The organism is Desulfosporosinus hippei DSM 8344, assembly GCF_900100785.1.
GTDB lineage: Bacteria > Bacillota > Desulfitobacteriia > Desulfitobacteriales > Desulfitobacteriaceae > Desulfosporosinus > Desulfosporosinus hippei.
In genome coordinates, this window is sequence record NZ_FNCP01000017.1 from 1 (window position 1) to 57,671 (window position 57,671).

Genomic DNA, 57,671 nt, shown 5'->3' on the forward strand with positions numbered 1-57,671 from the left:
CTGAGCCAGGATCAAACTCTCCAAAAAAAGTTATTTCAAACTTCTCATTAGAAGAAGATGATTGACTCATGATTTATTTTGAAACTCTTGCGAGTCTCTCTCATTGGCTGTCCTTGTTGTTTAGTTTTCAAAGACCATGATTTTTGTTTCGACCCGTTTGGGCCGGATGTGCATCTTAGCATTCATAACTTTCGTTGTCAATAGCTAATTTGCATTATCTCTGGTTAACTAGTTTAAGCCTTCAACTTTCTTCCGGTTAACCACTGCGCATCTTTGTGGCGCTCAGTTATAATACCATTTTCATTCTTTACTGTCAACTGTTTTCAGGATAGTTTTTAGGATTAATTTTATTGATTTATTTTTGGTAATTATCCATAGTTATTACAGAAATGTCTCTCATGTTAACTATAGTTTCAAGGCATTATCAGTTGCCTGGAATTCAGATTTAAACCTATCATCATTGATGATTTGTTCAATCATCTCTTGCTTTTCCGCCTGTGAGTATTCGTAAAAAATCGGATTCAGATCCCATTCCTTTTCTGCAGGATAATACCGTAGATTTGCTCTCACCGTTTTTTCTGTCTCATGATTTTTGAAAACCAATGTCAAGGCGTAATTATTAAAATTATATTCCCTATCAAATCCTGAACCATTCACAATAATATCTGAGATCTCCATTTTTAAAATCCCTCCTTCTAAACTCACCTTGTTATTATGTTGCTTCATTTGCTTCACTATACAGGTTGAGTTAGAAAAGAGGGATTATATATTAGTTAAGGAAATCTCTATTAAATTAACTTAATTGTATAATCATTTAATAAAACAGGAATTAGTTGTAGTCCAGCTTTTGTCCTTGATTCTACTTTTACATCCTTTATCTCAACTTTAGTTACAATCCCGCTAACCTGTATAACGTTTACTACATCATCATTCTTAACTTGCATTACACCAACAAGATAACCGGTAGCATTAGAATCTATCTTGCCGATGGCAATCCCTTTTCCCGCTCTGCCTTGAGGTTTGTATTCATCAAGGGCAGTCCGTTTTAAGAACCCTCGTTGCGTAACTGTTAATAAGTCTGATAAAGAATTACCTTCATTGCTGCCTATTAATGCATCTACAACCCAGTCTTCATTACCTAACGTCATTCCTTTAACACCACGTGATTTCCTGCCCATAGGATTTACTTCCATAACCGGGAATCGAATCACTTGACCTTTACGGGTGGCAAGTAATAATTCTCCTTGCCCGTCACTAAGGAATACTTTAACCACACTATCACTATTCTTCAGACCTATTGCTTCTGAGGTACGAGCATTAATAAAATCGCTTACCGGGCTTCTCATAACTTGTCCACTCTTTGTAACAAAAACAAAGAAGAGATCTTCTATGACATCTTTAACAGCAAGAGTTGAAATTACACTTTCTCCGGAAGGCAAGGAAAATAGATTAGTAAGGGGCCCCCCTTTATCTTTATTTTTCCCTTCAGGTACCGTTTTAGAGTTAATCGAGAAAAACTCTCCCGCTTGAGTGAAGAAAAAGAGTCTATCCTTATTGCTGCAAATTATCCTTTCCTGTAAGGTATCCCCATCCTTAAAGGAACAAATGAGAGCATTATCCTTCTTTTTTGATTGAACCAGAAGCCGTTTGATAAAGCCATTTGTTGTGAGAGCCACTTGGAATATACACTCAGGCTCTCCAAAGGAACTTAAATTGATCTCATTCCGCATTTCCTCAGGCAATATGGTAGTACGACGGTCATCGCCATGCTTATCCGCAATATCTTTAAGCTCTTTTTTAATAATATCGTATACCTTATTAATATCCGCCAAGATACTTTCTAACTCGTTAATTAGCTTTAAAATATCGGCATGCTCTTTTTTTATACCGTCAAGTTCAAAGTTCGTTAAATGTTGGAGTTTCATATCTAAAATAGCTTGTGCTTGAATCTCTGATAATTCGAAACGGGTAATTAGGGAAGCCTTGGCAATTGAAGGGGTTTTACTGGAACGAATCGTGGCAATCACTTCATCAAGATTATTAATGGCTATAACTAAGCCTTCCAGAATATGAGCCTTTAAACGAGCCTTTTCCAAATCAAACTCTGTACGTTTAGTGACGACGATTTTTCGATGCTGGATAAAAGCTGCATTAATTTCCTTTAGCCCTAGAACCTTAGGGGTACCTTGGGCAGTAATAACTAAGTTAATAATTCCGAAGGTATCTTCCAATTGGGTATGTTTATAAAGAAGACGTAAAATATTCAGCGGATCAGCTTCTTTTCGGCATTCAACAACGAGCCTAATTCCCTCGCGATCAGACTCATCTCTAACTTCACTAATCCCTTCAATTTTCCCTGAATCAGCCATGGTCTCAATCTTGGCAGCCAGGGTTGATTTATTAACTTGATACGGGATTTCCGTAATTGCAATGATGCTTTTACCGTTTTTACCTTGTTCGATTAGGGCTTTTCCCCGCATCGTTACCTTACCGCGTCCTGTTTTATAAGCATTAATGATGCCTTCATTACCAATGATCAGCCCACCCGTGGGAAAGTCTGGGCCGCTCACCTTTTCCATAAGCTGCTCGACTGTAACCTGAGGCTGATCTATTTGAAGTATCACGCCTGCTATGACTTCGCGCAAATTATGAGGTGGTATATTGGACATCATTCCAACCGCAATTCCTGATCCACCATTAACTAAAAGGTTAGGAAAAGGACTCGGCAGAACAACTGGCTCTTTGAGGCGTTGGTCATAGTTTTCTTTAAATAGTACGGTGTTTTTCTCAATATCTTGAGTCATCAGCTGGGATAAGTGAGTCATTCTCATTTCCGTGTAACGCATTGCAGCAGCATTGTCTCCGTCAATGGAACCAAAATTCCCCTGCCCATCTACCATTGGGTACCGTGTAGCCCAAGGTTGTGCCATACGCACTGCTGATTCATAAATTGAGGAGTCTCCATGGGGGTGGTACTTCCCCATGCAGTCTCCCACTAAACGAGCTGACTTACTATAGGGCTTATCAGTGTGCATTCCGATTTCGTCCATAGAAAACAAAATTCGGCGATGAACTGGTTTCAGCCCATCCCTAACATCAGGAACTGCCCGTTGTAAAATAACATGTTTAGAATAGCCTAAGAACGCCTCCGGTAAAACATCTTCCAGCGGCCGCTGGATGATGTTGTCTTCAGTTATACTCATCGGGTACAAACTCCCCCTAATATTCTACATATCTTTGTCCGTAAAGATGATATTCTCCATCATAAACTCACGTCTTGGCTCAACTTGCTCACTCATTAGAATTCTGAGCTTTCGCTCAGCTTCAAGAGTATCATCTATTGTTACCTGAATCATCCGCCTATTAACCGGATTCAGGGTAGTTTCCCAAAGTTGTTCCGGATTCATCTCTCCAAGGCCTTTGTAGCGAGATATTTTTGCCGTTTTTCCTAATTCTTTAAGTTCTTTTCTTAGCTCTTGGTCGTCAAAAGCATAGCGAATGATTTTACCCCTCTCCTTCTCAATTTTGTATAAAGGAGATTGAGCAATATAAACTCTTCCACTCAAAATCAGCGGTTTCATGTATCTATAGAAAAAAGTCAATAAGAGGCATCGAATATGAGCTCCGTCAATATCAGCATCAGTCATAATACAAACCCGGGCATAATTACCTTTTTCTATATCAAATTCCTTGCCGATTCCCGAACCAACGGCGGAAATGATACTTCTAATTTCTTCATTTTCTAAGACCTTATCAATCTTTGCGCGATAAGTGTTAATAACTTTCCCTCGCAAAGGAAGAATAGCTTGAAAACGTCGATCACGCCCCATTTTAGCCGAACCGCCGGCACTATCACCCTCTACAAGAAAAAGCTCATTGCGGGATTTGTCTTTTCCGCTACAAGCTGCAAGTTTACCGCTCAAAGCCTTTATCTCAGCATCTCGAGCTTTCTTTTTTAATTCTTTAGCCTTCTTTGCAGCAAGCCTAATCAGGCAGGTTGTCAATGCTCTATTAATGACATCCTTCGCTATTGACGGGTTCTTTTCAAAAAATTGGGTAATCCCTTCATTCGTTAAGGATTGAACAACACCTTCAACTTCCATATTGGAAAGCTTTGTTTTAGTTTGGCCTTCAAATTGAGGATCTTTGATTTTTAGAGAGAGTACACAGGTTAAGCCATCTTTGAGGTCATCCCCGATGAGATTTTCCTCTTTTTTGAATATATTATTTTTTCTGCCATAGCTGTTGAAGGCTTTAGTTAAAGCTGTTCGGAACCCCGACTCATGAGTCCCCCCCTCATCTGTAGGGATATTGTTGACATAAGAGTGCAGAGATTCTTCATCGCTTTGATTGTACTGAATGGCACATTCCAGAACTACTTCATCTTTTTCCCCTGTAAAATAAATCGCTTTCTTATGGACTGGGGAAAAACCTGATTCACTGATTAAATGCTCTACAAAACCAATAATTCCGTTTTTTGACGAAAAAGTCTCCGACTTTAATTCCCCTCGATTATCCGTCAAATTAATTGTCAAATCACTATTTAGAAACGACAGTTCCATTAAACGACTTCGCAAGGTGTCATATTTAAAAACGGTGGTTTCTTTAAAGATTAGAGGATCGGGTTTGAAGGTAACAGTTGTTCCGGTGCCTTTAATGCTTTTCTTGATAATCGCTAGATCGGACTTAAGCTGCCCTCCATCCGTGTATTCTACACGATATAATTTGCCGTTCCGCTTAATATCAACGGTCAAGTAAACGCACAAGGCATTGACTACGCTTGCACCAACACCATGCAGTCCACCCGAAGTTTTATAAGTCTCTCCACTAAATTTTCCTCCGGCGTGCAAGGTCTCAAAGGCCAAGCGCACGGCGGGAACTTTTTTGGAAGGGTGTATATCAATCGGAATTCCGCGTCCATTGTCATCAATAGTCATCGAACCATCTTTATTAATAGTCACTGAGATATGATCACAAAATCCGGCTCCTGCCTCATCAATAGCATTATCAATAATTTCATAGGCTAAATGATGGAGCCCTCTGCTTCCGGTTGAGCCGATATACATGCCAGGACGTTTGCGTACTGCTTCCAGTCCTTCTAAGACCTGAATAGAATCTGCGTTATATTGCTTCGCTGACAAGAACAGTTCACTCCTAACACTTTATAACAATAAAATAGACAATACGTACGATATCATCAAGTTAACCGTTTTGTCCAGACATCTTGTCTTATTAATAACAAAAGAAGTTACAAGAAGCAGAGTTTTAGCGGTTTTAATGTGAAAATAACCAAAATACCGCTAAAACTAGCACTACCAATAACTAATTCTACCTCATTCTTCCGTCTTAGTTTAGTACCAATACTTAGGGTAACGTCTCTTAGGCGACAAGTTATTGACAAGAACTCCGATTATCACAAGGATTATCGCTCCCACCATAATTGGGGTGAAGATATAGATCGGTTCTGCCTGACTCAAAACCGCAAATAAAGCGGTAGCCCCACCGGGAGGATGAGTTGTCTTAGTGAGAAGCATAACAACTAACGCCAGAGCAGTTCCCAAGGCGGGAGACCACCAAGTTAACCCAAACATCATGACAGTCGCTACTCCCACCGCCGCAGACAATGTATGTCCCAAAACAACATTACGGGGTTGAGACAAAGGAGCATCCGGAACACCGTATATAAGAACTGCTGAAGCACCAAAGGATGCTACAACGGGAAGTTCTAATGTGTTAGCAAATAGAGTAATGGATATTATCCCCAGAAAAGAGCCCAACCATGTCAGAATTGATTCCAACAGCGAAGGATAAGGAAGTGGCGGCCCCTTCTTTTCACCTTTCATTTTGGAAAGATAGTTTATCTGTAAAAATTGAATTATCCTTAAAAAGGATTTCAAATATTCCTTATTTAAGGAATTTAAGGCGGCTTCCGTTTTTCTTAATTCCTGCATTCACAACTCACTCCCAGCCTAATTGATACCTTATTATAGCCGGATCTTCATTAGGAAGCTGTGAAAAGGGTCACACTTATTAGTAAATATACCAATAATCTACTTTACATTCTCGAAAAGATTAGTCTATAATTTTCAAGAACGCATGCAGAATAGTTGACGGGGGTAAAAATCGCAAACAAGCGACCCCCACCTAAACTGTGAGAGAGGTCGCTTGTTTATTGCAGAAACCAATCAATAATAAGGACTGGTTTTTTCTCATCCTCTTGCCCGATTATCTCCCTTTCTCAGCAGCCATTCTTCTAAACTTTTCCTTAATGTTCTCCGGAGGTATAGCTATTTCTGATCGTCGAGACATGACTAAGGATTCGCTTGGGCAAGCTTGTGAACACACTCCACAGCCAATACAAACTTCATGGTTTATGATAGGGATAACTGTACCATCTTCTTGATTGGTCATAGTAATGGCATGAATATGACACTTTTCCTCGCAAATACCGCAGCCAACACAGCCTTCCGATTCTAGCGAAGGAATGAAATTACTGGGATGAGTGGCAAAGACTTGCTGTTCATTGATACCGCGCAAAACTTTACAACAACAACCACAGCAATTACAAATATAGGTTGGTTTGTTCATGACGTTATCGCATAGATGGACTAACCCCAGTTCCTGGGTTTGTTTAAGTACATTCAATAAGTCTTCGACGGTTGCCGGCTTGCCTAGCCCTTTGCGGACTATCCATTCAGCTGCCCCACCCAGAGAGATACAGACCTCCGTCGGAGCATCACAGGCTGTACCTAAATGCGAGGCCTCATGACGACATGCACAGGTGGTAATCGCACCTCCGCCCGATTGCCGGATGACTTCCGTCGCCTTCTCATAGTCCAACACTTCAGTTTCTACCGCTAAAGGAATAACATTTTCATAGATAAGAGTCCGCATTACTTTAGTATCCATACCGGCAATTTCTTTCATTACACCTGGGCTGTGAAAATACGTTTCAAATAGCTCGGCCAACTCTTTTAAATCAAGCTGACTTCCAGTTCGCATAAAGGTATATTCAAAGAATCCGACTAACATGGGTGTTAACATATAATAGAAGGTATCTTTGCGCGGTATATCCAGCACTAAGCCTTTGTCTGACATTCCGTCTAATATAATTTTCAATTCTGTTTCTTCAATGTCAGTTAGATCTGAAATCTTTTTTAAAGGCATAGGAATTGAAGAGAATTTGCTGCCTACTAAAGCTTCATTATCTGTATAAAGTCGATGAAGAATCGCCATCAGATGTTCGTTAATGGGCGCTCCTTCCGGGGTTTTGCTTAGGCGCTCAGCCAGCGCGTTATAAATCTCTTCTTTAGAATTAATAATATGACCCATGCTGATTTACCCTCCTCTTGCGAGATTCGAAGCCAGACGCACGAAAATAACAACGCCACTTGAACTTCCCCAACCTTACGTCTTTCGCACCTCTAACTTCGCCCTTCATGCCTTGATTATTTAATCCCCTCTGCATAGCCCTCATGAATGGCATCGAGAACCTTGCGCGGCTTTGCAGCATCTCCAATAATACTAATTTTCTCTAACTTATCTTGTAAGGCGTTAAAGAGTTCATTTTCTGAACGGGAACCTATAGCTAATACAACAGTATCTGCAGGAATAACCTTTTGCGTATTGTCATTGGCACACTCTACTAAAACTCCATCCGGACGAATTTCCAGCACCGTGTGTTTATCCAAGCAGTTTACTTGATGGCGCTTCAAATCAGCCAACATAGACCAACGGGTGCTGGCACCAATATCTCTCCCAATTCCTTTAGCCATCTCTAAAACAGTAATCTTTTTCGTTCCTCGTGTCAACAAGTGATGAAGCTCTTGATCTGTTTCAGCATGTCGAGCCATCAGAAAACGTAAGGTATCGCTATTTAAGGTGCCAGCTTTCGCTAAAAGCAAAGCCGTGTCCACTCCAACAGCCCCACCCCCGACAATAACTACATTACGTCCTGCCTTTTTACGACCTAATAATACATCCCAGGCCTGCAGTACCTTTACACCTGCTGCAATTTTTATAGATGGGGTGACGGGGCGGGCTCCGGTGGCAATAACTACCCGCTCAAACTCGACATTCTGGACTGCGGACAATATCTTCTCCGATGTAGCCTTTATATTATATTGAATTGTTACCCCAAGCTCCTTACAGGCGTTAATCAAGTAATTTCTAAAGTATAGGAAGTCTTGTCGTTCCGGAGGAGCTGCAGCTAAGGCCAATTGTCCTCCGGCCTCCCCACTCTCTTCCCAAATTGTTACCTTATGACCACGAAGTGAAGCGACTCTCGCAAACTCCATTCCTGCACAGCCGGCTCCAACCACAAGGATTTGCTGTCTGTCAACAGATTGACCGATAGGCCCAAGTTCAAACTCTCTTCCAGCCTCAGCATTTACCAAACAGCTGACCGGCTTAAGGCGGAAAACATTGTCTAAGCAGCCTTGATTACATCCTATACAAGGACGAATTCTATCTGATTGTCCACTCATCCCTTTATTGGGCAAGTCGGGATCAGCTAACAGTGGTCTTGCCATACCGACAAAATCTGCCAAGCCCTCTTCTAAAATACTCTCTGCTAGTTCAGGAGTATTTATTCGATTACAGGCAATAACCGGAATAGAGACAGCCTGTTTAATACCATACGCAAGGTAAGCGTAAGTTCCTGGAGGTACATTCATGGTAAGCTGCGGTACTTGGGTTTCATGCCATCCTCCAGTTACATTAAGGGCATTAACCCCGGCCTTCTCTAAAGCTTGACAGAAGGCTCTAGATTCTGTGTTGGTGTTGCTGCCTGGCACAAAATCATTGCCGGCTACGCGTACAATCATAGGATAGTCCGGCCCGACGGCTTTGCGAACCGCCTCTACCACTTCAAGTCCAAAGGTCATCCGAGCCTCAAGGTCTCCGCCATAGCGATCTTTTCTTTGATTGGTTACCGGCGAAAGAAACTGGGATATAAGATACCCGGCACTGGCTATGATTTCCACCCCATCAAAATCGGATTCTTTCGCAATTTTTGCCGCTTTGACAAAGGAAGCAATTATTTCCTGAATTTTTTCTTCTGTAAGTTCTTCCGGGGTTTGCCCAGTCAATTTGGAAGCAATTGGCGAAGGAGCTACTGAAGGTTTACCAGTGAGAGCGGGATGGGCATACCTTCCAGCTTGATAAAGCTGGGGCACTATCTTTGCCCCCTCAGCGTGGACTGCCTTAACTAATTGACGTAAGCCCGGAATATATCCTTCATCATCAAGTTGCGTCATTCCAAAGGCATTTCCAATTCGATCTATTCCACACCCACCAATAATAATTAGGCCTACTCCACCTTTAGCACGTGCACGATAAAACTCAATTAGTTGATCATTAACCTCTCCCATAGGACTGTAACCTAAATGCATTGGGGTCATAACCAAGTGATTGCGCAGCTCAAGTTTTCCAATTTGAGATGGCGAAAATAAAATTGACATCAATAGCCCTCCTCTTAATATTTTTTCTTAGCTACCGGACACGATATATCTCAGGTGATAAGGTTTGAATATTCAATCTTTTCTAAGGAAATAAAATATCATTCCCCCTTCAACAAATACAAAAATTTTAAAATTGATGACTAATCCAAAGAGAGCTTTTCAAGAACTCTCTCAAAGGTGGCAAACTCCTCTTCTGTAAAGCGCTCTTTAATTTCTTGATCTAGCTTTTCAGCTAAATGCGCCATCTCGCTGATTTGTTGCTTAGCTTGTTCCGTTAAAAATACAAGAAGGGATCGTCTATCCTCCGGGTCATTTCTTCTTTCCACTAAGTCAAGCCGTTCCAGGCGATCCAAGATGGAGGTAAGGGTAGATCCATCCATTTCTAAACTTTTGGCAAGTTCCTTAAATTTTAGGCCATCCTTTTCCCACACAGCGCTCAAAACATAAAATTGAGATGGGGTTATACCATACTGGGAAAGGCTCCCTTCATAATATCTATGTACCTTTCTCATGACTCTGCTTAGTTTGTAACAAACATATTTTGATGGATTTCTGCTGGTCTCATTTGTCAAAGCTTTAATACACCTCATTAACAATTCAATTTTCTGGTGAGTATTTTCCATTCCTAAAAGAATAGCTATAGAAATGTTTGTACAGCAATTAATTGTACCCCAATTGTTTGTGTACCAATAAATTGATAGTTAAAGTATAACCTATTTTGATTTTTTTGACAATGACTATCTTCAGCTTCTTCAACCGGAAAAAAAGCGCCCTCCCTCCACTCTATTTGCCTGTGGAGAGAGAGCGCTTGCTGATTCATTTACACGACTTCAATATTTGTTCCTGTAAACTGGCTATTGTAGAGATCTGCGTAGAAACCTTTCTCAGCCAGCAGATCGTTATGAGTACCCATCTCAATAATACTGCCGTGATTCATAACCAGAATTAACTCTGCATCCCTAATCGTAGAAAGCCTATGGGCAATGACAAAGCTAGTTCTACCCTTCATTAGTTCGGTCATAGCTTTTTGGATATAAACTTCTGTTCGTGAATCAACACTGCTTGTGGCTTCATCCAGGATAAGGATGACAGGGTTCGCTAAGATAGCTCTGGCGATTGTCAAAAGCTGCTTTTGACCCTGGGAAATATTCGAAGCCTCTTCGTTTAGGATTGTGTTATAACCTTCCGGAAGTGTTTTGATAAAATGGTGGGCATGAGCAGCTTTAGCCGCATTTATGACCTCTTCTTCGGTAGCATCATCACGCCCGTAAGCTATATTCTCGAAGATTGTGCCATTAAATAACCAGGTGTCTTGCAAAACCATTCCGAACATACTGCGTAAAGAACCGCGTTTAATATCCTTGATATCAATTCCATCGATTAGTATTCTGCCATTGCTTATCTCGTAAAAGCGCATTAACAAATTTACTAATGTTGTTTTACCGGCTCCTGTTGGTCCAACAATCGCAATCGTATTTCCTGGCTTTACATCAACATTGATTTTTTTTAGGAGCTCTTCTTCTTCCGTATAGCTAAAATCTACATTTTCAAATCTTACATGCCCTTTAGGGAAAGGAACTATCTTTGCCTCAATAGCATCGGGGACTTCTTCTACCTCATCAAGCAGTTCAAAGACACGTTCAGCTGAAGCAATAGTTGATTGAATAATATTGGCAATATTTGCTGTCTGAACAATTGGTTGAGTAAACTGTCTGGAGTATTGAATAAAGGCTAAAATATCCCCTATGCTGATCATGTTTCTGGTTGCAAAAACACCACCAACAACACAAATTATCACATACCCTAGATTACTTACCAATCTCATTAGCGGCATTATTATCCCGGAAATAAACTGTGCTTTATAGCCTGCTTGATAGAGTCTTTCGTTAATTGAATTAAATCTTGCAAAGGTCTCGTCCTCACGTCCAAAAGCTTTGACAATTTTGTGTCCGGCATAGGCTTCTTCAACAAGTCCGTTGAGTTCACCTAAGGATTTTTGTTGTGTAGCAAAGTGTTGCTGGGAGCGCTTGGCAATATAAATTGTAACGACCATATAAAGAGGCAAGGTCAAAATCACAATTAAGGTTAGTAATGGGCTTATCGACAACATCATAACGATAACCCCGATTATCGTAACCAGCGAGGTTATCAATTGGGTAAGGCTTTGTTGCAGAGTGGTAGAAATATTGTCAATATCATTGGTAACACGACTCAAAATCTCGCCATGAGTTCGGGCATCAAAGAACTTAAGAGGTAGACGGGAAAGTTTCTCATCTACTTCCTTGCGCATCTTATAAACAGTTTTCTGGGCAACCCCGGCCATGATATACTGCTGCAAATAACTAAAGGCAGCACTGATGACATACAAACCAATCAGGATTAACACAATTTGACCAATATAGGTAAAATCCAAGGAAGGGACAGCCTTCCCTGTCTGGGCTGCCATCAGTTTTGCACCTAGGCCTTCGCCAATTTTGGTAACCCCTTTCCCCATGATTTTAGGGCCAAGGATACTAAAAATTGTGCTTAGGCTGGCAGTTACGAAAACAAAGAGAAATTTTGTTCTCTGGGGCTTTAAATATTGCGCTAACCTCCGCAGAGTTTCTTTAAAATTCTTGGCTTTTTCTACAGGTTTTCCTAACGATCCCATCGGCCCGCCCTGTTTTCCACCCGGAAGTCCTTTTTCTTTGTTTGGATTACAGTCTTCACTCATCCTACTTCCTCCTCAGACAATTGTGACGCTACAAGTTCACGATATACCCTGCAATTGTTCAACAGTTCCGCATGAGTTCCAATACCCGCAATAATTCCTTCATCTAAAACAATAATCTTATCAGCTTCCCTCACAGTCGGTACGCTCTGAGCTATCAAGAAAACCGTGGCCTCTTCAAGCTCTGGTCTCAGCGCAACCCGTAGTTTAGCATCGGTTTTAAAATCTAAGGCGGAAAAGCTATCGTCAAAAATATAAATCTCCGGTTTTCGCACGAGAGCACGAGCAATCGAAAGCCGTTGTTTCTGGCCTCCGGAAATATTAGCTCCGCCTTGGGCAATAGCATGATTAAAACCCGCTTCTAAACTCAGAATAAATTCTGTAGCTTGGGCCACATCAGCAGCATGCTTAATTTCTTCTAGAGTAGCATCTTGTTTCCCATATCGAATATTTTCCGCAATTGTCCCTGAAAAGAGAACTGTCTTTTGTGGAACAAAGCCAATCTTTGCTCTCAATGCTTTCTGACTCATTTCTTTAACATTGATTCCATCGATAAGAATGCTACCCTTTTCCGCATCGTAGAAGCGACTGATCAGATTGATTAAGGTTGATTTGCCTGAGCCTGTCCCCCCAATAATGGCCGTCACCTCGCCTGGCTTTGCAACGAAATTTAGATTGTTAATAGCAGGTTGATCAGCACCGGGATATCTAAATGAAACATCTTTAAATTCAACCAACCCTTTTCCTTGGGTCACAGTTCTCGGCTTTTCAGGATCTTTGATATCTAAATTTGTCTCAAGTACTTCATTAATTCTTACCGCAGAAACCTGAGCGCGTGGAATCACAATAAACAACATCACTAACATTAACAACGAGAATAGGATTTGGGTTGCATATTGGATAAAAGCCAAAAGTGAGCCGATCTGCATAGCTCCGGAATCAATTCTGATGGCTCCGAACCAGACAAGGGCTACAGTCGTTAAATTCATAATCAGCATCATCGCCGGCATTAAGGCAGCCATAATCAGATTGATTTTGATGGCGTTCTGCATTAAATCAGCATTAGCATCATCAAATCGAACTTTTTCTTTTTCTATGCGATTAAATGCCCGTATGACCCTAATGCCGGTAAGATTTTCCCTTAAAACAAGGTTTAACTTATCAAGCTTTTCCTGCATTAGTTTAAAAAGAGGTAAGGCTCTAAATAACGTTCCACCAATAATCGCAAACAACACCGGAATTACAACGACTAAAACCCAGGATAAGGATATATCTTGTTGCAATGCCATGACAACTCCACCGATACTTGTAAGGGGGGCCGTCACCATCATCGTCAGGATTAAGACGGATACTTGCTGAATTTGGTTAACATCATTAGTCGTTCTCGTAATAAGTGTCGCTGTGCCTAATTTATCAAACTCATGCAACGAAAAACTTTCAACCTTACTAAAAAGCTTTTCGCGAATTATTTTCCCAAAGCCTATTGAGGTTCTTGCAGACAGATAGGCTGCAATGATTGCACAAATAGTTCCTCCGACGGCAATAAGCAGCATAACACCGCCGGTCTTTACAATATAATTAATGTCTTTATTCACAATTCCGAGATCAACTAGGTCAGCCATTAAGGTTGGCAAATAGAGGTCAGATATAACTTGAACAAAAAGTAGCGCTACTACAGCTGCAATATATGCAGTAAAAGGTTTGAGCAATCTAAATAGCTTAACCATAAAACTCACCTCATTTGATATTGATATTAATCTTTATCATATTCCCTTAATAGATTTCTCAGGGTGCTTAATCCCTCATATACTTTCTCTAAATCTTTTGGGCTGCCTTCGCTCAAAATTTTTTCAATCTTTTTCTCGAACTTCACATGAAAACTTTCATGCATTTCCTTAAAATTTGGAGTTATACTTACAAAGACCACTCTTCGATCGGATTCACTTCTTGATCTTTCTACCATTCCTTGTTTTTCAAGCCTGTCAACGATACCTGACACGGTACTATTTGAGAGATTCATTTTATTGCTTAGCTCATTAATCTTTAATTTTTTTTCTTTACTTAAGATTCCAAGAACCATGCCTTGGGGTGGAGTTATGCCCACGTCTTCAAACACTTTACTCATACTGCTTCTATAGAGCATCATTACTTCCTGAAAAAGACTTGCGACCCTTGCACTTTTATTTTGATTTTCCATAAATTCCTCCACAAACTTGTTTTTTAGCGCATTTTATTTCGCATAGTAATATTTCGTACACGAAGGATATTACTCCTTAACCATTAAAATGTCAAATTTAAATTTCGGTCAATTATTATATATAAACACAAAAAAGATGATTTCTGTTTCAGTACAGAAATCATCTTTTTTGTGTTTGCTTATCTGACAATCCCACGATTCACAAAATCTTGTTTGAGAACCTCTAATCTTCTTGTACCATCTATCCGTTTTTGTCTCATTTCCTCTTGAATTGCCTTCGTATCCTCGATGCCCTTTACGATTGTTTGCCATGATTTTTCTAGAGTTTCAATATTTACCGAACTGCCCGTGGCCAGCTTGGCAACCATTTTCGATTGAAGAGCAGTGTTTTCGGCATTTCTAAGCAGAAGTTCATTTGTTTTTTCATCTAAGGCACTCATTGCTTTAGCCTGAACTGATTGGCGTTTTAGCATAATTGCCTGAACCAAGCATTGTTTGAAGATAGGCATGGTAATGACGAATGCTGAATTAATCTTTCGAACCAAGTTATAGTTGCCATACTCTATTGCTTTGATGGTTGGCATACTCTGGACAGCAACGTTTTCAGCCAGCTGCAGATCATAAATTCTCTGTTCCATTACTTCTTGTACCTGCAGCAGGTTGTTAACATTCATTTGATCTACTCGGTTCCCTGTCTCGTTGGCTCTGGCTTGGGCTGCCGGAATAATATTATTCTTAAGCTCAGCAAGAACTACTTGACCGGCATAAATGTATTGTCCTAGCTGCTCATAATACTCAACGTTTTTATTAAACATGTCTTCCAGGTGTTTATTGGCAGCACCGATTTCAGCTTCGTATTTCTTGAGGGTCACAAAGACCTTGTCAACTTCATCGCCCATAGAGTTATATTTTTTGAACAAAGTCTCAACAGTGTTTTTAGCTTTAGAAAAAATCTTTTCCAGGAAGCCGGGAGGTTTATCCTCAAAGTCCTTAATATCAAACTTGTCCATAATTTTATTAAGCTGAATTAGCAATTCGCCTGAATCCTCAACTTTAGTTGACTGCATGGAGTGCAAAATAGCGTCAGAAAACCGGGAAACCTCTTCCGCTGTGTTTTTGCCAAATGTCATAATCGAATTAACATCTTCCAAGTTAATTTGTCGTACGATACTGCGAACTTCCGGACTCTCCATAACTTTTGTCTTAACTTCATTTTTCTGCTTTTCGATATCAAACTCCGGAATTGGGGCTGGGACTAAACTTTTATCTTCTGTCAAAGTTGTAGTAAATCCTTGAATCTCCATCGAAGTTCCTCCTCAAATTTTTTTTTATAAAAGCAAATCTTGCAGTAAACTCAAAGCTATCGCAGATGAAAGAAACGTGATAATAGCCCTGGTTTTTGGGAAGAAGCTGCTGGGATATCAGCTAAAGAGGGCATATCTAAATCGAATTTGACCTGTGGAAGCTGAAAAAGATCAAAGAAACATGGCTTAATGAATTGATCAATGGTTTTGTAGCTCGTTGGAGTTAAAACTAGGATATCTAGACCAATGCGGTTAAAATAGGCAAGGATAATGGCATCGCTTTCGCTGAAAGATTGTTTTTTATGATCATAAATTACGATTTTAGGAATCTCTTGAGGAAAATCAAAGACTTCGATCAGCTTTAAGATTTCATCCTCCATGGTTAAAATAGTCATAATAATCTTTAGCTTAAATTTGTTATCTACTGCTGTTACAAAAAGGTCTGAGCCAATTAATTCATTAATTTTTCCAATTAAAAAATGCTGTAAAGGTGCTCTAAGATGGTTAAATTTATAATGCTTGCTCATTATTACTTTAGCTTCATTTAAAAGTCCCTGGTCCGTTAATAAATAACTAGCCTGATACAGTTCCTGCTTCGTGTAATTTACATTTGTAAATGGCAGACCACTAACAAGCTTGGTATTTGTGGCTGAAGAGAGGTTTCCTAAATCCCGCCAATAAGTATTTAAGTCCTCACTAACTCCATTAATTTTAGCAAATAAGTTAGGAATATAAACTTTTTTGTTTTGAATTTTAAACTCCGGTCGCAGTTTTGCAGGTTCTCTCCATAATATCTTAAGTTCATCAACGGTAGTTTTAAGGGTGATGGGTTGAGTGCCATAGTTTTCAAACTGCCATGGCTTGAAAAGCCCCACATCTTCCCCATAAATTACTTCCTCAATTTCTTTAGAGGCGTTGTAAGCAATTGTACTTTTACGAATGTACCTTTCTTCGGCGGGAAAGGATTCCAAAGTTAGATTATTGGGATTCTGAATAAGATGGGTCAGCTCATTATCCCTATCAATAATTTGAAATGGTTTGTCCCCATCTTTATCCGAATGTACATAAAGGACATCACACCCTAACCTATGTAAGGCATATAAGAGATAAATTTCGTGGGGTTTAATTTGGCCATGGAACAATATTTTAGGATTATGATCCTGATCCTGGTTTAAAGAGGCTTTGGGAAATAATTGAACCACATACCTATTTAACCATGTAACTATTTTTAATGAGAAATTTGAAACTATTGAGAAGTTTGCATTTTTGTTTTTCTCAGCAAAAAGATCAACTATCTCAACAAACATTTTTTTAATTGTGTTATCGAATAGCTCATTATTGAATTGCGGAAGTATCTCTGCTCTTAAAGTTTGTTCAATGACCTCAGATCTATCTTTAAAAGGATAACTACTAAACCCAGTGGGAATGGAGGAATTCTCATCCGCAGTAGGTGCCGGAATACCATCAATAAACTTCAGATAATTTCCCAGTAACTGTAGAGAGCGATCCAAGTCATAGAGACTATTATAATACTCTGCCTCCCAATCATCGGAAGAGACAGGTACGCCAATGTAACGAATAAAATATGTTGGCAGTATGGGATAAGGATGCCCAATGTAACCACTTCGCATTTTTAGTGGAACAAGCATTTCTTGGAATATTGCCTCAGTTCTCTTCAATTTGACGACAACTATTGGATCATTTAGGTTAACTAAATCCCTTGGTTTTTGTTGGTCTACCGGCAACTCAGGTTCCTTCTTTATAGCTTTTGGCAAGTCCTTTTCCCTTACTTCTTTTTTAGCTTTCTGCTCAGGAAATGAACGTATTGGTAAGTCTTTGAAATATTTGATAAGCATCGAGTATTCATTGTTCTTATCTACATATTCAAACTCGTCTCTGAACGAGGTATTGAGTACTAGTACATCACAGCCGATAAGGGACATTAAAATGAGGTAATATACTTCATGTTTCTTAGGACTACCCCAGTAAATAACCTTAGGATTATAGGGAGACTTCTTAATAATTTGTTTGCCGTGTTCTCCAAACCAAAGTAATATTTTGGTTCCGAAGTTTACAGCCATACTTAAATTAATCTCATATTCATTGGCTATGTAGAGATTGAAAATTGTATCAAAGGCATTTCTTATCCCTCGATTCAACTCGCTGTTTGAGCTTAAAGAAAAATAACCTTGAGAATCCAATAGATTTGCTAAGGCTCCATTGCTAAAGTCTTTAAGGGGAACAGGTTTAAATAACTGCCTTAATCGTTCAATAACGCTCAAATCAGTACTTACCGGAATGGAATTGTCAAATAGAATAAAGTTATCTGTAAGTTTTAGTTGTTCATTTAGACTTGTGATTCGAGTCAGATACTCTGTTTCGTCATCACATCCAATAATTCTATAGAAATATACATCGTACTTAGTACCCCTTTCCTGCAAAGGAGACAGTATATCTTTAAAAATATTATTGGATTGTTTTAAAACAGTCCTATTTCCATTACTGATCTCCGTAGCTTCTCCCTCCTTATCCTTGCCAGGACTCCCAAATAATTGGTTCATAACCAACGGTAGCCAGCTTGCCATTTCTTACAATAGGGGTATTATACAGACTGGGGTTATTTAGCAGCATCTCTTCTTTACCGCTGGGAGAGATAATCTGATTCATATTTAATCTTTTATAATCTTTAGCATTCGCATTGATCAATTTATTCAAGCCCACTGCCGTTTTTACACTTTGGAGTTCACCTTTACTTAAGCCCTTTATCCCTAAGTCAATAAATTGATAGTTTATTTTTCGTTCTTTAAAGTACCGTTCTGCTTTTTTCGTATCAAAACATTTCTTGACTCCAAATATTTGTATATTCATTTCCTATTGTGTCTCCTCATAAAACATCTAATAAGATTATGGCAATATTCAATCTAAGTGATACTTAGTCTTTAAATTATTCTACGCAATATATCGAATCCCTTCAAAAATAAGCGAAAAAATGGAAATCCCAAATTAATAAACGCCTCCGGCCCTTAAAATGGCTAGAAGCGTTACAGTTAAAGATCAGAGATTGCATCCCCTATTTTACATTAATTACAGCCATTGTACACCTTGAAACACAGATTAATTGGTCATCCTCATCCGTGATTTTAATATCCCAGACCATAGTCGTCCTTCCTTTGTGTAAAGGAGTTGCAACAGCCTTGACAATTCCATCCCGCTTAGAACGAATATGATTAGCGTTAATCTCTAAGCCAACAGCCTGTTGGGTATCTTGGTCAATGAGGTTATAGGTTCCCACGCTAGCCACTGTTTCAGCTAAGGCAACTGACGCTCCTCCGTGCAGCATTCCGAAAGGCTGCCTATTCGCCCTGGAGATCGGCATTACGGCAACAACTCGTTGTTCATTTAATTCTACGATTTGGATTCCTAGAGCCTCCATAAGTGTGTCTTTTGGAATCGATCCGTTTATAATTTTTTCCATAAATTCTCCCTGTTAGGCAAATAAATACCCTTCATTAACTTATTTTTCTCTTAGGTAACCAGATTCTTACAATTATTCCATTTATTAAGGAGCAAAGCGGCCAAATGGTGCACCGGTGCACCATTTGATTTTTACTCCATGGGCACGGTTTGTGACGTCAAAGGCTGTTTTCCCATGCACACATTTATTTAAAACACTACCCGTAAACCCTTGCGATGTCTAGACTTTTCGATAAATTAGCATGCCCTATATAGACTATTCTAGTATAAATGAAAAGGTATCTACCTTCAAGCGTATGCAAAAAATTCACTCAACTATCCTATTCACTTCTATGTAACATCAAAGCGAAAACGGTCTCTTCCACTTCTACAGCAAAAGCAGACCGTTTTCTAATTGGAATAACTTCTTTTCTGCAAATATTCTAGTTTTTTTATCTTTCAGCTTTCGAAAAAAGCATTGTCCGGCGGATCCCTAACCTTTGAGCTGCTTCCCCTATCCGCCCTTCGCATTCAGCGTGCACTTGATTGATATACATTTTTGCAACTCTTCACAAAGTATAATTGGGCCGGATTTAACATCCCGGCCCACAAATTGTCACTAAAAAATAAACTCTCTGGGGTCTAAATGGACTTCTCGGCAAATCTCTTCTACCACTCTTTTTTCAACTGGGGCAAATTCTCCGTCTGCGAAACCAATTGCACAACAGAGACGAACAACCAAGCGAGCAGCTTCTGGTTTGCTCGCTAATTTTCCTACCGCCCTCAAAGCTTCCGCCTTGCCTAAGATAAGATCACTCTGTATCCGCTGTACAAAGTAATTAAAACGAGAATCGACTTCATTAATATTAATTCCACGCATTTCTTGACTCGTACGGAAGTAATCAATAAGCTTCTCCCTTTCAGAAGCTTCCAGAACACCGTCAGCTGTTGCGACCAAAGCACTACCTGCTACTAAAGCTTCCGTCAGATCTTTTCCCATATATTTGTTAACAATATTTCGGGCATTTTCGGTTTGCTTTTGCAGCCACTCAGCCGTATTAGTATTGCTGCCGGAGTTCCATCGTTCTTTGCAGCTTAAACAGGCAAACTCCATGTTTTTACTTCCAATGAACCCTGCCAGTAAACCAACTGGCCCTAGCAAAACACCGCCGATAGCAGCTTTACCGAGCCCAAAACCTTTCTTCCCTGCCGTAACTTGAGGGGAATGGCAACGAGGACAGGTCATCCCACTTTGATGACCACTGCTTTGAGCCTGTTGCCCGTATGTCTGAAGACTCTGCCCCATTGGTTGAGGACTCTGACCGAAGGATTGAGAGTTCTGACTATAGGATTGAGGACTATTTTGGCCATACAGGGATTGGGGGTTGGGCTGACTACTGTAGGAAGGTATGCCCTGACTTCCTCCCGGGCTTCCGGCATTGTTGTTTCCCCGTTCCTCCTCAACTTCCAAACCAAAATTACGACAAAGGGCTGCCAAACCACCTTGAAACCCGCTGCCTATTGCATTGAATTTCCATTCGCCGGCATGGCGATAAATTTCTGCAGCAACGATAGCTGTTTCTACAGAGAATTCCTCACCTAGTTCATATTTGAGAAGCAGCTCATTTGTACCTGCATTGAGAATCCTTACATAAGAGTTCTTAATATCTCCAAAGCTTTGTCGTTTCATTTGAGCATCATTGATGGTAATGCTAAAGGATATTCTCTCAATATGAGGGGGTACGGCCGACAAATTTATGCGAATCTGCTCGTCGTCCCCCTCTCCGGAGCCTTTTTTGTGATCTCCACTGTGCTTCACTGACCCTTGGCCACCAGATGGATTATTATAGAAAACAAAGTCATTTTCGTCCTTAACTTTACCATTAGACCCTATCAAAAAAGCTGAAGCATCTAAGTCATAAGTATAGTTGCTTGCTGCAGGGTTTGACGCCCAACCTAATCCTACAATTATTTCCTTTAGGTTAGGATTGCTTTTTGTGAGATCCACTTTTTGTCCTTTGCTAAGCCTTACTGCCATATCTCTACCTGCCTTTCATATACATTCATACTTCAACAAAATTAAAGAAGGAAATAGCTTGAAAATTCAAGAAAAAACTCGACTAATAGAGAATCTAAGGGTTCTCTTTTAAGTGCATTTTACCATATTAAGCCAAGCACAAGCAAATTAACATACTTAAGCCCGGAAAAAACTTTTCCGGGCTCATTTTAGCTAACTCCTAAGCTTCAGAACGATAATTATCTATAAAATCTTGCGGAAGCTTTTTGATCAACAAAACAGGAATATTCGATTTATTAAGTACACTATGAGCTAAACTACCATAAATTAAACCTTTAAAGCTGTTAAGCCCTCTAGTCCCCATAATTATTAGCTCAAAGTTCTTTTTGGTTGCGTAGTCAATAATAGCTTCTGTAATATCAGGGATATTTGAATTTGAGTAAATTGTCTGACGACTTACATTCTGTCCTTTTCGAGCAAAGATTTTATTGGTTGTGGCGAGGATTTCGGAGTATTCCTTTTCTTTTTCGGAATCCTGATCATTTATTAAGTGCTCTACCCAGTCTGTATGTGGGTTCGTAGACCAGGTTTCCAACAAATTATAGTCTCCTTCAATGGAGCCTTGAACACTTTCGTTGATATGCAAGATCGTTAACTGCATATTATCGAGACTTGCGAATAAACTCGCCGCATATACAGTCGCTGAAAAGGAATGCGGTGTTCCATCAGCATATAGGAGTACTTTAAGTGATTTAGAGTCAGTCATGAAAATTCCACCTTTAAAAACGATTTGACGCCTATTATATCATAATCTAGTATATGGGATAATCAATAATTAATGATTAATGATCGTCAATCGCCAAAATTGCCATAACAATTTAGCTAAGTAATGATAAATAGAACGAATTGGACATTCATTATCTTTTTAATCTTCAAGCTTACTATGGTCAAAATTAGCTATGAAAAAGAAAAAATCACATGCCCTAAAGAATTTTCTAAGGACATATGATGAAATAATTCTTTAAAATATACATCTTTTAATTAATGTTTTGAAATTTCCTTAGGAAGCTTTTTCACTAACATCATGGGTATCGGAGAATTGTTTATTAAACACCCAAAAAGTAAGATTTTCATGGTTGTTAGTCCTCGTGTCCCCATAATAATCAAATTATATGAGTTCTTGGCAGCATAATCATAGAGTGCATCTAAAGTATCTGAAATTCCAGGATTACAATAAATGATAACATTACTGACATCCTCTGCTCTTTCGGTAAAAACTCGATTAGCTTCAGAAATCATCTGGTGATATTTGTCACGATCAGAGGAGTTAGATCCAGCGAAAACTCTCTTCATCCAATCTGAAGATGCTTTAAGCGGCCAATGATATTCGAACCCTTGAGCATTACCCTTCGCTATAGCCCAATTGACCAGATCTTTTGTATCAAGCCAACAGAATTCTGTAACGTTTGAATCTTCACAGGTTTCTCGGGCCTGCACAACAGTTAAATGCATATTAGGCATATTTTTTAATAATTTTGCCGTATGAACCGCTGCATAAAAGGCTTGCTGTGAATCATCAAAGTACAGGAGCACGTTAAATTTAGAATCCGTCATATTCTATACCCCTTTCCTAAAAAGATGTGGAATTATGGCGCAATCCAGGAAGAGCTTAGTTGAATTGAGGATTTATTGATCCATATATCGAGTCGATCTTTGTTCTCAATAATCTTGTCAGCTAATTTCGCACCTACATACCGATAGTAATTCTCTCCGTCTTTCCTAGAAAAGTAATTGTTTGTATCAATAAAATTACCACTAGCTCCCACTCTGTGGAGTAAGGGAATTAAATTGGTTTTGTTTATATCAAAGTTTTCGATGGATCTTTCAAATTCATCACCTAAATTAGCATTACTCCATGCCTTAGGCCCTTTTTCTGGCTTAATCTCATAAACTCGTCTTAAAAATTCGAAAGCAAATGCACCTAACGAAAAAATCATCTTCGGTTTATATTCATAAGCAATTTCTCTAAACTGTTCAATTTCTTTAGCTACTTCCGGCCCCCACCAATTCAGAGTATTAGGAACTAATCTACTTTCACTAACAGCATTTCTAAAATAAATATTGGAAGTTTCAATTCTAGTATTCATTTTTCTATAAACTCGATCTTGAATTTCGTCTAAGACCGGTGTCCAGTTGTCATGACTGATAGGGTGTTTGGGATTAATAACTACCCAGATAGGATAATTTTTCATTCCAGACTCTCTCTTCATCATCTCTCAATCCCCTCATAAAAAGAGTGTATTTTTTAAATAAAAACCTTTTGCTGCAACTAATCAACTCAGATCTGCCACTAGTTGTAGCAAAAGGTTAAAGTCTAATGAATAAATATCTAACCTTGAAATTTCATCTGTTAATCACCTAAGAATAGCGCAAATTACTGCTGATTGAACTCTAAGCTGCCTTCTTAGTTTTGGCTACTACAATGCCAAGACCATCAAAGAGATAATAGAGTCCGAAGCCATACCATACGGTATATACCAGATAGAAACTAAGCAAAAAGATAAGACTTAATTTGTTCTCACTAACTTTCTTAATTTCTACGCCGTAATAATTATAGGCTGGCTCAAGAGCTTTTTGTTGAACCTTAACTAAGTCAAATTCCTCTTGAAACTGTGCTTTTGACTTAAATGCTGCATCGATTTTCTTTAAGGAATTATACCAGTTATAGGTGGCTTCACGACCTTCGTACCCATATTTCCTTTCCAAGGATTTGCTGTCATTATGATACATAAAATCACTGTCTGCGACCACTGCGCCTAAAATTTTCCCGTAATCTCCCTCGATGCTGATTGAACTATCTTTAACGGTTACTGTTGCCCCAGCTCCAGTGTACAGTTTACCCCATTTTACAGCTTCGTCAGCGGAAGATGCCTTGATTGCTAAGGTTATATTTTTGCCCAATTGTCCGTCAGCTACTTTTTGGGCTTCTTCAATGAAATACGCCGAGCCTTTAGACAATGAATTAAACATATCATCTGCATATTCTAAACCGTTTCTTCCGTTACCAAAGTTAGGTGACATCATTCCCATATAGCATAGTACAAAACTAATAAGCATTATAAAACCAATGGTAAAAGTCTTTTTGTTTTGAACTAACTTCATTGAGAAACACCTCCTTTAACATTCGCCTCATAATCCGCAGCGGCTTCAGCCCGAAGTTTCGGTATATTTCTTATGAAGGTACTTATAATCCAGAAAGCAAAGATGGAGACTAGACCAAAGAATAACCATACTCCAACCTTTGTAACTATAGCACCGGAGGAAGCGGATAAGGAGATATAGCCCATTTGAGTTAATTTCTCAGGGAGTGCAAAAAGTCTATTGACAAAACCCGCTAAGATTGCTAAGGCATAGAAAGCTTTAATTTGGGTTCCTGGAACTACTTTTGTTGTTATTGCCCCAATCTGGATCCCGAATAAGGAACCCAGCAGCATTCCCATTGCTAAAGTGTAAAACACATAACCATAGATAGCGTATTGAGCAATTGAACCATAACCTGCTGTAAAAATGATTTGGAGGATATCGGTACCCACTGTGGTTCCAGTGGAAATCCCTAGGCCGTATACAAACATCGGGAAGGTAACAAAACCGCCGCCAACGCCCAGAATGGATGCTAAAAACCCAGTCACAGCTCCGCAAATTCCAACAAAGAAGCCTGAAATTCTTCTTCCACCAGGGACTACGTGCTCATCGAATTTAATCATTGGTTTAAATTCAATGGATTGGAGCTTCGCGCCCAGTGCTGTCATTTTTTCCGGGCCGCCGTGAGCATCGCCGCCAACTTTTGATGAGCTCTTTCTCATTGTAAGATACTCACTCAAAGCGAAGATGCCTAAGAATCCCAGCAGAACTACATATACTGAACTTATTACAAAATCACTCATTATCGGGTTGTAATTAAATAGTGCACGATTGATCATCCCGCCACCGGTTACTCCCAGACCAGAACCGATCAAAAAAGCAATGGCTAGCCCGGCATGAACGTTGCCCATTTTTTTGTGCAAGGTTGTTCCCATAATTGCCTTAGCAAAGATGTGAAACATATCAGTACCAACCGCAAGTATTCCTTTGACTCCCAAGCTCATTAACGCTGGAGTAATAACAAATCCTCCCCCTGCCCCTATACAACCGGTTATAAGGCCAGCGATGACACCAACGGCTATTGAACCGTAAAACGTTGACGGTGAAAAAAATGATGGTCCGAAGGCCGCTTTACCGCCTACAAATGCCGGTAAAGTTGCTGCTGCATGAGCCATTGCAGGAATGAGTAAAGGGAGAGCCATTACGAATAAGATCAGCAACTTCTTTCTGTTTTTTATAATATTATTAGATGTTTCAATCTCCCATTGGGCATGCGCCCTAGCTGCATACATAAACGAATTATACATAGTTTTCATTAATTTCCCTCCTTCAGTGTTCTTCACTTTCAATGGAGTTAGAATTTTAGTTTTTACCTGCCAAATTTCAGAGATTTTTGTGATATAATAATTAATAAGCAATTTCTTTTGCGGCCTTTTATAGGCTGCTTTTTTTCTTGAAGAAGTACCCGAATTTGTCCCATTTCCCAGGCAAGCTCTGAATCGTTTATTTTACACTCATTCATATCTTGCATTATTTTCTTAACCTAGAGTTTCGGATCTTCTTCAATTATTAACCCTTTAAACTATAGTTTAGTTTCTTACACTCCTTTCCTTTGAATTTTGTTTCACAAGTAAAGAGTAGCATTGCTTGAGAAATGTGTCTATAGTGTATCCATATCCCTATAATCAGTTATACCTATTTTCAAATCGATTTTGCATTAGTTTAAGGTTGTAATAAGGGTTATTAACCAAAAATAGATGAGCCTGGTTACAACTTTGGTACTATTTTTGAGTAAGGAAAGCCATAATCTTAATCCTTCAGATTTAAGGATTTCTATATCGATCCTAACGGATTAAAATTCAAAATCTTAATCTTAGCCTGCTTAAACCCGCTGATGTCAGCTATTTGCTGAATTTTAGGCTATAGTTTCTCTACTAATCTCCCCCACTTATTGTTTACTAGGCGGTTTTTTCATACCTCCATTTTTTAAATGATGAGGATAATCCACAGTAATTGAATTTAACAATATAAAAAACCTTATAATTTAATAAAATCTTAATCCGATTACCAAATTGTTTGCTAATAATTAATGATCCTCCTCCTTGGACGTCCCTTTAGCGGAAAACTTTGTGTTATAATTCTGATTGAATTAAAAATGGGTTTGAATTAACTTTCCTTTTTTGGACAAAAAAAGAAGTGTCTTCGAACACTTCACTTCACAAATATTAATTTCCATGCTGATTTTTTGGAACAATCGTCAGAGTCGGTGTTAAATTGCATCCCTCTAGAAAATCTTGAGATAATTCCTTTACCAACAACACAGGGATAGGTGATCTATTTTGTAGGGAATACGCTAAACTACCAAATATAACCTCTTTTATTTTGCTAAACTCACCTGCACCCATTACTATTAAATCGATTGCCCACTTATTTACATACGCGAGGAGCGCAGTTACTGCATCTGGAATATTGGGATTGGAATATAGCACTTGTTGTTGAACATCCTTTGATCTTGCTAAAAACACATCTAGGGCATTCTGCGGCACATCTGAGGTTGTCGGCCAGATGTTTTGGCATTTTTCATCAATTTCCAGCAAACTTTGGTTGCTTTCTTTAAGCCTCACGATGGTCAAATGCATATTAGGCATATTCATCATTAGGATTGCTGAATATATTGCGGCAGCGCGAGAGAATTCTGTCTCATCTAAATAAAGAATCACTTTAAACCTAGTTCGACTCATTCTAATACCCTGATGACATTACTAGAGCATTGTTAGAAAAAATATTATAAGTGTTAAAATCTATTCCTCCACTTATCCATGATTCTGAAATAATATTAGTTCTCTTGACATTTGAAGAATCGCTGAACTGACACGTTACTTTAATGATAAACTCTTCTTCTTGAGGGTTGCCCCCTAACTCCCGAACCATAAAGGTGGCAATATCAGATGGCAAATCGTTTAATTCCTCTTGACTAAATGGCACGTCAGGTCTAATTTCTAAATTCGCATTAAAGGAACGTCTAATCATACCTTCCCTAATAACCGTATCAACACTTGTTGTAAGGGTAGCTACCGGAAGTTTGGCTCGTACTCGATTATTATAGAGTTCAAATTTGAAATTACGTTCATTACCAGGGGGATACACCGGTACTACATTTAAAAACTTCCCCCGCGTGTACCTTACCCCGTAATCAAGGGATTCCTTTCTCATTCTTAAACCCTCCTTCGATGTGGAGTATTCTCATGTCGATACTTTGCATTTATAATTTACGATTAAAATTCTTAGCGACCTTTTCTGTCAGCTTTTTCTCTATTGGGAATTGCTTTTCTTTAGTTAAGGCTCAATAGTAAACTTCTACATTTTTAGATTAACATCGAATAAAAATCAAGTATATAGAAAACCAAAATGCTTATAATCAATTTTTACAATTGCCTCAATTTTAAGTTTCCAATATTTTGGTAATCCTAGACTTAATACCCATCGCCAGAAAGGAGAACATGATACCATGGATCGTACAAATGAATCTTTAGAAAGGCTAATAGATTATGAGAAAAAATACTGCAACTCAGCGAAGCTCGCAAACTCACAGATGATGTATTGGTTTTATAAGGTTTTAGGTAATAATTCATGGAAAGAAGTAATTCCAGATATCGACAATTGGGTTTATCACTATGAACAATTTCTTGACGCTGGCGGAGACCCTTATCAATTAAAACAAGAAGGTACATTTTTGGGGAAGTATTTTTAACCAACTGGGATCCAGATTTTTAAGCTATTCTTATCTCTAATGATTATTTCCGATATTTTTTTTCCTACCTGTTGAAAGTAATCTTCAATTTCGTTACTGCTGAAACAATCATACCGATCGTTCCTCTCAATTGTTACACGACGTAATAAAGGAATTAAATTAGTGTTATTAACGTCAAAGGTCTTAATAGATCTATCAAATTCGTTCTTAATTTTGTTTGCACTCCAATACTTTGGGCCTTTTTCCGGTTTAACTTCAAATACACGCCGCACAAATTCATATGGAAACCCACCAAAGGTGACAAGAATCTTTGGCTGATATTCAAGCAGAATTTCCCTAAACAATTTTATTTCTGTAGCTACTTCTTTGCCCCACCAATTTAATGTATTTGGAACTATTCCACAATCACTTACGACACTCCTAATATAGATATTAGAAGTATCAATTCGCGAATTAATTTTTCGATACACATGATCTTGAATCTCATCTAACACATGTCTCCAAATATCGTTAACAACAGTGGGGTATTTCGGATTAATCAATAGCCAGATTGGATAGGTTATATCCCCTAAATCCCGTTCAACTAAAGGTATAAATTTATCGCGTGCTAAGCCAGACAACGGATTGCTCCTTTCAATTTTTTATAACATTCCAGAGGCATAATATAAATCATATGCCTCTGGAACTTATGATTCTAGACTCTTTAGGTCAGAAAGAAAAAGTACAAATAAATTGTGGATATGAGAATTGAAACAATCATTAGTGGAAAAGCGACTTTCATAAAGCCTACGAAAGTCCATTTGTAACCTCGCTTCTCAGCCATGCCTACCACTACTACGTTTGCTGATGCTCCAATAATCGTTCCGTTACCACCAAGGCATGCACCTAGAGATAATGACCACCAAAGGGGATTAAGATCTGTAATGCCGCCTAATCTTCCCATGTCTTGAATTAAGGGGATCATCGTAGCTACAAAAGGTATATTGTCTACAAACGCCGAGGCAATGGCAGAGAGCCAGAGGATTAGCATGCCGGTCGGTAATATTTCCCCACCCGTAAGTTTTAAGGATTCCATTGCTATCCACTCGATTACTCCGACATGTTCCAACGATCCAACCAGTATGAATAATCCTGCAAAGAAAAATATTACTGGCCATTCAACTGCGCCTAGTGCATGTTCGGGCTCTTCCCGAGTTAGTAGCAAGAGAAGCGCCGCTCCAGTCAGGGCAATTGTTGCCGATTCAAGGTGAACGTACTGGTGAATAAAAAACCCAAAAACCGTTAGGAAAATTACAAATAATGATTTCTTTAGCAGAAGCGGGTTCTTGATTTCTGTAGCCGGATTCATACTCATAATATTTTTCTTTAATTCTTCACGGGTCACTAATTCTTTTCGGTAGATGAACTTGAGCAAAAATACTGTCACAATCATAATAATAACAATTACAGGAGCAAGATTGATTACAAAGTCCATAAACCCTAAGCCCGTTGCCGAACCTATCATTATATTAGGTGGATCACCAATCAAAGTAGAAGTTCCACCAATATTAGAGGCAAGAATTTCTGCAAAAAGGATAGGCATAGGATTAATCTCCAGGGCTTTTGCAATTGAGAAAGTAATAGGTACAATTAATAAAACCGTTGTTACATTATCTAAAAGCGCTGAGAGTAATGCAGTGATGATTGTTAATGAAATCATTATTTTTATGGGTTCACCCTGACTTTGCTTGGCAGACCATACAGCAAGGTACTCAAATAATCCTGAATTTCTTGCAATTCCTACAATAACCATCATTCCAATTAATAGCCCTATTGTATTGAAATCAATAGCCTCTATCGCTTGTTCCTGGTTAATTACTCCCCCGATAATGACGAGCATTCCACCAAGTAATGCAACGACTGTACGATGAATTTTTTCCGAAATTATAATTGCATAAGATATTAAAAACACTACTGTAGCAAATATTACTTGACTGTTACCTTCCATCGACTTCCCCTCAATTCTCAATTAATTGAATACCCAGATACACCTAGATCAAGACCTAGGTGTATCAATTATTAAATTATCTACTTTAGAAGTGGTGACAGGCCAACCATCGGCCAGTAGGTAAATGTCATAATCACTAAGACTCCCATAATAACCGCACTAGCCGGAATACCGCTTACAAAGAACTCGCCTGTTGTAAACTGTTTTGACTCATAGGCCATTGCATTAGGAGCCGCTCCAATCAGAAGTAAGAATGGCATGCCAGCCATAGCTGTAGCACCATATAAAATCAGTTCAGGGTTAACTCCAAGATATTGAGCCATAACTAGCGCAACTGGTAGAGTAATCGCAATAGCTGCTACATTCATAATGAAGTTTGTCATTATCAAGACTAGGAAACTAACCGCTAATACAAATACCAACCAATGTGCACCTGCAAGCATTCCTAACCACTTAATAGCGATCCACTGAGCCGCACCGGTCTGCCAAAGACAGAATCCGATACTCATAGCACCTGAAAACAATAACACAATATTCCATGGAATTTTCTTTTCAAGATCTTCCACTGTCAGTACGTTAGCAAGGAAAAACAGCACTCCCGCAAGCAGCAAGGGAACAGAACGATCCATAGTCTTTAAAGCGGGAATGATCGCTTGTAACACAAGCATAGCCAGGGCAAACACGACGACAACACCAACAAAGATTTCATTCTTTTTAACAGGACCAAGTTTCGCATATTCAGACCTTGCCTTATCACGCAAGCCAGGAATCTTCGACTTTTCAGGTTTATAAATGACCATTAACAAAGCCCAAATAAGGAATACTGTTGCCCAACCAAAAGGAGCCAAATGGATCGAAAAGTCGATAAATGAAACGTCAACTCCGGTAAACTCTTTATAAAAACCTACTGCAGCCGGGTTTCTGGCACCACCTAAGAGTGTACAGATACTTCCCGCTCCTGCAGTATAGGCCATCCCAATGAATAATGCCTTACCAAATTTCGAAGGTTTACCATCCGTACTATCACCATTATATAAAGCTAAAATTGTTACTAAAATTGGAAACATTGTAGCAGCTACAGCTGTATGAGCCATAATGTGGGTTAATAATGCCGTAATAACAAAAACCCCTAATAATATCTTTCTTGTATCCTCGCCTACTACATCTAGCATCTTATAGGCGATTCTCTTAGTGATTCCAGACTTAGTGAAAGCTAAACCTATAAGAAGAGATCCTAAAATAAACAATACTGTGGGATCCATAAAATCTCTAAAAGCTTCTTTTGCAGGACGGATTAAAAATAAAGCTTGCACAACCCCAATCATGAGACTTGTAACACCAATAGGGGTTACTTCAAACACCCACCAAATACTCGCTAAGAAAAAGAGACCAATAGCTGCTTTTCCTTGTTGGCTTAATTCAAAAGCCTTACCAGAAGGATCTACCGCAGGTCCAAATTGTGGAGCATAAAAGAATACTAAAAATAATGCAACACCAAGTATAATAAAAAATATTCGTTTTACATTATGACTACTCACATTAACACACCCCTCTTTCGAATTTTAGGTGTTTCTTCTCTAAGTTATCACCTAAGCAAAAATTACTTTGCACATCCTCCAATTTTGATATTTTTTGTGTTATAATGCTATTACGATTAAATTTCTTAGCGGCCTTTCAAAGGCTGCTTTTTTTATTGACAAAAGCTATTGGTTTCTTAACTATCTGGTTCTTTGATAGATCACCCTCCAATCTTTTATAGTCAATTATTTCCCATCTATTACGGATCGATATTTTTCTATAAGTCTTGTGAATTGTATCACCCTCCCTTCAACTATGTATGTGACTATACTCACAAGATAAGATTACCATCGTGATAGAATTACGTCTATAGCAAATCAAAATGCTCTTAATCAGTATTGTTTATTGCAATTACATGACTTTCCTTGTTATTTGCTTAGTAATCATCTAACCTAATTAAGGTTATTAATCTTTTGCTCCTTAATTTCGACTAAAATAGACTTACAGCTAACTATGACAATCAAAATTCAATTCACTTTTAATCAATAAGGACTATAAGGATCTTCGTCCAAATCTTTCTTAATAAGACCTATTAATTATAAAAAAACTCCGAAGAGAAAAATCTTTCTCCTCGGAGTTTTCAACTTGAAAATGAAGTTTTTTGTATCGAGTCTTGGCTTTACTGATTTATTGGAAGTGAGTTCGATTTAGGTATACTCACAATTATTGTAGTCCCTCTGGGAGAGGTTTCAGCGACCCATATATTGCCTAAGTGCATATGGATAATTTGATAGCTAATCGACAATCCTAAACCGGCACCATCGTCTCTGGTTGTGTAAAACGGATCGAAGACACGCGAAAGATCACTTGCTTCAATTCCTGTACCTGTATCAGTAATCTGAACTTCAATGGTTTCTGCTTTAGCCTGTGATTGAATGATAAGCTTCCCTCCATTGTGCATTGCTTGGACAGAGTTAATAATTAAATTTACAAAAACTTGTTTCATTCGATCCATATCGATATTTACCAAAGGCAGATTGGGTTCAAACCTCTTCTCTAATTGAATCTTATTTTGCCTTAGCATGGGATAGGTAAATGTTAGAACGGATGACAATAAACTATTTAACTCAGTCGGACTAACGATTGGTCTACTTGGTCGACCAAAATCTAACAACTCCTTAATAACAAGATTTCCGCGATCCACTTGTTCACAAATTACTTTTGTATATTCCGATAGTCCTTGTTGGGTTTTAAACTCGCCCTCCATAACTTGAACGGTTGATTTAACAATCGCCAAAGGATTCCTTAATTCATGCGCAACTCCTGTGACTAGTCTGCCTAAAGCCACAAGTCTTTCAGAGCGCATTAATTCTTCTTCCAGCCTTTTCTTTTCCTTTAAGTTGTCTGCCATATTGTTGATAGCTTGAACAACTTCTCCGATTTCTCCTGGCAGCGTAGGAAGCCTTTTATCACTATCTTCCTGCATGCTTAATATTCCATTCTTAATTATTTGCACTTCAGAAGCTAAGTTATGAATAATATAAAGGGCTGTCCCCAGACCAAGTATCAAACCAAATAAAGTCATGTATCGGGTAATGAGGCTGAACTGCCTGCTTTGCGCAAAGACCGGATGAACCTGTTCATCTGCCCAGGCAATGGCAATCAGTTTTCCGTCCTTTATCACTGGCACCAAGTATTCAAATGCTTGATCTCCTAATGAACCTGCAATACGAGCAAGAGGTTCTTTAGTTGCTTTAACTGCTATAAGGCCTGAAGAAGCCTCGTTTAAAATGCGATACTCGCGAGCTTTTATTTCCTCAGGGGTTTGAGGTCTGTATTGATGTAGAAAACCATAGACAAAAAGATCATTTGTTTCAGGAATGTATAACCCCAAGCGCACCCCGGGGTTACCATCAGCTAATGGCTTGGCTATTGAATCAAAGGCATTAGCAATTGTTTTGATATCAGTTTTAGAGAGTGGAGAGCTGTATTCCAGACTGTAACCCTCCAAACCCTTTGTCAAGCCTTGGACTGTAGCATTGACCATGGTTCCCAATCGCTCTTCTTTAGTAGTTAAGAGCATTTCATCCTTTGCTCCAGAAAAAAAGATGTCATACATCATTACCAAGATAGGAATCAGTAGAATTGCCGAAACAACAAACATTATTTGCGAAGCGAAAGATTTATTCTTGAGAATTCTAAACAAGCAACCACCTCCATAGCACGAATTCAGACAGATCCCTCTATAGTGCTTGAAAACAAACACTCCTGACAAAGACCCTCTTTAAGCATATCACAAGATCTGTGAGTCTACTAAAGCTCTAACTATCGCTTCAAAACAGATTACAGTGGCTGAAAACATACAAAATCTCCTCAAAAAACACCTAAAATGGCTGGCATGTTAATTGCAATAACTAGAAACATAGGAGGTAATTTATATGACTACTAATCAATTCACCGTTTGGGTCCAAGAATTATTTGATTCTTGTAATATTCATAATGAGATTGAAACAAGCAAATTAATTGTGGAAGTGATGAAGAAATTCCACACTCTAAACAGTGAAAAAATTCAAGAACAAGTAACAGCGAGACCAATTCTACGTTAGATTAGGAAACATTTAATCTCTAAAAGCCCCACCATGTCCTTGATCACTTTTAAAGAATAACATTATAAGATTATTACCGTCTACATCCCCTCTGTATCTTCACAATCAATATTCTTGATAGGATTATTCTGAAAGGAGGAAATTCCTTTGTCCAGCTTATTACTCAATAATCATTCGCCTATTGACCAGATGAAAATTGAAGCAGGAGATAAATCTTTTCCAATCTGGCTCATCGCAAATCCGAAATACCCTGATGACATCAGTAATATATGGAATCCAATAATGTATGAGATTCAGGATAAAGTCTATCGTAAACTCAGAGCAAGGATTAACAGTAGAAATATATTTATTCTGAGCGCTTTCAGCGATATAGGAAAAATATGTAATACTTCAATGGAGGAGGAGTTAACTAAAAAGATTCTAATACTCAAAGAGAGTGTCTATAGGTACCAACCTAAGCTTCTAATTACTTTTGGTGCCATTACCAATGAGTATATCAAGCGAGCCTTCGATCAAGGTTCCGAAGGTCAAACTAAGTATTGGAATACCGGAAATTTAAGCAACGAATTCGAGCAGGCAATTGCCAACTTTGATATAAATCGACCAAACTGTATTCCCTTGGTGCGAAGAATTTCTAAAACAGCCAATATCAAAGATTGGGTTGACCAAGATAATTATTATTATGATGTTGCAACGAAGATTGCTGAAAGAATTATCGAAAACAAAGATCATCTGGAAATATGGATTTAATTACATGCTCTAACATCTCTATCTAATTTATTAATTCTCTTAACGTATGCATCCGAATTTACCTCCGCAACCCAATTAGTCGTTATACTAAACTAATTATTGGAGAAAGGATGATTAACATGAGTACCTTAAAATTCTGCTGGGACTATTTAGTTTTCTTTGGAGACTGGCTTTGGCCAATCAACGAAAAATAATAGTTGAATCCACGGGAGTTTAGAACCAAGTTATCATGCTTCCGGTTGACATTCCTCAAATAGAGAACGCCGGAAGCGCATAACCATCAAAAAATCTTTGTATATTCTCCGAATAGTAGATCCTTCCCTGCTGAGGAATATTGTAAGTTTATTTTCCTCCTCTACGTCATCTACTAAACCTATATGCTGATAAATAAGTACAGCTTAATACGTACTATGTTTCACAAAACTTCATTTATGTTATTTCCTAATTAGTAGTGAAAAATTACTGTTTGGAGGCAATAACTATGAACATTTCAAAGTTTATTCCACTTATTGATACCTTAATCAATTATGATAAAAAGAATTTCAGATTCGATCTAATCGCTGCATTAACTGTTGCAGTGGTTGCCTTACCTCAAACTATGGCTTATGCAATGATCGCCGGTGTTCACCCAGCCTACGGTTTATACTCTGGTATTGTGCTAACCATTATTGCTTCTTCGTTTGGAAGTTCTAATCAGTTGGCCACCGGGCCAACTAATGCTATCTGTCTCTTGATAGCATCCTATATGATACCCTTTGCAGGAAGCAATAACTTTTTTGCAAACTTATTTCTCCTAACCTTTTTAGTGGGAGCTATACAATTTACCATGGGGGTACTAAAACTGGGTTCTTTGGTCAACTATGTTTCCCATGCTGTAATCGTAGGCTTTACCGCCGGGGCAGGTGTTATTATTGCAATGGGTCAGCTAAATAACATAATGGGAGTTAGTCTGCCTGATCCACACCTTTCAAGTATTGGAAAAGTAGTTGCTTGTTTACAGAGTATTGATAAAATTAATTATTACGCTTTAGGTGTTGGCCTTTTTACTATAACAATAATTATAGTCAGTAAAATAATTAATAAGAATATTCCCGGTGCTTTGTTAAGTGTTATCTTTTCAGTAGTTCTTGTGATGATCCTAGGTTTAGAGGAATTAGGGGTAAAGGTTGTCGGACAAATTCCTCAAGCTATACCGCCGCTAAGCATGCCCAACTTCAATCTCTCTGCTATTGGCAATTTAAGTACCGGAGCAGTCGTCATTGCCATTATTGGTCTAGTTGAAGCATTATCAATTTCCAAGGCAATTGCAACTAAAACCCAACAAAAGATTGATCCCAATCAGGAGTTTATTGGCCAAGGAATAGCCAATTTAGTGGGATCATTTTTCAGCAGTATAGCAGGCTCCGGTTCCTTTACGCGTTCTGCTATAACCCATCAAAATGGAGGAAAAACCCGGTTAACAGGTGTGCTGGTAGGTTTGATAATCCTCATTGTCTTATTTTTCTTTGCTCCCTACGCGAGATATATTCCAAATGCAAGTTTAGCTGGGGTTATCATGGTAGTTGCCTACTCAATGATTGATAAAAGAGCTTTAGTTAAAGTTATAACAACTAATCGTAATGATGCCATAGTCCTACTGGTGACCATGTTGACGACAATTTTTGCCCCTCATTTAGAGCAAGCAATTTATGCCGGAGTTGCTGTCTCAGTAATTCTATACCTAAAGGATTCTGCCGTAGCTACCGTCATAACTTTAGAAACGGTCAGAGGAAATAACGGACAATTTATTGAACAATTAGCCTGTAAAAATGACACCGCTGTTGCAATTCATCAACTAGAGGGAAACCTATATTTCGGATCCTCAGCGGATCTTGACAAGAAGTTAAGCGACTCATTCCCAAACTCCATAGTTTATCTCATACGTTTCAAGGGCGTTTCAATCATCGATATTACCGCAATGGAAGTTATTGAAACTTATATTGACCGAGCTTTAAAGGAAGAAAAAAAGGTTATTCTCTCAGGAGTTACACCAAAAATCTTAGGCATGCTGAAAAAAATGAACGTTGTTGATCACGTCGGTAAAGAAAATATCTATATGGAAGAGGATGAGGTTTTTGCCTCATCTGAGAAAGCTATAGAGCATGCAAACTCTTTTGTTAGAAATGTCAGCTATACCTCGGAGAACCGATCGGCCCAGGCATACTAAGACTTATTGAAATAGCCCTCGAAAAGATCAACTAATCTTTCGAGGGCTATTTCAAATATTTGATCGCCCCCTGATAATCCACAGGGTGCCTAGAGTATCGACTTAATAATAGCAGTATATTCATATTGCAGGTGTTGCCAATGGTAATCTAAATGCAGATAAACCCTCTCTAATTCCAGACGACTCAGGACGGCATTTAAAACTCGCACAGCGTGTTGGAATTATCGAAATATCCGTGTATATTATAAAGTCTATCTCTTTAGGTGACAACTGGTGTACTTCAGCTTCAGAAGTCTTGATTACATCATTAATAATCCTATTAAGACTAGAGCGAATATGGCATAACTCCTTATTAATACATTGGCTGCACTTTGAAGTCTCTTTCATAGTTCCCTCCCTCTCTACACAGAACCATTGTAGATTTCCCATTATAATTTTACTTGGTACTTTTGAGCTCTATAAAGAAGTGCTGATCGTGTAAGTCCAAGTAGCTGTGCTGCCTTAGTCTGATTCCCTCGACTTTTCTCAAGAGCCTTAAGAATCAATTCTCTTTCTACTTCATCGAATGAAATCCCCTTGTCAGGAAAATTAAGAATCAAGCCTTGATCTGCATCGCTTTTTTTGTTTTCAACTTTTTGAATTTCTTTCGGTAGATGTTGCACCTTAATCTCCTGCCCTTGAGAGAGGATGACAGACCTTTCGATTACATTTTGCAGCTCTCGAATGTTCCCAGGCCATTCATAGTTCATTAATAATGTTAAAGCCTCAGGAGAGATCATTTGTTCTTGCGAGGGATTGAATTTTTGCATAAAGTGCATGGTCAATAATGATATATCTTCTGATCTTTCCCTTAAGGGGGGAATGTGAATCGGCAGTACATTTAAACGGTAGTACAGATCCTCCCTGAAAGTTCCTCGTTTAATGCAGTCCATCGGGTCACGGTTTGTTGCAGCTATAACCCTTACATCAACCTTGATGCTTTCGGTTCCTCCTACCCTTTCAAACTGTCTTTCCTGAAGTACTCTAAGGAGTTTAACTTGCATTGACAGAGGCATTTCAGTAACCTCATCCAAAAATATTGTTCCCTTATCAGCTAATTCAAAGCGACCTAGCTTTCTACTCACAGCACCCGTGAATGCTCCTTTTTCATGGCCAAACAATTCACTTTCTAGTAGTGTTTCAGAGAGTGCTGCGCAGTTGATTGGAACATAGGACTTTTCTCGGCGATAGCTTAGATTGTGAATTGAAAGTGCCGTAACTTCTTTTCCGGTACCACTTTCTCCGGTAATTATTACTGTAGCATTGCTGTCTGCAACCCTTTCAATAAGGTTGTTAACCTCTTGAATTGCCGGACTGTTGCCCAAAATTCGACCATGTTTTTTATTCAGTTCAGAGCGCAAAAAAACAACTTCTTCCCGCAAACGGCTTACCATTAAGGCCTGCCTCACAACTATCTTGAGCTCATTAAGGTCAAATGGCTTGGAAATATAATCGATTGCCCCAAGTTTCATAGCTTCAATGGCAGTATCAATTGATCCATGAGCGGTAATCATAATTACCAGAAGCTTTGGAAAGAGTTCTCTGGCTTTAACCAACACTTCTAAGCCATCCATTTCAGGCATTTTGAGATCAAGCAGAACTAAGGAAGGTGTTTCTTTCTGAATTAGTTCCAGGCCTTCTTTCCCCCGTGTGGCAGTTATCACCTGATACCCTTCCTGTCGGAGGCCTTTTTCGAGAGCCCAACACAGATGCTCTTCATCATCAATGACTAGTATCTTATTCAATAAAAACACTTCCTTCGCTTAACGGAAAGTGACAAATTGGAAATCCGCTTGTTCACCCTGTAGTTAGTTTTACTTAATCCAGATATCTAGATGTTCCTTATTTTCAATTATCTTTTCCGCAATTTTCGCCCCGACATGTTGAAAATAAGTCTCCCTATCTGTCCGCGACAGAAAATTGTGGTTTTCGATGAATTTATCTGTAGGAATCACACGCCGGAGCAGTGGTATCCTGTTAGTTTGGTTAATATCAAAATTTTCCATAGCGTTTTCAAATTCATCTTTAAGAATGGAAGAACTCCAGGCTTTCGGTCCTTTTTCTGGTTTTACTTCAAAGACACGCCTTGCAAATTCAAAGGGAAATGCGCCAAAAGATATGAGCATCTTGGGCTTGTGTTCATTTACGATCTCTCTGTAATACTCAATTTCTTTTGCTACCTCCTTACCCCACCAGTTTAAAGTATTAGGAACGATACCTCCGTCATTTACAGCACTACGAATATAAATATTGGAAGTGTCTATTCGTGTATACAATTCTCTAAATACTCTGTCTTGGATCTCATCTAATATAGGTCTCCAAATATCATGGCGAACTGCCGGGTATTTGGGGTTTATTAATAGCCATATCGGATAAGTTCTTTCTCCCAGTTCTCTCTTCATACTCTCACCCTTAGAAAAGGTTTCTTTTGGAGTCAAGCAGGACAAAATAGCTTCCACCTTTCTTTGCTTGTACTGCCATTCACATAAGAATCTTGGCGGGTCACCAATGATTGATAAAATTTAGTTCACTAACTCAAAATCCTCATGTTTATGACTTTAAGCATTTAATTAACTCGATTAAATTTCTTAGCGGCCATCAGGCAGCTTTATATATCTATCTATTTCTAGAACCAGTACGACCCTAGTTAATTATTTTTAATAACCCCCTCTCTTTATCTATCATGTGTGATTCATCACAATTAGAGATTAACATTATGAAAGAAATGTGTCTAGAGCAAAACAATATGCTCATAATTATTATACCTGATAGCGAAATAATTAGATTTGTTATTTGATAGTAAATCCACGTTCATTTGACATGTTTTCGAGCTACAAAACAACCTTAAGTTGCTAGTTAACTTACTTAGGAGACGTAAAAGCCTGGAAATTACCTTCTTACTCCAATGATAAGGTTGGCCTGTTGATCAAACTCAATTCTTCTTAATCAAATTCTTTAATTTTTAATAGTTGTCCTTTTTGATAAAAAACATACTACAAAAAGCTTCATAGGGAGGTTAATCTCTATGAAGCCTAATTAGATTCTCTTATTACAACTATTATTTAACTCAGTAATCTCGCTTTTTAATCCATCCAAATATTAAGTTGATCCTTATGCTCGATAATTCTCCTGGCAATATTAGTCCCAACGTATTTGAAATATTTATCGGTATAATCAAGATCATCAATGTACTTGTCACTTTCGACAACTCTACGAAGCAAAGGAAAAATATTGGTTTTATTGAGGTCAAAGTGCTCAATAGATTTAATGAATTCGTCCCCTAAATTTGTGGTTCCCCAAGACTTTGGGCCTTTCTCAGGTTTCATTGCATAGACTCGTCTTAAAAATTCAAAGGGAAAGGCACCAAAAGATATTAGGATTTTCGGCTTATGCAATGAAGCAAACTCTCGAAAATTGGCTATTTCTGCGGCCACTTTAGCATCCCACCAATTCAATGTGTTCGGAACTATACTACTGTCGGAAACAGCAAACCGCGTATAAATTTTAGAAGAATCTATCCTTTTACGTAATTCCCTATATACCTGATCTTGAATTTCCGCCAATACAGGCGTCCAAATATAATGTCGCACAGCAGGATGCTTAGGATTAAATAATAACCAGATTGGATAAATCATCTCTCCCGACTTCCCGTTTGCCTGATCCGTCAAAGACAAATCTCTGCTAAGAGTTGAATCAGTCAACCTGATCCCGCCTTTCAAATTATGATAGTAATATACACCAAAATAGGTTCTCGTGAATTGAGCTAAACCCAATCAGCCCCGAAGAGACAATTCTCTGCGGGGCTGATTGGGTTTTCAAAAAAGATAGGAGATCAACTGAGAGAACCGGGACTATAGATGATTAACTTTTAAAACATTGCTGTTATCATCGGAGCAATAATTATCAATAAAATCTTGGGGCAACTTCTTAATTAACAAAACAGGGATAGGTGATCTATTTAGAACATTGTGAGCTATACAACCAAAAATCAGGCCTTTTAGCGTGGTTAAACCCCGAGTACCCATGATAATTAACTTGAATTCTTTCTTTTCCGCATACTCAAGAAGCGCATCTACTGTGTCAGATATGCTAGGGTTACAATAGATTACATGATGACTGACATTCTTACCTCTTTCAGTAAAAATTTCGTTAGTTCTATTAAGAATATCATTATACAAATTTCTTACATTAGTATCTGACTCAATGACACGTTTCATCCACTCTGACGTAGGACTAACTGGCCAAGTATCGATCCAACTGTACTCTGTACCCATTGAACCTTCATCACTTTCCTGAACCTGTACAATAGTTAGATGCATATTCGGCATATTTTTTAGCAAATTCGCCGCGTATACTGCAGCCGAAAATGCCTGCTGAGATCCATCAGAATAAAGAAGCACATTGAATTTTGAGTCACTCATATTAAGACCTCCTTCGTATTTCTTTCTTCTATTTAAAAGGCTGCTGTGTTTCGATTATTAATACCGTTATTTACATTCGTTGCGGTTTCAGATTCTAATAAGTTACAGGCTGCAGTTTTCTCTTTACTGTCAATGATGTCACAACCTAAAACGGATTTTGCTCTTTCTAAGGCATTGGTAGAAGATGCAAAAATTTCATTCTCGGACATAAAGATGTTATCTTCTCCAATATCCGAAGTTACATGTGAATTAAGCAATAAAGAGTTGAACTCAGACTTTACTCCGCTGAAGATAACAATTCCGCCAGATTCTTTAACTGTTCTAATAAACACCTTCAAGGCACCTAAAGCAGTTAAATCAATTGTAGCTACATATTTCATTCTTAGAATAAATACTTTTGATTTATCCGTTAGATCATCCAATTTTGTTTGTAAATCCTCCGCAGAACCAAAGAAAAGATTTCCTTCTAACTGAATGATTAGAATATCAACTTTATCTTTAAGGGATTTAACTTCTTTTTCGATCACATGGCCATTCTTCTCTTGTGAAGGAAGAAGTATTTTTAAAGGCGCCTTATTAGTGTCTTTAAGATATAAGGCAATAGAAATTGCAATCCCTGTGTAGATTGCCACATCTAAATGAGGCATTACAATTGTCGCAATGGCTGTAGTAAACATTGCAATAGAATCCGATTTAAACTTACCAGCCTTCACAATATGCATAATTTCCTTTTTATCTACCATGTTATAAGCAATAACCAGAATTACACCCGCAAGACATGGATTAGGAATATATTGTGCATAGGGTGCAAAAAACAGTAAGACTAAGGCAACTACAATACCTGACATCATTCCGGCAAGTCTGGTAACTGCACCACTTTGATAATTGATTGCTGAACGAGTAAAAGATCCTGACCCGGCAAAGCATTGAAAGAATGCAGCTCCGGCATTAGCCAGACCTTGGCCAATAAACTCTTGGTTTGCATCTATTTTCTGCCTTGATGTTGTGGCAATTGATTTTGAAATTGCTATAGCCTCAACTAAGCCAATGATGGCAATTGCAACTGCACCACCAAAAAGATTCTGCATAACGTTAAGGTCAAATTGAATCATTTTAAAGGGCGGAAGGGAGGAAGGTATAAATCCAGTTAGCTTTACACCCTTTTGATCCAGGGAAAACATTACAATAAATATAATTGGAATAATGATTCCGATCAATGCTCCGGGGATTTTCTTATTAATTTTTTTGCAAACTATAATAATGGCCATAGTCATCGCACCAAGTCCAAGTGCATACAGATTAGTCTGGCTTAAATGAGTCATAACATAATAGAATTTCTGCATCGTTGACATATGAGCGGAATCTTTAATAGAAATACTCAGCAGTGTACTGAGTTGACCTAAGCCGATCAATACTCCTGCCCCAGCTGTAAAACCTATTACAACAGAATGAGACACAAAGTTAATAACTTTTCCAAGTTTTATAACTCCAAATAGGATCTGTAACACCCCAACCATAAACGTCATTAAGAAGAGCATCTGATAGACATTCTCTTGGCCCATATACTTGCCTAGACTACTTGCAACGAGTAGTGCAATAGCATTAGTAGGACCAGCAATTGCGTGATTTGAACTACCAAACGCCGAGGCAATAATAGTCGATACAATAGCAGTATACAAACCATAAACAGGATTAACACCAGCAATTAATGCATATGCCATTGACTGGGGAATGACTACAACTGCGACAGTTAATGCGGCGATTAAGTCTTTACTTAAATATTCCTTTTTATAATTCGTTAAGGTTCCAATTAAAGGAATATACTTAAATCTTGTTAAGTACAAAGGAATTCCACCTTTCACGATAGTTTAAGCTGACAATACCCAAACTTTTTCTTCATAGACTCTTTTTATTTTCCCGATTTATATTTCCTATAACAACAAAATTAATAGCTATAAAAAATACCCTCCCTCCTCTTGAAAGGGTTTACGAATCCGTCAAACTCAGGATTATTAATGGTGAAAACTTAAGAGTACGATGTATTATAGCTAAGCGGCAGAATTTTGGAGACAGTTGAAAGAGATTTTTTTCACTTATAACCTACGGACAGGCTATTAATTTCAATAAATTAGTGTCTTCCGCTATTTTTAATCTAAAATCAAGGCTAATTCATTGAGATACAAGTCTTAGAAATACCCTCTAATTCACCTCCAATCATCAAACTCTCTATATATTTACACCTACTACCTATTTTTCACCTAGACTGGATAAGGTAGTCAAACGTTATAAATTGCACAAGCTAATCCATAAGCTACGTTTAACTTCCTATTATTTGTAGATTAGCATTGATAGTATATCAAGTCAATATTACCGCAATCGATATATCCTATTGCCGTGACAGCTGATTTGAAAGGAAATCCGTGTAATCTAAAATGGCAATACACAATACGCAATTGAAGATTCTAAAGGCGTATATGTATTGCCATTTTATCTAGATAATGGTATATATTTTCACTGATTAGGTGTTATATTCATGTACATTACTTCCATTTAAGGACTTCGAAGTAGAAAGCCAGTGACAAGCTAATCTAGAGATTAAAATTGTCAATTGCCATTATTTATCGATACTTTTTATCCCATTTTTGATATTTCCAGATATCTGCTCCATAAACTCTTGGAAGTTTGTGTTAGCCTGATTACTAGCTAAAACTTGACGATTTTTGATGCATGTTTTCTCTAATTCTTGGATTTTTTCTTCTTCTTCTTTGGTTACTTCAATGCCGGCCATTAATTTTCCGCGATGTTCATTTTTCATTTTTTGAAGATCTTCTACTAACTTTCGAGCTTCCGCATCTTGAAAAAGATCATACTCAGCCTTTTTGAAATCTTTATAGATATCAGATTGGGCAATCGCTTTACCTAGTTCAATACTCTTTTGCATTAATTCCTCAATTTGATCCATGTTATTTCCTCCTTTAAATTATTATATTATTTCACACTTACAATTAAATAATAACTGATTACCACAAAATCTTAAAGGAAGAATTTAGATATTTGTGTTAAAGAAATAGGGAATGGATACAAAATTCCGAGAGATCACGAAAATTTGCACCATCCCCTCTTGAAATCAGCCTACAAATAGACTATTATTTTTACTTAGTCTACTTGACCTAACATGGTTTGGATTAAAAGGATACGCCAAACATATCAAGAACAGGCTTTTTAAATACTGACCATTCATTAGCATTTGGATCCCACTTCATGTTAACGAAGCAGCGCCAGTTCTCTTCATCAATGGTAGGTTTGTCTGTTCTGATATAGTATCCAGGCCAACGTGTTTCTTCACGGAAGGTTACAGCTTTGAGGTGAGACTCAGCTTGCCATAATCTGTGTTTGTTTTCCCAAACTCTCAACAGTTCATAAAGATCAGCTGCAGCTAATTTTTCAGAGTCTTCTTTGAGGAACTCCATCAATTCTGCTGCTCTTGTTAAGGACGCTTCGTTCATGTTGAAGAACACGTTTGCTCCACCAACATACTCATCCATCATTTTTTGTAGACGATACATGAATTGCTTTGGAAGAATATAATTTGGGTTAACACTAGGATCGGTACTGAAATCTTTGTGTTGCTCATAGATTTCAAGTGGTTTTACGATTGCTGCTTTGATGTCTTCAACAACTTGAGCATCTGCCTCAATCAAGGTATTGTTGTCTAAGATATATTTGCAAGCTGCTTTAGCTGCAATACGTCCTTCAGCGTGTGTACCTGAGGAGAACTTGTGAGCGCAAGCTCCTGTAGCGTCACCGGCAGCAAAGAGTGCAGGAACTGTGGTCATGTTAGCATAACCCCAGAAGTAGTCGGTTCCAGCAGAGAGATCTTCTGGACCAGATACCCAAGCACCTGATGCACCGGAGTGAGAGCTGATGAAGTAAGGCTCTGTAGCAGCGATTTCGGAAGATCTTACTTCCGGCTCAACGTTGGTAGCTGCCCAAAGTAAAGCTTGTGCAATTGTCATATCAAGGAAGTCTTCCCAAGCTTCATTCTCTAAGGTTTTCATTTTCTTCTTGAAGGCTTTCTCGTCACCCTCATAAGCTTTAGCTAAGTTAGCAATAGCTTCCTCAGTACGCATGAAGAGAGGTCCTTTACCTTCTTGAATATCTAACAATCCGAGGTGATTACGGAGGTTAGCAGGAATTGGTTTAATTTTTCCGAATACGCCCCAGTTTTCTAATTCGCTAGCACGGGTTTCCATGTAGTTTTCACCCAATGCATTGGTAGCGCGGGATTTAAAGAGTAAGAACCAAGCTCCTACTGGACCATAAGCATCTTTAAAGCGGATAGGAACGAAACGTACTTCTTGACAGGTCATTTCTGCTCCAGCCTTCATGGTGAAGTAAGCAGATGAACCTGTGGAGAAAGGAGGATACCATGAACGTCCAGCACCTTCACCAGTGGATTTTGGTTTGAAGACACCGACGGTTCCACCCATTGCACATAAAGTAGCTTTTGCTTTGAAGACATAGATTTTGTTTTCACGAACACTGAATCCGACAGCTCCAACGCATTTGCCATCTTTCATGAGTGGTTCGGTAATGAAAACTCTCTCATAAATGTTTTCTTCGCCTAAAGCATTTTTAGCAGCTTCAGCAACGATAACCTTGTAGGACTCACCGCTGATCATTAATTGCCATTTACCCTCGTGAACATATCCGCCATTTTCGTCTTTCCATAATGGGAGACCCCATTTTTCAAAGAGGTGAACGGAGCTGTCAACGTGACGGGCGATGTTAGCGACCAAGTCATCACGAGCAATACCCATCAAGTCGCCTTTAACGTATCTAACATAATCTTCAACTGTGTTTTTACCTTCAGCAAGACCAACATATAAGTTAATAGCGGACAATCCCATTCCGACTGCACCGGAACGTGGCATTGATGCTTTATCAACTAAGGTTACTTTAATTCCATGTTTTTTGCCCCAGTATGCTGCTTCTACAGCAGCACCACAGGATCCCATTCCGCCTCCGATGATCAGAAGGTCGGTTGTTACTTCTACTGTTTCAAAGTTCATTGGCATTGATTTTAACCTCCCTATTTATTCCCTTTTTACAAGAGCTTACTTCTTAACAGTCCAAATTGGCATATGCATTGAAGCTGGTTCAGTATACAGCTCGATGCTATCGATGTCTGTAGTCACTTCATAACCGCCATCAGGTACTGCGGAACCTTCTTCGGTTGTACGAATCGGGAATTTGAAGCGTTTGGTCATGCCGTTACGGAATTTAACAGTCCACATAATGCTATCAGAGCTACGGAGAGGTACACATGAGGCACCTAGTGGAACAAAGTCTGCATATCCACGAAGATCCATTGCTTGTTGTGGGCAAGCCTTAACACAGCATAGGCACTCCCAGCATTGGGAAGGGTCAAGGTTTACAGCCTTCATTTTCTCTTTGTCTAACAACATAAGGTCATTGGGGCATGCATACATGCAAGCTGTTTTGTCTTGCCCTTTACATCCGTCACATTTTTCTGCAATTACAAAACTTGGCATTCGTTTTACCTCCATCATTCATATATTTTTGAAACTAAACTAAAGAACTTAGGATTCTTTAGTTTAGTCTTCAACCAATGGTTAGCTTACTTTGAGGAGTAATATTTGAGCAGAATTTCAAGTACTTCTTTACGGCTGAAATTGCTAGGTGGTACTTCGCCGGCAGCTAACATAGCTCTCAGCTTAGTTCCGCTAATTTTCAGATGATCTTCTTTGCCATGTGGGCAAGTTTTTTCAGTGGTCATGCCTTCGCACTTATTGCAGTACATAGCAGCTGTTACTTTAAGAGGTTGGCAAAGGATTTCGCCTGGCTTAAAGGTATCAAAGATTTCTTGAGCTTGATAAGCTGTGTAGTAATCGCCAACGCCAGCATGGTCACGGCCAACAAGGATGTGGCTGCAGCCAAAGTTTTGACGGAAAATGGCGTGGAGGATAGCTTCGCTTGGTCCTGCATAGCGCATTTCCATAGGATAAACTTTCATCACAGCATTTTTCTCATTGAAATAATTTTTCAAAAGAACTTCATAGCACTCTAAACGAGTTTCAGCAGGAATATCTCCCTCTTTGAGTTTTCCTACGATAGGATGTATGAATAGTCCATCGCAAACTTCATTTCCCATTTTGCAGAGGAACTCATGTGAACGATGTAAAGGATTCCGGGTTTGGAAAGCTGCTACAGTTGCCCAGCCCTTTTCATCGAAGATTTTTCTGGTTTGTTCAGGAGTAGCATAGTAGTCACCATATTTTGAAGCGTATCCCAGTTGGCTAAAGGTTACCAACTCACCGCCGATGTTGACATCTCCTTGAGACATAACTTTTTTAACGCCGTCATGCGCTGCGTCATCTGTAAAGAATACAGCGTTGCACTCTTTAACTTTGTCATACTCATATTTATCGTTCACTGTTAAGATACCGCAATACGTATCAGTTTCATCATCAACTAAAGCCAATTCCATACCAATTTTGATAGTTTCAGCTTGTTCAGGAGTAACTGACAATGTAATTGGGAGAGGCCATGCTAAGCCATTGGTTAAGTGTTTTGTGTTAACTACACTTTCATAATTGGCTTTGTCCATGAATCCTGTTAGTGGGCTGAATGCCCCCATCCCGATCATTAAAAGGTCAGATGTTTCTCTTGAAGACATGCGAACCACTGGTAAGGTTTTTGCTTTTGCTAATGCATCAGCTCTTTGTGATTCAGGGAGCAATACAGGTGTTAACTTTCCACCATGGGGTGGTACTAGTTTTGACATAGTACAATCCTCCTCAAATTTTTTTATAATGAATGTGAGTATACTGCAGAAACTAGTGTTTATGATGCACACAGCCAACATCATTTCTGTCGGAAGGATACTATATAAACAGCGTTTCTGGCATCCCCCCTTTCACTAACGTTTGATACTATTTTCACCATATCAGTTAGCTAACCTCATAACTTGAATTCTAAGTAAAGAACATCTTTGATATGAGGTTAGCTCAACATCTATACTCGAGCACAAACCCTTCGTCTACATTGACCCTTATTATTTTTCAAGGGACTCGCAGAGAAATTCTGACATCTCCATGACTTTCAACACGTCATTCTTTTCTAAACCTGCGCAAGCATCATCTAACATTGTAATACAGTATGGGCAAGCAGTGACTATGATATCAGCATTTTGCTTCACTGCATCATTAATCCGTAATTCTCCGAAACGCTCACCAAAGGGTACTTCAGCCCAAATCCGTCCGCCACCGCCTGAACAGCAAAGGCTCTTATTCTTAGCCCGATCTAATTCGACAAGCTCAGCCCCTGGAACTGCCTGGAGTAGCTCACGTGGTGCGTCATAGACTAAATTGTGTCGTCCTAAGTAACATGGATCGTGGAATGTTACTTTTTTTGCAATTTCTCCTGGTAAGGAAAGCTTTCCTTCCTTCAAGAGTTCACTAAGGAGCTCTGAATAGTGCATTACTTCGTACTCTCCACCAAGCTCTGGATAATCTTGTTTAAAGGAGTACAAGCAGTGTGGGGAAGTAGTGATAATTTTCTTAACACCTTTTCCATTAAACAACTTGATGTTAGATTCAGCTAATTTAGCGAAAAGTTCTTCATCCCCGATTTTACGGATAGTTTCTCCACAACAGCTCTCTTCAGCTGTTAAGACCCCGAAGCTAACTCCAGCTTGTTGGAGAAGTTTGACAACACTTTTAGCAATTTTTTGGCTGCGTGTGTCATAACAGGATGTGCAGCATACATAAAGCAGATATTCAGTGCCTTCTGTAAATTCTGGAACATTCAATCCTTCTAGCCAGTCAGCTCTCTTCTCACGAGGTCCGGCCCAAGGATTGCCATTGGCATGAAGACTCCCTGCTACAGGTCTTAAGTGACCCGGCAAGATGCCGGCACCTACAATCGTATTACGCATTGAGCGTACGTTTTTAATAATCTCAACACTTCTCGGACAATTTGTTTGACACATGCCACAAGTAACACAGGCAAAAAGAACTTCTTCATCATCGAAACCTTCCAAGCCGAGTTGTCCTTGTCGTTGCATTTTACGAATATTAAATACTTCGCTAAGCTCACCGGGAACCTGTCGGTATGGACATAGATTGGTGCAGAGACCGCACTGCATACACCAGTTGAGCGTTTCGGCTCCTGAAGAAATAATATATTCTCTCATCTCCAGAGATACTTCTTTTATTTCATCCATAATACTGCTCCTTTGCTATCTTATGGGGACATTCTTTCTACCTGAATAGGAAGTTTGCCCCCCTAACCTTAGATCCACTTAGAACCCTTTGTATGGGTTGGGGCCAAGTTCCTCAAGTTTTGCGGCGAAGTCATCTAACATAGCAGGTATCTTGTCGTAATCCGTGATGGAGATTTGATCCATTCGCACTCGTTCTGAGTCCAGATCCAGCCTGTCTAAGGTTTCCGACACTTTGGATAATCTGATCTCGGCCAACTCGCTTCCTTTGATGAAGTGACACTGATAATCATCACCATGCTTGCAGCCTAAAAGATAGATTCCATCGATTCCAGCTGACATTGAATCAGCTATCCAAACTAAACTCAATGAGCCCAGACATCTTAGAGGGATAACGCGAACCCATGCATTATACTTAAGCCGATTAATACCAGCCATATCTAAAGCGGGGTAAGCATCATTTTCACAAGCAAAAATCAGGATTCTTGGCTTTTCTTCATCTTCATCAGGAACTTCGATTGACTTAATCAGATTACCAATCATAGGAACAGAGTAGTTCTTAAAGGTAATAATCCGTTCAGGACATGCGCCCATACAGATTCCGCATCTGCGACAGCGGGTCGGATTTGGCAACGGATTAAATTTATCATCTTCGTTAATCGCACCAAAAGGACATTCTACAGTACAACGCTTACATTGAGTACATCTCGACATTGCAAAGTCTGGGAAAGACATATCCCCTACTCGAGGGTGTACCGCCATGCCTTGGGCACTTGATTCCATACATTGAATTGCCTTTAAGGTTGCTCCTGTAGCATCTTCAATCGAAGACAATTCATCCATTGGAGCCCTTACGCTACCGGCTGCATAAATTCCGGTACGGCGAGTTTCATATGGGAAGCAGATAAAATGAGAGTCAGCAAATCCATATTTCAAGGTAGGCATTTCAGGACCTTGACGATATGAGAGATTGAGGAGATTTGATCTGAGAATAACTTCCGGCTTAGGACCATCGTCCTTCTTATCTTCCTCTGTATCTGCTTTAGCTGCGAAATCTTCTCCTAAAGCTGTTGTTGGAACCATACCATTTGCTAGAACTACCATATCCACTGCTTCAGTAGATATCGTTGCTCCAGATAGAACATCTGTTGCTTCAATAAGCAGGTTCTTTTCGCCATCTTCGGTAATACCTTTAATTTCTCCCCTGACGAAAATACTTCCATCTTTTTGCACTTGTTGATAGAGCCTCTCGTATTGACCAGGTGTTCTCATATCTTTATAGAAAACAAAAACATTTGCTTCCGGGTTTTGTTCTTTAATATAAGAAGCCTGTTTTAGGGACTCTACGCAACATGTTGCCGAACAATAGGGTAAGTGTTCAGGATCCCGTGATCCTGCGCATTGAATAAAGGCAATAGTTTGTACTTCTTTACCATCTGGACGAACAATCTTTCCTTTAGAAGCTATTTCTTCCATTTGCAGTCCAGTGATTACATTCTCATACTTGCCATAACCAAGATAATCCAATTTTGTCGGATCATATGGAACAGCTCCTGTAGCAAGAACAACGGATCCGACTCTTTCCGTGATCGTAGCACCATTTTGGCTGATTGATGCATCGAACATACCTGGTGAACCAGCTATTTCAAGAATCTCAGCACCTGTGTAGACTGTAACATCAGGATTAGCTTCAACCTCTTTAATTAACTCAGCAACATCTACCTCTTCAGGTGCAGTATAGGGTGCTTTTCGAGGAACTTGTTTAAACAAGCCATTCATCCAGCCTCCAAGAGCTGAGCTTTTCTCAACTAAAACAGCCTTATACCCTGCTTTGGCAGCTTCTAGAGCAGATGTCATACCTGTCAAGCCACCGCCAACAACTAATAGGGTTTTAACCATATTTACACCTTGATAAGGTTCAGGCAATTCAATGTGCTTCACCTTAGCAAGACCCATTCTTAGATAATCTTCCGCCATCATCTGGGTGTCTTCGTCGTTTGCTGTTTGACTCCAGATGACCTGTTCCCGAAGATTTACTCTCTCCATAATAACGGAGTCAAATTCAAAAACATCATAATTAACGCGCGGGGAACAAGCAGCAATAAGAATTGTGTTAACGCCTTCATTCTCAATGTCGCTCTTTATTAACTCTACCCCTTCAGAACCACAGAGAAAGGGGTGTGTCTTACATACAGGAACCTTGCCTTCCTTGGTAGCAACCTTGGACAGGCTCTCTATTTCCAGAGATTCTCCTAGACTACATCCAGTACAGATATAAACACCTGTTTTTTTAACCATTGGGCTACCTCCTCACCGTAGATTGAATGGCCTTAAGCGCTGCAGATGTAGAATCTTTCACCGATGAGGAAACATCCAAAGGCTTCTTAGCGCATCCTGCACCGAAAATTCCTGGTTGGGAAACAATAAAGCCATCCTCATCATAGGATATTGTATCGAGTGCACTCGAGGTAGATGGTGCCATACCTGTCGCTAGTACAACCATATCAACGGTTTCCTTCATAATTTCACCAGTTAATTGGTTCTCAACTTGTACGATTAAATCCTTCGTCTCAGGATCTTCAGAAATCTCGCCAACTTTTCCTTTTATCATGTTTATATCATCTTGGACTTTTGTATAAAAATCTTCGTGTTTTCCCATTGCTCTAACATCTATATAAAACATATAGACTTTTGCATCTGGGCTGGCGGATTTTACGTAGGTTGCCTGTTTAAGCGAAGCCATACAACAAACTCCCGAACAATAAGGAAGATGATTTTCATCTCGGGATCCTGCACACTGAACAAAAGCAATGGTTTTTACTTCTTTTCCGTCAGATGGACGAAGGATTTTTCCCGCGGTAGGACCATTAGAAGCAGCCAATCTTTCCATAATAACGTTTGTAATAACATTTTCATGACGTCCAAAACCGTAATAGTCTACCTTTTTAGCATCATAGGGTTCCCAACCGGTGGCCCATACGATTGATCCAACATTTAAATTAAAGCTTTTAGCCGACATATCTAATTCAATAGCGCCATATTCACAGGCAGCAACACATTTCCCACATTCTGCTCCCAAACAAGCTGATCCATCAATCACATACTTCATTGGGAATGCAAACTCGTGAGCGTTATAAATAGCCTTTGTTTTACCCATTCCATAATTAAACTCATTAGCCCGCTCTGCTGGACATGCCTCAGTACATTTGCCACATGCAGTACAATTATGATTCACATAACGAGGATTTGACTTAACAGTTACAGTATAGTCTCCTTCTACTCCATCAATCTTTTCGATTTCTGACAAAGTGAAGAATTTGATGCGGGGATTTTGCTTAATCCGTTTAAAATTAATCTCCAGCCCGCAGTTCGGTGGGCACAGCTTAGGAAAATACTGATTCATCTGGGCCACTCTACCACCTAGGTAGGATTTCTGTTCAACCAGATAAACTTCGCTTCCTGCCTCGGAAGCTTCAATAGCGGCTGTAAGTCCGCTCACTCCTCCTCCGACCACTAAAATACTCTTATGCGCCATCCTTCTACCTCCCTTATATGTCAATAGACTCTCGGCATTTACCGAGGCAGTTGGATCAAGAGCTTTCTCGAACCAACCTTATAGCACTCCTCCTACCTTAATAGGAGATATTTGCTTTCATAGTATATAGTACTTTCTCGCTCCTATTTTTAACTCGCGGATCATGAGGTATATGATTTCTTTCACATACTAATTAGCAACAAAACTTGTCCTATTAAATATATATCACGTCAAACGTAACAAAATGCACAAACTTGATTTAATTATTTTGCAAATTATTTATTTCACTTACAAAATAAGACTAGCACTGTGGTCGTAATAAGTCAATATGGCGATAATTAAGATATTATATAGTGAACTGATCTTCGATACCTTCGTAAATCTAGTTGAAATGATATTCTAACGATCTAACCTCTTTCTATAGAAGTTATCATGCAAATACGATTATCCTTTCCGGCTATAAATAGGCAGAAAAATATGTAAAAAGCTAAGGAATCACCGTAAACAGGATATTATTTCTCAATCTTTACGAATTTTTCCTTATATAATCATCTCTTCTACATATCCCCCCAAAATACCTTCTAGTTTTTTACTGTTTTCTACCTAACCTTAAATTCGCAATAAGGAAACCTCATGTAATCTTAATATAGAGCTTGTTAAAAAGGAGAGCATATAGCTCTCCTTTACCAATTTACGATTATCTTTAGTTATGTTCCAGATACAGTTTGAACAGCGCTTGTGTCCCGCTATTCTCCTCTCCACGTTCTGCGAGCTTTTCATATAAGGTCTTTGCTAACTCTAAACCCGGTGTGAGCAATCCCATCTGTTTTGCGGACTCTAAAGCAATCGTCATATCTTTAATGAAATGCTTTACATAAAAACCAGGCGCAAAGTTATTAGCTAACATACGCGGCGCAAGGTTACTTAAGGAGAAACTTGCTGCCGCTCCCGTTTCAATACTTTTTAAGACGACCTCAGGCTTAAGCCCTGCCTTTTGAGCGTAGGCCATTGATTCACATACCCCGATCATGGTCGAGGCAATTACTATTTGATTGCACATCTTTGTGTATTGACCGGCTCCGGCACTTCCTTGTAAAACTACATTTTTGCCTAAGCAATTAAAAATTGGAAGTATTCTATTAAACACTTCTTCGTCCCCACCGACCATTATCGCCAGGCGAGCCTCTTTTGCTCCTACATCTCCTCCGGATACGGGCGCATCAAGTGCATACATACCGAGGACAGATGCCTCATTATAGATCTTCTTAGCAAGGTCGGGAGATGAGGTAGTCATATCAACGAAATGGCTGCCCTTTTTAGCATTTTTTAGAATTCCATTTGCTCCCAGATATACTTCTTCTACATCTTTTGGATAACCAACCATTGTAATGACTACATTACAGCTTGCAGCTAACTCAGCAATGGAATCTTGCCATTCTGCACCCATTTTAACTAAGTCCTCAGCGCTTGCCTTAGTGCGGTTGTAGACTGCTACCCTATATCCAGCCTTAAGCAAGTGACCGGCCATACTCTTACCCATAACACCTGTACCAATAAAGCCAATAATTGCGTTCTCTTTAGTTAGGCTCATAATTTTTACCCCTTCCATTAACATTGTGCTATAACAGACTGGTGATTATGTAAAGTTCTAAACACCACATTGAATCCATAAATAGATCATTACTTACCTATTACAATAAAACTATAGAATATCCATCTATAAGTGTCAAGCAAACCTCATTAAAGACATGAAAGGACAATAGCATTGCCGCTAGATCATAATGGTGGATGTGAAAAAAGCAGGCAAGTAAAACCTGCCTGCCTGCTCAATAATCATTTTACTTACTCGTCTTCCATAGACCATGAATGTTACAGTATTCTCTAACCTCAATAACCTCGTCTTCAGCAACCAAGAAAGTAGCTTCAGGCGCTTGCCCCGGTTCAAGTTCCGCCCTAAGAACTTGTTCCTTTGTCAAAACCTCTATAAACCGAATGAAATGTTTTTCCTCCATTGGGTGAGCAGCACTGCCGACCTTAACTTTAATCCCCCCACTTACTGCTTCAATAACAGGAACATGTTTTTCTAGGCTTGCATCTGTTGTACCCGCCTGTAGTATATTCATCGGTTTATTACAACAGACCAATGCAGATGCTCCAGTATTAACAACTTCAACAACATTACCACAAATGCTACATACATAAAGTTCTCTTAGATTTGTCATAGTTCAGCCTCCATCTTTTTGATTAATTTTATGTGTATTAGTATTCTCCAAATATTTAAATTTTCCTCCTTATAAATATTACTTTTTTGCAATAAAAATTAAAAACGAATTTGTCTCCAAACAATTTCAATCGTTGACAAGAACCCAAAAGGTCGTTGTTTTTTGATTATTTTAAATATTTTTAATAATCAAAACATATCTCTATATAATAATGATATACTAAACTAACTTTTTCAAAGGAGGAAAAGCGATGAGCAAGGTCTCTACCCATGAAAAATTCCTTCCTTGGACCAACCATTATGATTCTGAGGTTCCTATAACATTGAGTTATCCTCAAGAACCTCTTCCTAGCTTATTCCATAAAAGTGTCAAAAATTACGCTGAGGCAATTGCCTTGATTTTTTTCGGCCGCAAGATAAGTTACCGGCAATTAGGCTCATATGTTAATAGCTTAACAACGTCATTACATAAAATTGGCATACAACAGGGTGATCGAATCGCATTATTACTGCCGAACTGCCCTCAATATGTAATAAGTTACTATGCCATCTTAAGCTTAGGCGCAATAGTAGTCCCAGTTAATCCTTTAAGCACAGAATCTGAACTAATTCATATTTTTCGTAATGCCCAAGTCCGTATGGCTATTAGTTTGGATCTATTAGCTGGGCGATTGGAAAACGTACGACAATCTTTACACAACAATAACGAGCATCTCATCTTAGAACATACCTATTATACGGGGCTAAATGAATTTATGCCTATCCCAATAAAATATATTTATCGATTGTCACGGAAAGTACCTGCCGAAACCAAAGCACGCTTACCCTATTGCCAGTGGCTAAAAACCCTACTTCTTCAAAAAGAACAGCAACCCAACCCTTGCGCAATTGATCTTTATAGAGATATCGCAGTGTTAATTTATACCGGAGGAACAACCGGTAAGCCGAAAGGGGTTATGCTCACACATCAAGCCTTAGTTGCCAATGCAAGTCAGGGCGCTGCCTGGGTTCAAATGCATGAAAATGATCGTTTACTTGCAGTACTACCAATATTTCATGGTTTTGGAATGTCAGTTTGTATGAATGCACCTCTAATCTCAGGATCTTCCTGTGTCCTTATTCCGCGTTTTAATGGAGATGACATTCTCAAAGGAATTCATCGCTACCATCCAACACTATTTGCTGGAGTTCCTACCATGTTTATAGGCCTTATTAACCATCCCTGTTTATCTCAGTATAATCTTTCCTCTCTACGAGGTTGTTTTGTCGGAGCAGCTCCTTTAGCCCCTGAAGTTAAGCGCAAATTCGAAGACCTAACAGGAAGCAGGCTTATGGAAGGCTATGGGTTGACTGAAGTGGTTACAGCTGTCTGTGCCAACCCCTATCGTGGTGTTAATAAAACCGGCAGTATTGGGATACCCTTTCCGGATGTCTATATGCAAGTAAAAGATCTTCAGACCGGGGAGAACTTGCCACCCCTAGAAGTCGGTGAAATATCACTCACGTGTCCGGAGGTCATGCTCGGATATTATAATCAACCTCTAGAAACTTCTCAAGCACTTCGAGAGGGTTGGTTATATACCGGCGATATCGGCTATATGGATGAAGAAGGGTACTTCTATTTAATCGATCGCAAGAAGGACATGATTATTTGCGGGGGATTTAATGTCTATCCCCGGGAAGTTGAGGATGTCCTCTACCAATATCCATCTGTAAAAGAGGCATGCGTAATCGGTATTCCAGACAATTATAAAGGTGAGGTTGTTAAGGCGTTTATTACTTTAAAAGAAGACGCCAGTGCCAAGGAACATGATGTTATCGAATTTTGCCGACAACATCTTTTACCGTACAAAGTTCCTCAGCAGGTAGAGATTCGAGATGAGCTTCCTATGACTGCTATTGGGAAGATTTTAAAGCGTGCTCTCCGTGAGGGATAGTATTAATCTTATCAACAAACCTAAAATCAAAGTGTTAAAACATATGGAGAGGAGTACTATGAATGTCTGATAATAACGGCCAAATAAACTCTTCAAATGCACTGGAATTACTTCTTGAAGAGGCCAGCTTAAAGGGCACTTATCGAATGAAGCGTTACCCAGGCAAAAAGTT

The 57,671-nt window shown here is 39.0% G+C and carries 47 protein-coding genes (1 of these 47 running past the window's edge); 6 read left to right on the forward strand and 41 right to left on the reverse strand.

What is annotated here, in order from left to right; translation table 11 throughout:
- Positions 1-405: 405 nt before the first annotated feature.
- The 23 genes from BLS16_RS14405 to BLS16_RS14520 form a co-directional block, all read right to left on the reverse strand.
- Positions 406-678 carry a hypothetical protein gene (locus tag BLS16_RS14405; protein WP_092334316.1) on the reverse strand — a complete coding sequence of 91 codons (273 nt, stop codon included), beginning with the start codon at positions 676-678 and terminating at the stop codon, positions 406-408.
- A 110-nt stretch (positions 679-788) separates the two neighbouring features.
- Positions 789-3,203 (reverse strand): DNA gyrase subunit A, encoded by a 2,415-nt coding sequence (gene gyrA, locus BLS16_RS14410; protein ID WP_092334318.1) that lies wholly within the window; start codon positions 3,201-3,203, stop codon positions 789-791.
- A gap of 24 nt (positions 3,204-3,227) precedes the next feature.
- Positions 3,228-5,141 (reverse strand): DNA gyrase/topoisomerase IV subunit B, encoded by a 1,914-nt coding sequence (locus BLS16_RS14415; protein ID WP_427846378.1) that lies wholly within the window; start codon positions 5,139-5,141, stop codon positions 3,228-3,230.
- 210 nt (positions 5,142-5,351) lie between these two features.
- Positions 5,352-5,951 carry an HPP family protein gene (locus tag BLS16_RS14420; RefSeq protein WP_092334322.1) on the reverse strand — a complete coding sequence of 200 codons (600 nt, stop codon included), beginning with the start codon at positions 5,949-5,951 and terminating at the stop codon, positions 5,352-5,354.
- A 274-nt stretch (positions 5,952-6,225) separates the two neighbouring features.
- Positions 6,226-7,332 (reverse strand): 4Fe-4S dicluster domain-containing protein, encoded by a 1,107-nt coding sequence (locus tag BLS16_RS14425; RefSeq protein WP_092334324.1) that lies wholly within the window; start codon positions 7,330-7,332, stop codon positions 6,226-6,228.
- Between the two features lie 116 nt (positions 7,333-7,448).
- Positions 7,449-9,461, reverse strand: coding sequence for an oxidoreductase (locus BLS16_RS14430; protein WP_092334326.1), 2,013 nt, complete (start codon positions 9,459-9,461; stop codon positions 7,449-7,451).
- A gap of 140 nt (positions 9,462-9,601) precedes the next feature.
- Complete coding sequence (locus BLS16_RS14435) at positions 9,602-10,051, reverse strand: MarR family winged helix-turn-helix transcriptional regulator (protein WP_092334328.1); 450 nt, start codon at positions 10,049-10,051, stop codon at positions 9,602-9,604.
- Between the two features lie 230 nt (positions 10,052-10,281).
- The gene (locus BLS16_RS14445; protein ID WP_092334332.1) at positions 10,282-12,174 is read right to left on the reverse strand and encodes an ABC transporter ATP-binding protein; all 1,893 of its coding nucleotides are present in this window, start codon (positions 12,172-12,174) and stop codon (positions 10,282-10,284) included.
- Positions 12,171-13,898: an ABC transporter ATP-binding protein gene (locus tag BLS16_RS14450; protein ID WP_092334334.1), complete on the reverse strand. Its 1,728-nt coding sequence runs from the start codon at positions 13,896-13,898 to the stop codon at positions 12,171-12,173. Before BLS16_RS14450 ends, BLS16_RS14445 begins: the two co-directional genes overlap by 4 nt.
- A gap of 26 nt (positions 13,899-13,924) precedes the next feature.
- Positions 13,925-14,368, reverse strand: coding sequence for a MarR family winged helix-turn-helix transcriptional regulator (locus tag BLS16_RS14455; protein WP_092334336.1), 444 nt, complete (start codon positions 14,366-14,368; stop codon positions 13,925-13,927).
- Positions 14,369-14,547: 179 nt separating this feature from the next.
- Positions 14,548-15,672: a toxic anion resistance protein gene (locus tag BLS16_RS14460; protein ID WP_092334338.1), complete on the reverse strand. Its 1,125-nt coding sequence runs from the start codon at positions 15,670-15,672 to the stop codon at positions 14,548-14,550.
- 56 nt (positions 15,673-15,728) lie between these two features.
- Positions 15,729-18,233 carry a YceG family protein gene (locus BLS16_RS14465; protein WP_092334340.1) on the reverse strand — a complete coding sequence of 835 codons (2,505 nt, stop codon included), beginning with the start codon at positions 18,231-18,233 and terminating at the stop codon, positions 15,729-15,731.
- The gene (locus BLS16_RS14470; RefSeq protein ID WP_092334342.1) at positions 18,199-18,540 is read right to left on the reverse strand and encodes an arsenate reductase family protein; all 342 of its coding nucleotides are present in this window, start codon (positions 18,538-18,540) and stop codon (positions 18,199-18,201) included. The genes BLS16_RS14465 and BLS16_RS14470 overlap by 35 nt, the downstream gene beginning before the upstream one ends.
- Positions 18,541-18,742: 202 nt before the next feature.
- Positions 18,743-19,147, reverse strand: a complete 405-nt coding sequence (locus tag BLS16_RS14475; protein WP_092334344.1) for a PaaI family thioesterase — start codon at positions 19,145-19,147, stop codon at positions 18,743-18,745.
- Between the two features lie 430 nt (positions 19,148-19,577).
- On the reverse strand, positions 19,578-19,682 hold the full coding sequence (locus BLS16_RS24640) for a helix-turn-helix domain-containing protein (RefSeq protein WP_092334346.1): 105 nt from the start codon (positions 19,680-19,682) through the stop codon (positions 19,578-19,580).
- Positions 19,683-19,744: 62 nt separating this feature from the next.
- Positions 19,745-21,163 carry a TerD family protein gene (locus BLS16_RS24900; RefSeq protein ID WP_092334348.1) on the reverse strand — a complete coding sequence of 473 codons (1,419 nt, stop codon included), beginning with the start codon at positions 21,161-21,163 and terminating at the stop codon, positions 19,745-19,747.
- Positions 21,164-21,362: 199 nt separating this feature from the next.
- Positions 21,363-21,908, reverse strand: a complete 546-nt coding sequence (locus BLS16_RS14490; protein ID WP_092334350.1) for a universal stress protein — start codon at positions 21,906-21,908, stop codon at positions 21,363-21,365.
- Positions 21,909-22,183: 275 nt separating this feature from the next.
- A complete protein-coding gene (locus tag BLS16_RS14495; protein WP_092334352.1) occupies positions 22,184-22,756 on the reverse strand; it encodes a universal stress protein in 573 nt (190 codons plus the stop codon).
- Positions 22,757-22,788: 32 nt separating this feature from the next.
- Complete coding sequence (locus BLS16_RS14500; RefSeq protein ID WP_092334354.1) at positions 22,789-23,415, reverse strand: hypothetical protein; 627 nt, start codon at positions 23,413-23,415, stop codon at positions 22,789-22,791.
- A 178-nt stretch (positions 23,416-23,593) separates the two neighbouring features.
- On the reverse strand, positions 23,594-24,304 hold the full coding sequence (locus BLS16_RS14505; RefSeq protein WP_092334356.1) for a hypothetical protein: 711 nt from the start codon (positions 24,302-24,304) through the stop codon (positions 23,594-23,596).
- Positions 24,301-25,599 carry a sulfite exporter TauE/SafE family protein gene (locus BLS16_RS14510; protein WP_092334358.1) on the reverse strand — a complete coding sequence of 433 codons (1,299 nt, stop codon included), beginning with the start codon at positions 25,597-25,599 and terminating at the stop codon, positions 24,301-24,303. Before BLS16_RS14510 ends, BLS16_RS14505 begins: the two co-directional genes overlap by 4 nt.
- Positions 25,600-26,508: 909 nt before the next feature.
- The gene (locus BLS16_RS14515) at positions 26,509-27,003 is read right to left on the reverse strand and encodes a universal stress protein (RefSeq protein WP_207649763.1); all 495 of its coding nucleotides are present in this window, start codon (positions 27,001-27,003) and stop codon (positions 26,509-26,511) included.
- A gap of 22 nt (positions 27,004-27,025) precedes the next feature.
- Positions 27,026-27,496: a hypothetical protein gene (locus BLS16_RS14520; RefSeq protein ID WP_092334362.1), complete on the reverse strand. Its 471-nt coding sequence runs from the start codon at positions 27,494-27,496 to the stop codon at positions 27,026-27,028.
- A 295-nt stretch (positions 27,497-27,791) separates the two neighbouring features.
- On the opposite strand from BLS16_RS14520, the gene BLS16_RS14525 reads away from it, so the two are divergent.
- Complete coding sequence (locus tag BLS16_RS14525; protein ID WP_092334364.1) at positions 27,792-28,034, forward strand: hypothetical protein; 243 nt, start codon at positions 27,792-27,794, stop codon at positions 28,032-28,034.
- On the opposite strand, the gene BLS16_RS14530 is transcribed toward BLS16_RS14525, so the two are convergent.
- The 4 genes from BLS16_RS14530 to BLS16_RS14545 form a co-directional block, all read right to left on the reverse strand.
- On the reverse strand, positions 28,031-28,654 hold the full coding sequence (locus tag BLS16_RS14530; RefSeq protein ID WP_092334366.1) for a hypothetical protein: 624 nt from the start codon (positions 28,652-28,654) through the stop codon (positions 28,031-28,033). The two genes, BLS16_RS14525 and BLS16_RS14530, sit on opposite strands and share 4 nt — an antisense overlap.
- Positions 28,655-28,737: 83 nt before the next feature.
- On the reverse strand, positions 28,738-30,021 hold the full coding sequence (locus BLS16_RS14535) for an ArsB/NhaD family transporter (protein WP_092334368.1): 1,284 nt from the start codon (positions 30,019-30,021) through the stop codon (positions 28,738-28,740).
- Between the two features lie 80 nt (positions 30,022-30,101).
- Positions 30,102-31,559, reverse strand: a complete 1,458-nt coding sequence (locus tag BLS16_RS14540) for an SLC13 family permease (protein ID WP_092334370.1) — start codon at positions 31,557-31,559, stop codon at positions 30,102-30,104.
- Between the two features lie 659 nt (positions 31,560-32,218).
- Positions 32,219-33,745 carry an ATP-binding protein gene (locus BLS16_RS14545; protein WP_092334372.1) on the reverse strand — a complete coding sequence of 509 codons (1,527 nt, stop codon included), beginning with the start codon at positions 33,743-33,745 and terminating at the stop codon, positions 32,219-32,221.
- 232 nt (positions 33,746-33,977) lie between these two features.
- On the opposite strand from BLS16_RS14545, the gene BLS16_RS23685 reads away from it, so the two are divergent.
- The 3 genes from BLS16_RS23685 to BLS16_RS14555 all read left to right on the forward strand — a co-directional run bounded on the left by BLS16_RS23685 (position 33,978) and on the right by BLS16_RS14555 (position 37,101).
- Positions 33,978-34,145 carry a hypothetical protein gene (locus BLS16_RS23685; protein WP_014902590.1) on the forward strand — a complete coding sequence of 56 codons (168 nt, stop codon included), beginning with the start codon at positions 33,978-33,980 and terminating at the stop codon, positions 34,143-34,145.
- A 147-nt stretch (positions 34,146-34,292) separates the two neighbouring features.
- The gene (locus BLS16_RS14550; protein WP_092334374.1) at positions 34,293-34,895 is read left to right on the forward strand and encodes a hypothetical protein; all 603 of its coding nucleotides are present in this window, start codon (positions 34,293-34,295) and stop codon (positions 34,893-34,895) included.
- Positions 34,896-35,376: 481 nt separating this feature from the next.
- On the forward strand, positions 35,377-37,101 hold the full coding sequence (locus tag BLS16_RS14555; protein WP_092334376.1) for a SulP family inorganic anion transporter: 1,725 nt from the start codon (positions 35,377-35,379) through the stop codon (positions 37,099-37,101).
- A 428-nt stretch (positions 37,102-37,529) separates the two neighbouring features.
- Here the strand turns inward: BLS16_RS14555 and BLS16_RS14565 are convergent, their stop codons facing one another.
- From BLS16_RS14565 to BLS16_RS14630, 14 genes are all read right to left on the reverse strand, one after another.
- Positions 37,530-38,885 carry a sigma-54-dependent transcriptional regulator gene (locus tag BLS16_RS14565; protein ID WP_176786180.1) on the reverse strand — a complete coding sequence of 452 codons (1,356 nt, stop codon included), beginning with the start codon at positions 38,883-38,885 and terminating at the stop codon, positions 37,530-37,532.
- A gap of 69 nt (positions 38,886-38,954) precedes the next feature.
- Positions 38,955-39,587 carry a hypothetical protein gene (locus tag BLS16_RS14570; protein WP_092334382.1) on the reverse strand — a complete coding sequence of 211 codons (633 nt, stop codon included), beginning with the start codon at positions 39,585-39,587 and terminating at the stop codon, positions 38,955-38,957.
- 636 nt (positions 39,588-40,223) lie between these two features.
- The gene (locus BLS16_RS14575) at positions 40,224-40,841 is read right to left on the reverse strand and encodes a hypothetical protein (RefSeq protein WP_092334383.1); all 618 of its coding nucleotides are present in this window, start codon (positions 40,839-40,841) and stop codon (positions 40,224-40,226) included.
- A gap of 150 nt (positions 40,842-40,991) precedes the next feature.
- Positions 40,992-41,561, reverse strand: a complete 570-nt coding sequence (locus tag BLS16_RS14580; protein WP_092334385.1) for a universal stress protein — start codon at positions 41,559-41,561, stop codon at positions 40,992-40,994.
- 32 nt (positions 41,562-41,593) lie between these two features.
- Complete coding sequence (locus tag BLS16_RS14585; RefSeq protein ID WP_092334387.1) at positions 41,594-43,405, reverse strand: SulP family inorganic anion transporter; 1,812 nt, start codon at positions 43,403-43,405, stop codon at positions 41,594-41,596.
- A gap of 770 nt (positions 43,406-44,175) precedes the next feature.
- A complete protein-coding gene (locus BLS16_RS14590; RefSeq protein ID WP_092334389.1) occupies positions 44,176-44,523 on the reverse strand; it encodes a YlbF/YmcA family competence regulator in 348 nt (115 codons plus the stop codon).
- A gap of 223 nt (positions 44,524-44,746) precedes the next feature.
- Positions 44,747-46,639, reverse strand: coding sequence for an adenylyl-sulfate reductase subunit alpha (gene aprA / locus BLS16_RS14595; protein WP_092334391.1), 1,893 nt, complete (start codon positions 46,637-46,639; stop codon positions 44,747-44,749).
- A 39-nt stretch (positions 46,640-46,678) separates the two neighbouring features.
- The gene (gene aprB, locus BLS16_RS14600) at positions 46,679-47,116 is read right to left on the reverse strand and encodes an adenylyl-sulfate reductase subunit beta (RefSeq protein ID WP_092334393.1); all 438 of its coding nucleotides are present in this window, start codon (positions 47,114-47,116) and stop codon (positions 46,679-46,681) included.
- Positions 47,117-47,202: 86 nt separating this feature from the next.
- Positions 47,203-48,369, reverse strand: coding sequence for a sulfate adenylyltransferase (gene sat / locus BLS16_RS14605; protein ID WP_092334395.1), 1,167 nt, complete (start codon positions 48,367-48,369; stop codon positions 47,203-47,205).
- A 270-nt stretch (positions 48,370-48,639) separates the two neighbouring features.
- The gene (locus BLS16_RS14610) at positions 48,640-49,809 is read right to left on the reverse strand and encodes a (Fe-S)-binding protein (protein ID WP_092334397.1); all 1,170 of its coding nucleotides are present in this window, start codon (positions 49,807-49,809) and stop codon (positions 48,640-48,642) included.
- 78 nt (positions 49,810-49,887) lie between these two features.
- Positions 49,888-52,104: a hydrogenase iron-sulfur subunit gene (locus tag BLS16_RS14615; protein WP_092334399.1), complete on the reverse strand. Its 2,217-nt coding sequence runs from the start codon at positions 52,102-52,104 to the stop codon at positions 49,888-49,890.
- Positions 52,105-52,108: 4 nt separating this feature from the next.
- Positions 52,109-53,341, reverse strand: a complete 1,233-nt coding sequence (locus tag BLS16_RS14620; protein ID WP_092334401.1) for a CoB--CoM heterodisulfide reductase iron-sulfur subunit A family protein — start codon at positions 53,339-53,341, stop codon at positions 52,109-52,111.
- Positions 53,342-54,044: 703 nt separating this feature from the next.
- A complete protein-coding gene (locus BLS16_RS14625; RefSeq protein ID WP_092334403.1) occupies positions 54,045-54,932 on the reverse strand; it encodes an NAD(P)-dependent oxidoreductase in 888 nt (295 codons plus the stop codon).
- 247 nt (positions 54,933-55,179) lie between these two features.
- The gene (locus tag BLS16_RS14630) at positions 55,180-55,563 is read right to left on the reverse strand and encodes a desulfoferrodoxin (protein ID WP_092334405.1); all 384 of its coding nucleotides are present in this window, start codon (positions 55,561-55,563) and stop codon (positions 55,180-55,182) included.
- A gap of 250 nt (positions 55,564-55,813) precedes the next feature.
- Between BLS16_RS14630 and BLS16_RS14635 the strand changes: the two genes are divergently transcribed.
- Positions 55,814-57,499, forward strand: coding sequence for a long-chain-fatty-acid--CoA ligase (locus tag BLS16_RS14635; RefSeq protein WP_092334407.1), 1,686 nt, complete (start codon positions 55,814-55,816; stop codon positions 57,497-57,499).
- Between the two features lie 62 nt (positions 57,500-57,561).
- A protein-coding gene (locus BLS16_RS14640; protein WP_092334409.1) for a 2-hydroxyacyl-CoA dehydratase family protein crosses the window boundary here: on the forward strand, positions 57,562-57,671 show its start. 1,027 nt of this gene lie beyond the right edge of the window; 110 of the gene's 1,137 nt are visible here — the first part of the coding sequence; the start codon lies at positions 57,562-57,564; its stop codon lies beyond the right edge, outside the window.

What these genes read in the sequence shown, in the direction of transcription:
- BLS16_RS14405 (WP_092334316.1), bottom strand. Translation starts at nt 678, where the DNA reads ATGGAGATCTCAGATATTATTGTGAATGGTTCAGGATTTGATAGGGAA.
- gyrA (WP_092334318.1), bottom strand. Translation starts at nt 3,203, where the DNA reads ATGAGTATAACTGAAGACAACATCATCCAGCGGCCGCTGGAAGATGTT.
- BLS16_RS14420 (WP_092334322.1), bottom strand. Translation starts at nt 5,951, where the DNA reads ATGCAGGAATTAAGAAAAACGGAAGCCGCCTTAAATTCCTTAAATAAG.
- BLS16_RS14425 (WP_092334324.1), bottom strand. Translation starts at nt 7,332, where the DNA reads ATGGGTCATATTATTAATTCTAAAGAAGAGATTTATAACGCGCTGGCT.
- BLS16_RS14430 (WP_092334326.1), bottom strand. Translation starts at nt 9,461, where the DNA reads ATGTCAATTTTATTTTCGCCATCTCAAATTGGAAAACTTGAGCTGCGC.
- BLS16_RS14435 (WP_092334328.1), bottom strand. Translation starts at nt 10,051, where the DNA reads ATGAGGTGTATTAAAGCTTTGACAAATGAGACCAGCAGAAATCCATCA.
- BLS16_RS14445 (WP_092334332.1), bottom strand. Translation starts at nt 12,174, where the DNA reads ATGAGTGAAGACTGTAATCCAAACAAAGAAAAAGGACTTCCGGGTGGA.
- BLS16_RS14450 (WP_092334334.1), bottom strand. Translation starts at nt 13,898, where the DNA reads ATGGTTAAGCTATTTAGATTGCTCAAACCTTTTACTGCATATATTGCA.
- BLS16_RS14455 (WP_092334336.1), bottom strand. Translation starts at nt 14,368, where the DNA reads ATGGAAAATCAAAATAAAAGTGCAAGGGTCGCAAGTCTTTTTCAGGAA.
- BLS16_RS14460 (WP_092334338.1), bottom strand. Translation starts at nt 15,672, where the DNA reads ATGGAGATTCAAGGATTTACTACAACTTTGACAGAAGATAAAAGTTTA.
- BLS16_RS14465 (WP_092334340.1), bottom strand. Translation starts at nt 18,233, where the DNA reads ATGAACCAATTATTTGGGAGTCCTGGCAAGGATAAGGAGGGAGAAGCT.
- BLS16_RS14470 (WP_092334342.1), bottom strand. Translation starts at nt 18,540, where the DNA reads ATGAATATACAAATATTTGGAGTCAAGAAATGTTTTGATACGAAAAAA.
- BLS16_RS14475 (WP_092334344.1), bottom strand. Translation starts at nt 19,147, where the DNA reads ATGGAAAAAATTATAAACGGATCGATTCCAAAAGACACACTTATGGAG.
- BLS16_RS24640 (WP_092334346.1), bottom strand. Translation starts at nt 19,682, where the DNA reads ATGTATATCAATCAAGTGCACGCTGAATGCGAAGGGCGGATAGGGGAA.
- BLS16_RS24900 (WP_092334348.1), bottom strand. Translation starts at nt 21,163, where the DNA reads ATGGCAGTAAGGCTTAGCAAAGGACAAAAAGTGGATCTCACAAAAAGC.
- BLS16_RS14490 (WP_092334350.1), bottom strand. Translation starts at nt 21,908, where the DNA reads ATGACTGACTCTAAATCACTTAAAGTACTCCTATATGCTGATGGAACA.
- BLS16_RS14495 (WP_092334352.1), bottom strand. Translation starts at nt 22,756, where the DNA reads ATGACGGATTCTAAATTTAACGTGCTCCTGTACTTTGATGATTCACAG.
- BLS16_RS14500 (WP_092334354.1), bottom strand. Translation starts at nt 23,415, where the DNA reads ATGATGAAGAGAGAGTCTGGAATGAAAAATTATCCTATCTGGGTAGTT.
- BLS16_RS14505 (WP_092334356.1), bottom strand. Translation starts at nt 24,304, where the DNA reads ATGAAGTTAGTTCAAAACAAAAAGACTTTTACCATTGGTTTTATAATG.
- BLS16_RS14510 (WP_092334358.1), bottom strand. Translation starts at nt 25,599, where the DNA reads ATGAAAACTATGTATAATTCGTTTATGTATGCAGCTAGGGCGCATGCC.
- BLS16_RS14520 (WP_092334362.1), bottom strand. Translation starts at nt 27,496, where the DNA reads ATGAGAAAGGAATCCCTTGATTACGGGGTAAGGTACACGCGGGGGAAG.
- BLS16_RS14525 (WP_092334364.1), top strand. Translation starts at nt 27,792, where the DNA reads ATGGATCGTACAAATGAATCTTTAGAAAGGCTAATAGATTATGAGAAA.
- BLS16_RS14535 (WP_092334368.1), bottom strand. Translation starts at nt 30,021, where the DNA reads ATGGAAGGTAACAGTCAAGTAATATTTGCTACAGTAGTGTTTTTAATA.
- BLS16_RS23685 (WP_014902590.1), top strand. Translation starts at nt 33,978, where the DNA reads ATGACTACTAATCAATTCACCGTTTGGGTCCAAGAATTATTTGATTCT.
- BLS16_RS14555 (WP_092334376.1), top strand. Translation starts at nt 35,377, where the DNA reads ATGAACATTTCAAAGTTTATTCCACTTATTGATACCTTAATCAATTAT.
- BLS16_RS14580 (WP_092334385.1), bottom strand. Translation starts at nt 41,561, where the DNA reads ATGAGTGACTCAAAATTCAATGTGCTTCTTTATTCTGATGGATCTCAG.
- BLS16_RS14590 (WP_092334389.1), bottom strand. Translation starts at nt 44,523, where the DNA reads ATGGATCAAATTGAGGAATTAATGCAAAAGAGTATTGAACTAGGTAAA.
- aprA (WP_092334391.1), bottom strand. Translation starts at nt 46,639, where the DNA reads ATGCCAATGAACTTTGAAACAGTAGAAGTAACAACCGACCTTCTGATC.
- aprB (WP_092334393.1), bottom strand. Translation starts at nt 47,116, where the DNA reads ATGCCAAGTTTTGTAATTGCAGAAAAATGTGACGGATGTAAAGGGCAA.
- sat (WP_092334395.1), bottom strand. Translation starts at nt 48,369, where the DNA reads ATGTCAAAACTAGTACCACCCCATGGTGGAAAGTTAACACCTGTATTG.
- BLS16_RS14610 (WP_092334397.1), bottom strand. Translation starts at nt 49,809, where the DNA reads ATGGATGAAATAAAAGAAGTATCTCTGGAGATGAGAGAATATATTATT.
- BLS16_RS14615 (WP_092334399.1), bottom strand. Translation starts at nt 52,104, where the DNA reads ATGGTTAAAAAAACAGGTGTTTATATCTGTACTGGATGTAGTCTAGGA.
- BLS16_RS14620 (WP_092334401.1), bottom strand. Translation starts at nt 53,341, where the DNA reads ATGGCGCATAAGAGTATTTTAGTGGTCGGAGGAGGAGTGAGCGGACTT.
- BLS16_RS14625 (WP_092334403.1), bottom strand. Translation starts at nt 54,932, where the DNA reads ATGAGCCTAACTAAAGAGAACGCAATTATTGGCTTTATTGGTACAGGT.
- BLS16_RS14630 (WP_092334405.1), bottom strand. Translation starts at nt 55,563, where the DNA reads ATGACAAATCTAAGAGAACTTTATGTATGTAGCATTTGTGGTAATGTT.
- BLS16_RS14635 (WP_092334407.1), top strand. Translation starts at nt 55,814, where the DNA reads ATGAGCAAGGTCTCTACCCATGAAAAATTCCTTCCTTGGACCAACCAT.